This window comes from Staphylococcus condimenti (assembly GCF_001618885.1).
GTDB lineage: Bacteria > Bacillota > Bacilli > Staphylococcales > Staphylococcaceae > Staphylococcus > Staphylococcus condimenti.
In genome coordinates this window covers 979,126-1,036,796 of sequence record NZ_CP015114.1, presented here as the reverse complement: position 1 = coordinate 1,036,796, position 57,671 = coordinate 979,126, and the positions used below count along the sequence as shown (strand labels likewise).

Annotated in this window: 51 protein-coding genes and 1 pseudogene (2 of these 52 only partly in view); 35 read left to right on the top strand and 17 right to left on the bottom strand. The window is 34.7% G+C overall.

Features of this window, described 5'->3' with window-relative positions; genetic code table 11:
• The 3 genes from A4G25_RS05245 to A4G25_RS05235 all read left to right on the top strand — a co-directional run.
• Positions 1-286 carry the 3' portion of a heavy metal translocating P-type ATPase gene (locus tag A4G25_RS05245; protein ID WP_047132897.1) on the top strand. The gene continues 1,763 nt to the left of window position 1, outside the view, so only the last 286 of its 2,049 coding nucleotides appear in the window; its start codon lies off the left edge, out of view; it ends in the stop codon at positions 284-286.
• Between the two features lie 144 nt (positions 287-430).
• Positions 431-1,297, top strand: coding sequence for a hypothetical protein (locus tag A4G25_RS05240; RefSeq protein WP_047132898.1), 867 nt, complete (start codon positions 431-433; stop codon positions 1,295-1,297).
• 126 nt (positions 1,298-1,423) lie between these two features.
• Entirely contained in the window at positions 1,424-2,194 is a 771-nt protein-coding gene (locus A4G25_RS05235) for a MerR family transcriptional regulator (RefSeq protein ID WP_047132899.1), read from the top strand.
• A gap of 61 nt (positions 2,195-2,255) precedes the next feature.
• Here the strand turns inward: A4G25_RS05235 and A4G25_RS05230 are convergent, their stop codons facing one another.
• The gene (locus A4G25_RS05230) at positions 2,256-2,498 is read right to left on the bottom strand and encodes a NifU family protein (RefSeq protein WP_002481635.1); all 243 of its coding nucleotides are present in this window, start codon (positions 2,496-2,498) and stop codon (positions 2,256-2,258) included.
• A gap of 93 nt (positions 2,499-2,591) precedes the next feature.
• Between A4G25_RS05230 and A4G25_RS05225 the strand changes: the two genes are divergently transcribed.
• Both A4G25_RS05225 and A4G25_RS05220 read left to right on the top strand, forming a co-directional pair.
• The gene (locus A4G25_RS05225) at positions 2,592-2,912 is read left to right on the top strand and encodes a YuzD family protein (RefSeq protein ID WP_047132900.1); all 321 of its coding nucleotides are present in this window, start codon (positions 2,592-2,594) and stop codon (positions 2,910-2,912) included.
• 90 nt (positions 2,913-3,002) lie between these two features.
• Positions 3,003-3,434: a GNAT family N-acetyltransferase gene (locus tag A4G25_RS05220; RefSeq protein WP_047132901.1), complete on the top strand. Its 432-nt coding sequence runs from the start codon at positions 3,003-3,005 to the stop codon at positions 3,432-3,434.
• A 52-nt stretch (positions 3,435-3,486) separates the two neighbouring features.
• Here A4G25_RS05220 and A4G25_RS05215 read toward each other — a convergent pair whose 3' ends face one another.
• Entirely contained in the window at positions 3,487-4,551 is a 1,065-nt protein-coding gene (locus A4G25_RS05215; RefSeq protein ID WP_047132902.1) for an NAD(P)/FAD-dependent oxidoreductase, read from the bottom strand.
• Positions 4,552-4,796: 245 nt separating this feature from the next.
• Between A4G25_RS05215 and A4G25_RS05210 the strand changes: the two genes are divergently transcribed.
• The 6 genes from A4G25_RS05210 (at position 4,797) to A4G25_RS05185 (ending at position 10,437) form a co-directional block, all read left to right on the top strand.
• Positions 4,797-5,033, top strand: coding sequence for a YuzB family protein (locus A4G25_RS05210; RefSeq protein ID WP_015899802.1), 237 nt, complete (start codon positions 4,797-4,799; stop codon positions 5,031-5,033).
• A 43-nt stretch (positions 5,034-5,076) separates the two neighbouring features.
• On the top strand, positions 5,077-5,436 hold the full coding sequence (locus A4G25_RS05205) for a HesB/IscA family protein (protein ID WP_015899803.1): 360 nt from the start codon (positions 5,077-5,079) through the stop codon (positions 5,434-5,436).
• A gap of 303 nt (positions 5,437-5,739) precedes the next feature.
• Entirely contained in the window at positions 5,740-6,945 is a 1,206-nt protein-coding gene (locus A4G25_RS05200; RefSeq protein ID WP_047132903.1) for an NAD(P)/FAD-dependent oxidoreductase, read from the top strand.
• A 118-nt stretch (positions 6,946-7,063) separates the two neighbouring features.
• The gene (locus A4G25_RS05195; RefSeq protein ID WP_047132904.1) at positions 7,064-8,551 is read left to right on the top strand and encodes a M17 family metallopeptidase; all 1,488 of its coding nucleotides are present in this window, start codon (positions 7,064-7,066) and stop codon (positions 8,549-8,551) included.
• A gap of 163 nt (positions 8,552-8,714) precedes the next feature.
• Positions 8,715-10,031 (top strand): Na+/H+ antiporter family protein, encoded by a 1,317-nt coding sequence (locus A4G25_RS05190; RefSeq protein ID WP_047132905.1) that lies wholly within the window; start codon positions 8,715-8,717, stop codon positions 10,029-10,031.
• Between the two features lie 31 nt (positions 10,032-10,062).
• Positions 10,063-10,437 carry a PaaI family thioesterase gene (locus A4G25_RS05185; protein WP_047132906.1) on the top strand — a complete coding sequence of 125 codons (375 nt, stop codon included), beginning with the start codon at positions 10,063-10,065 and terminating at the stop codon, positions 10,435-10,437.
• 135 nt (positions 10,438-10,572) lie between these two features.
• Here A4G25_RS05185 and A4G25_RS05180 read toward each other — a convergent pair whose 3' ends face one another.
• The 9 genes from A4G25_RS05180 to kapB all read right to left on the bottom strand — a co-directional run bounded on the left by A4G25_RS05180 (position 10,573) and on the right by kapB (position 18,159).
• Positions 10,573-11,721: an NAD(P)-binding domain-containing protein gene (locus A4G25_RS05180; RefSeq protein ID WP_047132907.1), complete on the bottom strand. Its 1,149-nt coding sequence runs from the start codon at positions 11,719-11,721 to the stop codon at positions 10,573-10,575.
• A 136-nt stretch (positions 11,722-11,857) separates the two neighbouring features.
• On the bottom strand, positions 11,858-12,226 hold the full coding sequence (locus A4G25_RS05175) for a Na+/H+ antiporter subunit G1 (protein ID WP_047132908.1): 369 nt from the start codon (positions 12,224-12,226) through the stop codon (positions 11,858-11,860).
• Positions 12,204-12,500, bottom strand: a complete 297-nt coding sequence (locus tag A4G25_RS05170; RefSeq protein WP_047132909.1) for a Na(+)/H(+) antiporter subunit F1 — start codon at positions 12,498-12,500, stop codon at positions 12,204-12,206. The genes A4G25_RS05175 and A4G25_RS05170 overlap by 23 nt, the downstream gene beginning before the upstream one ends.
• Positions 12,500-12,979 (bottom strand): Na+/H+ antiporter subunit E, encoded by a 480-nt coding sequence (locus tag A4G25_RS05165; RefSeq protein WP_047132910.1) that lies wholly within the window; start codon positions 12,977-12,979, stop codon positions 12,500-12,502. Before A4G25_RS05165 ends, A4G25_RS05170 begins: the two co-directional genes overlap by 1 nt.
• Before the next feature lies 1 nt (position 12,980).
• Positions 12,981-14,477: a Na+/H+ antiporter subunit D gene (locus A4G25_RS05160; RefSeq protein ID WP_047132917.1), complete on the bottom strand. Its 1,497-nt coding sequence runs from the start codon at positions 14,475-14,477 to the stop codon at positions 12,981-12,983.
• Entirely contained in the window at positions 14,470-14,814 is a 345-nt protein-coding gene (gene mnhC1, locus A4G25_RS05155; protein WP_047132911.1) for a Na+/H+ antiporter Mnh1 subunit C, read from the bottom strand. Before mnhC1 ends, A4G25_RS05160 begins: the two co-directional genes overlap by 8 nt.
• Positions 14,814-15,242 carry a Na(+)/H(+) antiporter subunit B gene (locus A4G25_RS05150; RefSeq protein WP_047132912.1) on the bottom strand — a complete coding sequence of 143 codons (429 nt, stop codon included), beginning with the start codon at positions 15,240-15,242 and terminating at the stop codon, positions 14,814-14,816. The genes mnhC1 and A4G25_RS05150 overlap by 1 nt, the downstream gene beginning before the upstream one ends.
• On the bottom strand, positions 15,223-17,640 hold the full coding sequence (locus A4G25_RS05145; protein WP_047132913.1) for a Na+/H+ antiporter subunit A: 2,418 nt from the start codon (positions 17,638-17,640) through the stop codon (positions 15,223-15,225). Before A4G25_RS05145 ends, A4G25_RS05150 begins: the two co-directional genes overlap by 20 nt.
• Before the next feature lie 135 nt (positions 17,641-17,775).
• Complete coding sequence (kapB, locus tag A4G25_RS05140; RefSeq protein ID WP_047132914.1) at positions 17,776-18,159, bottom strand: sporulation phosphorelay system protein KapB; 384 nt, start codon at positions 18,157-18,159, stop codon at positions 17,776-17,778.
• A 71-nt stretch (positions 18,160-18,230) separates the two neighbouring features.
• On the opposite strand from kapB, the gene A4G25_RS05135 reads away from it, so the two are divergent.
• From A4G25_RS05135 to A4G25_RS05085, 11 genes are all read left to right on the top strand, one after another.
• Positions 18,231-18,824 carry a peptidylprolyl isomerase gene (locus A4G25_RS05135; protein WP_047132915.1) on the top strand — a complete coding sequence of 198 codons (594 nt, stop codon included), beginning with the start codon at positions 18,231-18,233 and terminating at the stop codon, positions 18,822-18,824.
• A 100-nt stretch (positions 18,825-18,924) separates the two neighbouring features.
• The gene (locus A4G25_RS05130; protein WP_232011931.1) at positions 18,925-19,191 is read left to right on the top strand and encodes a DUF1871 family protein; all 267 of its coding nucleotides are present in this window, start codon (positions 18,925-18,927) and stop codon (positions 19,189-19,191) included.
• A gap of 27 nt (positions 19,192-19,218) precedes the next feature.
• On the top strand, positions 19,219-19,746 hold the full coding sequence (locus A4G25_RS05125) for an NUDIX hydrolase (protein WP_047132916.1): 528 nt from the start codon (positions 19,219-19,221) through the stop codon (positions 19,744-19,746).
• Positions 19,747-19,897: 151 nt separating this feature from the next.
• Positions 19,898-20,284, top strand: coding sequence for a S1 domain-containing post-transcriptional regulator Ygs (gene ygs / locus A4G25_RS05120; protein ID WP_046100275.1), 387 nt, complete (start codon positions 19,898-19,900; stop codon positions 20,282-20,284).
• A 199-nt stretch (positions 20,285-20,483) separates the two neighbouring features.
• Positions 20,484-22,136 (top strand): IS1182 family transposase, encoded by a 1,653-nt coding sequence (locus A4G25_RS05115; RefSeq protein WP_063164623.1) that lies wholly within the window; start codon positions 20,484-20,486, stop codon positions 22,134-22,136.
• Between the two features lie 259 nt (positions 22,137-22,395).
• Entirely contained in the window at positions 22,396-23,712 is a 1,317-nt protein-coding gene (locus A4G25_RS05110) for an ISL3 family transposase (RefSeq protein WP_063164607.1), read from the top strand.
• A gap of 97 nt (positions 23,713-23,809) precedes the next feature.
• Positions 23,810-24,937 (top strand): NADH-dependent flavin oxidoreductase, encoded by a 1,128-nt coding sequence (locus A4G25_RS05105; RefSeq protein WP_047131649.1) that lies wholly within the window; start codon positions 23,810-23,812, stop codon positions 24,935-24,937.
• Positions 24,938-25,188: 251 nt separating this feature from the next.
• Complete coding sequence (gene pruA / locus A4G25_RS05100) at positions 25,189-26,733, top strand: L-glutamate gamma-semialdehyde dehydrogenase (RefSeq protein ID WP_047131650.1); 1,545 nt, start codon at positions 25,189-25,191, stop codon at positions 26,731-26,733.
• 175 nt (positions 26,734-26,908) lie between these two features.
• Positions 26,909-28,099, top strand: coding sequence for an ornithine--oxo-acid transaminase (locus A4G25_RS05095; protein WP_047131651.1), 1,191 nt, complete (start codon positions 26,909-26,911; stop codon positions 28,097-28,099).
• A 109-nt stretch (positions 28,100-28,208) separates the two neighbouring features.
• On the top strand, positions 28,209-29,453 hold the full coding sequence (locus A4G25_RS05090; RefSeq protein WP_046100278.1) for a Glu/Leu/Phe/Val family dehydrogenase: 1,245 nt from the start codon (positions 28,209-28,211) through the stop codon (positions 29,451-29,453).
• A 280-nt stretch (positions 29,454-29,733) separates the two neighbouring features.
• The gene (locus A4G25_RS05085; RefSeq protein ID WP_047131652.1) at positions 29,734-30,696 is read left to right on the top strand and encodes an amidohydrolase family protein; all 963 of its coding nucleotides are present in this window, start codon (positions 29,734-29,736) and stop codon (positions 30,694-30,696) included.
• 68 nt (positions 30,697-30,764) lie between these two features.
• On the opposite strand, the gene argH is transcribed toward A4G25_RS05085, so the two are convergent.
• Positions 30,765-32,138 (bottom strand): argininosuccinate lyase, encoded by a 1,374-nt coding sequence (argH, locus tag A4G25_RS05080; RefSeq protein ID WP_047131653.1) that lies wholly within the window; start codon positions 32,136-32,138, stop codon positions 30,765-30,767.
• The gene (locus A4G25_RS05075; RefSeq protein ID WP_047131654.1) at positions 32,128-33,333 is read right to left on the bottom strand and encodes an argininosuccinate synthase; all 1,206 of its coding nucleotides are present in this window, start codon (positions 33,331-33,333) and stop codon (positions 32,128-32,130) included. The genes argH and A4G25_RS05075 overlap by 11 nt, the downstream gene beginning before the upstream one ends.
• Positions 33,334-33,680: 347 nt before the next feature.
• Between A4G25_RS05075 and A4G25_RS05070 the strand changes: the two genes are divergently transcribed.
• From A4G25_RS05070 to A4G25_RS05040, 7 genes and pseudogenes are all read left to right on the top strand, one after another.
• Positions 33,681-35,012 carry a glucose-6-phosphate isomerase gene (locus A4G25_RS05070; RefSeq protein ID WP_047131655.1) on the top strand — a complete coding sequence of 444 codons (1,332 nt, stop codon included), beginning with the start codon at positions 33,681-33,683 and terminating at the stop codon, positions 35,010-35,012.
• Between the two features lie 204 nt (positions 35,013-35,216).
• On the top strand, positions 35,217-35,780 hold the full coding sequence (locus A4G25_RS05065; RefSeq protein WP_047131656.1) for a TVP38/TMEM64 family protein: 564 nt from the start codon (positions 35,217-35,219) through the stop codon (positions 35,778-35,780).
• A gap of 12 nt (positions 35,781-35,792) precedes the next feature.
• Positions 35,793-36,317 carry a signal peptidase I gene (gene lepB, locus A4G25_RS05060; protein WP_047131657.1) on the top strand — a complete coding sequence of 175 codons (525 nt, stop codon included), beginning with the start codon at positions 35,793-35,795 and terminating at the stop codon, positions 36,315-36,317.
• A gap of 16 nt (positions 36,318-36,333) precedes the next feature.
• A complete protein-coding gene (gene lepB / locus A4G25_RS05055; RefSeq protein ID WP_047131658.1) occupies positions 36,334-36,903 on the top strand; it encodes a signal peptidase I in 570 nt (189 codons plus the stop codon).
• 137 nt (positions 36,904-37,040) lie between these two features.
• On the top strand, positions 37,041-40,529 hold the full coding sequence (gene addB, locus A4G25_RS05050) for a helicase-exonuclease AddAB subunit AddB (protein ID WP_047131659.1): 3,489 nt from the start codon (positions 37,041-37,043) through the stop codon (positions 40,527-40,529).
• Positions 40,526-44,187 (top strand): annotated as a pseudogene (gene addA / locus A4G25_RS05045) (helicase-exonuclease AddAB subunit AddA). The gene addB and the pseudogene addA overlap by 4 nt, the downstream one beginning before the upstream one ends.
• A gap of 174 nt (positions 44,188-44,361) precedes the next feature.
• Positions 44,362-45,270: a fumarylacetoacetate hydrolase family protein gene (locus tag A4G25_RS05040; RefSeq protein ID WP_047131661.1), complete on the top strand. Its 909-nt coding sequence runs from the start codon at positions 44,362-44,364 to the stop codon at positions 45,268-45,270.
• 124 nt (positions 45,271-45,394) lie between these two features.
• Here the strand turns inward: A4G25_RS05040 and A4G25_RS05035 are convergent, their stop codons facing one another.
• From A4G25_RS05035 to A4G25_RS05025, 3 genes are all read right to left on the bottom strand, one after another.
• Positions 45,395-45,790, bottom strand: coding sequence for a YisL family protein (locus tag A4G25_RS05035; protein WP_047131662.1), 396 nt, complete (start codon positions 45,788-45,790; stop codon positions 45,395-45,397).
• A 120-nt stretch (positions 45,791-45,910) separates the two neighbouring features.
• Positions 45,911-47,233, bottom strand: coding sequence for a CoA-disulfide reductase (locus A4G25_RS05030; protein ID WP_047131663.1), 1,323 nt, complete (start codon positions 47,231-47,233; stop codon positions 45,911-45,913).
• Between the two features lie 105 nt (positions 47,234-47,338).
• Positions 47,339-48,184, bottom strand: a complete 846-nt coding sequence (locus A4G25_RS05025) for a Cof-type HAD-IIB family hydrolase (RefSeq protein WP_047131664.1) — start codon at positions 48,182-48,184, stop codon at positions 47,339-47,341.
• A 290-nt stretch (positions 48,185-48,474) separates the two neighbouring features.
• On the opposite strand from A4G25_RS05025, the gene A4G25_RS05020 reads away from it, so the two are divergent.
• The 3 genes from A4G25_RS05020 (at position 48,475) to clpB (ending at position 53,743) form a co-directional block, all read left to right on the top strand.
• Complete coding sequence (locus A4G25_RS05020) at positions 48,475-48,783, top strand: metal-sulfur cluster assembly factor (protein ID WP_047131665.1); 309 nt, start codon at positions 48,475-48,477, stop codon at positions 48,781-48,783.
• Between the two features lie 313 nt (positions 48,784-49,096).
• Positions 49,097-50,935: an acyltransferase family protein gene (locus A4G25_RS05015; RefSeq protein WP_047131666.1), complete on the top strand. Its 1,839-nt coding sequence runs from the start codon at positions 49,097-49,099 to the stop codon at positions 50,933-50,935.
• Between the two features lie 198 nt (positions 50,936-51,133).
• Positions 51,134-53,743, top strand: coding sequence for an ATP-dependent chaperone ClpB (gene clpB / locus A4G25_RS05010; protein WP_047131667.1), 2,610 nt, complete (start codon positions 51,134-51,136; stop codon positions 53,741-53,743).
• Between the two features lie 100 nt (positions 53,744-53,843).
• On the opposite strand, the gene A4G25_RS05005 is transcribed toward clpB, so the two are convergent.
• On the bottom strand, positions 53,844-54,047 hold the full coding sequence (locus A4G25_RS05005) for a YjzD family protein (protein WP_047131668.1): 204 nt from the start codon (positions 54,045-54,047) through the stop codon (positions 53,844-53,846).
• Between the two features lie 261 nt (positions 54,048-54,308).
• On the opposite strand from A4G25_RS05005, the gene A4G25_RS05000 reads away from it, so the two are divergent.
• From A4G25_RS05000 to A4G25_RS04990, 3 genes are all read left to right on the top strand, one after another.
• Positions 54,309-55,250 (top strand): beta-ketoacyl-ACP synthase III, encoded by a 942-nt coding sequence (locus A4G25_RS05000; RefSeq protein ID WP_047131669.1) that lies wholly within the window; start codon positions 54,309-54,311, stop codon positions 55,248-55,250.
• Positions 55,251-55,261: 11 nt separating this feature from the next.
• On the top strand, positions 55,262-56,506 hold the full coding sequence (fabF, locus tag A4G25_RS04995; protein ID WP_047131670.1) for a beta-ketoacyl-ACP synthase II: 1,245 nt from the start codon (positions 55,262-55,264) through the stop codon (positions 56,504-56,506).
• A gap of 255 nt (positions 56,507-56,761) precedes the next feature.
• Positions 56,762-57,671: the 5' portion of an MFS transporter gene (locus A4G25_RS04990; RefSeq protein WP_047131671.1), read on the top strand. 329 nt of this gene lie beyond the right edge of the window; only the first 910 of its 1,239 coding nucleotides appear in the window; the start codon lies at positions 56,762-56,764; its stop codon lies off the right edge, out of view.

Sequence of the window (57,671 nt, the reverse complement as noted above, 5' to 3'; positions counted from 1 at the left end):
AGCAATCGGAGCAGGCACGGATGTTGCAATAGATTCTGCTGACATTATCATTGTGAAAAGTAATCCTATTGATATTATTCATTTCCTTACGCTATCTAAAAATACAATGCGTAAAATGGTCCAAAACCTTTGGTGGGGTGCTGGTTATAATATTATTGCTGTTCCTCTAGCAGCTGGTGTTTTAGCGTTCGCAGGTTTGATATTATCACCTGCAGTAGGAGCAATTCTAATGTCACTCAGTACTATAATTGTAGCCATCAATGCATTTACACTGAAATTAGATTGAATTTTGAAACTCGTGCTGTTTTGACAGTTCGAGTTTCTATTTTTATAAAATTTTCTTAGATTTTTTTCAGCTAAAGCTATTTACTTATTTTTTTAAGTCGCATTATACTTAATTATATAATAATAAGTAAAGGGTTGATCATCTATGAAATTAGCAAAATTGAATTGTTTATTATTAGCAGGGGGTATTATTTTAGCTGGTTGTGGAAAAAGTGATAGTGATAAGTCGGAAAAACCACAAAGTGAATCCAATGATAAAGGTATAAGCACAGCAGAATATAACAAATTACCGTATAAAAACTATTTTAGTAAAAGTGATGTTGAGAAGAGCGACGGACAATATTATGTTGATAGTGATAAAGCAGTTGATATTGAAAAGAAACTAGTAGAAAAAACAAAAGGCGCGGAATATTTAGAAAAACCAGAATCAGTAAGATTTGAAGATAATCCTGAATCGGTTCAAAACAAAGTGAACTTAATTTTAAAGGGGGATGAATTAGACAACGCAGCTTTGCATTTTAAATTAAATGGTTATAAGACTTACACTAAAGATGAACTTTTAGCAAAACATTTGTATAATGCCAAAGAATACGATGGCGGGGCTATTGGAATTGGTAATCCTGATAATCCAGATGACAGATTAGCAGAAGATAATTATTCAAATGATATTAATGGCGGTGTTGTTGAAGTTGATTTTGAATACAAAAATAAAATTAGTGAAGAAATTAATTTAGATCAACTTCTGCATTTATTTGTTGATAATGAAGATGTAGGTATAAAAATCGTAAGTATTAAAGGTAAGATAGATGGGAAATCGGTTAACAAAGATTATAATAATGTACAAGACATCGTAGCATTAGTCAAACTCCAAAAAGACCAAGTATTTAAAGGTAAAATTGCATTTTCTGCGTCAATGCAAGATATTAATAAAGATAAAATTTTATACGGTAAATTCATGTTTGGAGAACCTTTAAATGAAACGTATTTTGGATTTAAAAAGGATTTGAAGTAAGAAAAAATATACCGTTAATAAAGCAGGTTGTGAAAACAGCCTGCTTTTAATTATAAAAAATTATAATTTGCTGCTTGACCTTCACGTAACGTTAAACTTTAAGATGAGAATATAGGAGGTGGTAATTTGAAATATTCAATCAGTGAGGTTTCAGAAATGACAGGGTTAAGCACTCGTACGTTGCGTTACTATGATGAAATAGAGCTGTTAAAAGCACATCGAACAGCTGAAAATAAATATCGAATATATTTTTCAGAAGACTTAGATGTTCTGCAAGTCATTATGTTTTTAAGAAAATTGGAGGTGCCGCTTCCAGAAATTAAGGAATTACTACAAAGTAATGAAGCGGATTTGACACATGTGTTGGTACAGCACAAAGAGAAATTAGTTAAAAAGCAATCTGAATTAGCTGCAGTGATACAACTAATTGATATAACTATAGAAAATAAAAAGGAGGGAAAACAAATGGCAGATAGAAAAAAATTTGAAGCATTTAAATTAGAAAAAATAAAAGATAATAATGAAAAATACGGGCAAGAAGTTATTGAAAAATACGGCCGCGATGCATTGGAAAATACAGAAAAACATTGGAGTCAACTCTCTCAATTAGAATATCATCAAGCAGAAGAGTGTGAGTCATTAGTGAAAAAAGGACTACAAAAATTATCTGAACAAAATCACGAAAATGACATTAGCGACACTGAAAAAGAAGTGTTTGATGCACATGCTAAGTGGTTGAAATTAATGAGTGGACAGTATAATGAAACATATCATTATGCAATGGCAGAGCTTTATGTAGAAGATGAAAGATTTACGGCTTATTATGATAATTTAGTGGGCAAAAAAGATGCTGCAGAAATGCTCAGTAATATTATAAAAAAGTATGCACAAAAATAAAAAGAAGCATCAGCTGAATTATCAGCTTAGCTTCTCTTAAAGCGATTTATATCTTAATGGTCTAGAATACTTGTTCTACTTCAACAACACCTGGTACTTCTTCAAGCAATGCACGCTCGATACCTGCTTTTAAAGTGATTGTTGAACTAGGGCATGTATTACATGCACCGTGAAGTTGTAATTTAACAATACCGTCTTCGACATCAATCAATGTGCAATCGCCGCCATCTCGTAATAAGAACGGGCGTAAACGTTCGATAACAACTGCTACTTGATCAAACATTGTTGTATTTTCAGTTGGCATGGATATATCTCCTTCCAAGTATATAATTTCATTTTTCTGCTTGTTCATTTATTATAATAGATAAAGACAAAAAAATCTATGGAGGGACGCCAAATGACTAAAGTAAGTGTAGTGGTTTATGGGGCTGATGTGGTGTGTGCGAGCTGTGTAAATGCACCAACATCTAAAGATACATTTGATTGGCTGCAAGCATTATTAAAACGTAAATATTCAGATATTAATTTTGAATATACGTATATAGATTTTCAAAAAGATACTGAAAACTTATCAGACCATGATCAGCAATATATTGAACAGTTGGAAAATGATGAGCTTTTTTATCCATTAGTTACAATGGATGATATGCTAGTAGCTGATGGATTCATTCAATCAAAGCAGATTACTCGATTTGTGGACGAACATTTTGAAAATTAAATATGTAAGATAAAAACAAAAGGGCGACTTATATTAAGTTGCCTTTGTTTCTTTGAAAATTTCCAAGTGAAAATGAAGAGGAGTTAAAATATGACATTATCCAAAAGAAAACTTCAAGAAAAAGATTATTCTAAAGCATTAGAAATATGGGAAGAATCTGTCATTGCTACACATGATTTTTTAAAAGAGAAAGATAGATTAGAATTGAAAAATGATATACCGAATTACTTTAAAATGGTTGAAGTATATTTATGGTTCAACGACCAAGAAATTATTGGTTTTTCAGGAACTAACAATCAAAATTTAGAAATGTTATTTATTAGACCTAAATATTTCAATAATGGATATGGTACAGAAATAGTACAATACCTCATACAAGAAAATAAAATACAATACGTCGACGTCAATAAAGATAACCAAAAGGCTATTAAATTTTATGTTAAAAATGGTTTTGAAATATTTGGTGAGTCTCAAAAAGACGACCAAGGAAGAGGTTATCCGATTTTACATCTCAAATTATAATTGGTATAACAAAAGCCAGGATTTCCATCCTGACTTTTAATGATCATTAATTCTATCCATTATGATATTTATATAACCATAAAATACCTGATTTCATAATTGAAGCAATACGGCCGGTAAGCGGACGATCTAATACATACGCGAAACCTTTTTTATCACCTAATGAACCAAAGAATCCTTGGATTTTCAATTCTGGCATTTTATCTGGGAGTGCCTCATTTTTCCATTGTTTTGTCATTACATCTGCAATTTGATCTCCTTGTATTTCAGCAAGTTGTGCACTTGGTGCGTGAGGAAGATTTGCGCAATCACCTACTACATACACATTTTGATATGTAGGGATTTGGTGATATTGATTGACAATAACTTGGCCGTTTTTACTTACATCAACTGGCAAGTTTCTGACTACTGAAACTGGATGAATACCAGCAGTCCATACAACGATATCAACTTCTTCAGGCTCATCATGGTTATAGATTACGCCAGGTTCTACTTTATTGATGTTTGAGTTTGGTATAACAGTGACGTTGTTTTTCTTAAACCATTTTTCAATGTAATGACTTAGTTTCTCAGGGAAACGTGCAAGAATACGTTCTCCGCGATCATAAAGTCTAATGTCTAGATCAGAACGACTTTCACGAAGCTCACTTGCAAGTTCGATACCACTTAAACCAGCCCCCACAATTGCCACTTTAGAACCAGTTGGCAAGTCGCTGATTGTATGATAGGTTTTACGTGATTTTGCCAATGTTTGAATACTGTAAGTATATTCTTCAGCGCCAGGTACATTATGATATTTATCCTCACACCCCAACCCGATAACGAGTTCATCATAATCTACTTTAGTGTCTCCGACAGAAACGATTTGTTCATCTAAATCAATTGCTGAGATATCCCCGTAAACAATATTAAGCTTCTCAGATTCCGGAAACTTTAATCGTACATCTTTGTCTGATTTAGTACCAGCTGCCAGAGCGTAGTATTCTGGTTTCAAACCATGATAAGGCATACGATCAATCAAAGTGATAGTGTAATCTTCAGGTAATTTATCTGGCAAGATGTGCGAAAGGATTCGCATATTACCATAGCCGCCACCTAACAATACTAAATTCTTCATTCCGATAACCCCTCTTATCAAGTTTATATAACGTTGCATCACTACTTGATGACTGAAACTTTGCCAGAATGTAACCAACGTCATTTTCTGCTTATTTTAAAAAATATGCTTTCATTTATTATAATCTTTTTTAATCTGCCAGACAAACAATCTTTTTTTGATAAAGAATTTCAATCTGTACTCAAGAGATTCAGTAGTAAATATGTTATAATAATGGCACTCAAAACTATAAGAGGAGTTCAATAATGAATCCAATAGTAGAATTTTGCATTTCAAACATGGCAAAAGGCGGAGACTATGTGTACAACAAACTTGATCAAGACCCCGGTGTAGACGTCTTAGAATATGGATGCCTGCAAAATTGCGGTGTTTGTTCAAGCGGCTTGTATGCACTTGTCAACGGTGATATTGTTGAAGGTGATTCGCCAGACGATTTATTGCAAAATATTTATAAGCATATAGAGGAAACTTGGATTTTCTAGTTTCAGTTTTTGACAATATAGAATGAACTAGGAGGGAATAAATATGCCAACAGTAATTCTTACTGAAGCAGCAGCATACGAAGTTAAAAGTATGCTTGAAAGCAATGATATGCCAGACGGCTATTTAAAAATTAAAGTAAACGGAGGCGGTTGTACCGGTTTAACTTATGGTATGACAGCTGAAGAAGAACCAGGGGAAAATGATGAAGTTATCGAGTATTATGGTTTAAAAGTACTTGTTGATAATTACGATAAACCTGTATTAGAAGGAACTACAATAGACTTCAAACAATCATTGATGGGCGGAGGCTTCCAAATCGATAATCCAAATGCGATTGCATCATGTGGTTGCGGAAGTTCATTCCGTACTGCTAAAGTTGCCGGCAACCCTGAAGATTGTTAATAATCAACCTATAATATAAGAGTTGAGTAGGGGGCTTTTAAGCTTCAACTCAACTCTTTTTTCATTTAATATGGTTTTTACTTTAAAAATTATGAGAAGTATGACCATAATAGTGTTATTAGGGTATCAGTAAATTCTGAAATTATGATTTCTTTTCTACTTATTACCTTGAAAAAGTGATTGAATAATTATAAGATTAAGAGGAATGACATTTGTCTTTATTTGACATTTTTTTCAATCAAATGGGGTATATTAAGAAAGCGTATTCTATTACAAATTTTTAAGAAAGCATAGGTGAATAAAATGGCTGAAACAAAAAAAGTTATTGTTTTAGGGGCAGGTTATGCAGGCTTGCAAACTGTTACAAAATTACAAAAGATTTTACCGGCTGATGAAGCTGAAATCACTTTAATCGATAAAGATGATTATCACTATGAATCAGTGTTATTGCATGAAGCTTCAGCAGGTACTGTGAATTATGAAGATATTATCTATCCAATCGAAAGCGTTATTAATCAAGAACGCGTAAAATTCCTTAAAGGTGAAGTTGTAAAAGTTGATCCAAATGCTAAAGTTGTTGAAACTAACAATGGTCGCTTCAACTACGATATTTTAGTTGTAGGTTTAGGTTTCGTTAGTGAAACATTTGGTATTAAAGGTATGTTAGATCACGCATTCCAAATTGAAAATATCCATACAGCACGTAAATTATCTCGTCATATCGAAGATAAATTTGCGAACTATGCATCTTCTAAAGAAAAAGATCCTAAAGATCTTGCATTCTTAGTAGGTGGAGCTGGATTCACTGGAATTGAATTCTTAGGTGAATTAACAGCACGTGTTGATGAATTATCAAATAAATACGGCGTAGACCGTGACAAAGTTAAAATCACTTGTGTAGAAGCAGCGCCAACAATGTTACCAATGTTCGACGATGAATTAGTAAATTACGCAGTAAATTACTTAGAAGAACGCGGTGTTGAATTCAAAATCGGTACACCAATCGTCGGAGCTAATGAAAAAGGTTTCTTAGTTAAAGTTGGTGACGAAGAACAACAATTAGAAGCTAACACTTCTGTTTGGACTGCAGGTGTTCGCGGAAGCAAAATCATGGACAACTCATTTGAAGGCGTTAAACGTGGCCGTTTAGTTGTAAACCAAGACTTAACTGCTCCTGGTTTCAATGAAACATTCGTTATCGGTGATGTATCAGCATACATTCCTGAAGGCGAAGAACGTCCATTACCAACGACTGCACAGATTGCTATGCAACAAGGTGAAAGTGTTGCTAAAAACATTAAAAACATCTTAAATGGTCAACCTAAAGAACCATTCAATTATGTTAACCGCGGAACTGTATGTTCATTAGGTGCACATGATGGTGTTGGTATTGTTTATGGCAGAAATATTGTTGGTAAAAAAGCAGCCTTCATGAAAAAAGTTATCGATACACGTTCTATCTTCAAAATCGGCGGTATCGGCTTAGCATTTAAAAAAGGTAAATTTTAATAAAAAAAACACGTTGAAAAGCGTATTATTTTTATTAGATTGATAAAGATTACAAAGGTTGGTAATACTGTGCATATAAACAGTGTTCCAACCTTTTTTTATAACGGAGGAGAAAACTATGCCTATACAAATTACATTTGACGAACAAGATGAATTGGCAAGTGAGGTATTGATTGTAGCTTTACCTGACCATTTAAACCAATTACCAACATTAACTTTTCAAGGCCATAATCTGACGGAATTGTTAGATACATACAAGCAGCAACATATCATAAGCAGTGAGGTTGGAAAAGTCAGCTCTACCCGTTTTAATGAAAACGGTCTAGATGTCCGACTGATTACTGTAGGATTAGGCAATCTAAAAAAATTAAGTCGAGTAAGAACGATGAAAGTATTTGGAAAGTTATTGCAAAGACTGAAAAATGATCATATTACTTCTGCGGATGTGCTATTACAATCATTTGCATCAAAAGCAATTGAAAAAACAGAAATAGCAGAATTGTTCAGTTTACAAGCTAAAAAAGCACTTTATCACTTCAATAATTATAAAACTGATAAGAGAGTTCCATACCATTTGAATTTGAAAATTCATGGAGCAGAGGCAGATGAAGTGACAGCAATTAAAGATGGCGAAATTATTGGTGAAGGAATCAAGTTAGCGAGAGATTTCAGTAATATGCCTCCTAATATTTTAACGCCAGAATATTTCGCTGATATGATTAGTGCGCATTTTGAAGAAACATCAGTTGAAGTTGAGGTTAAAGATGCTGAAACTTTGCAAGCAGAAGGTTTTGGATTAATTCATGCAGTAGGTAAAGGTTCAGAATTCGGTCCAAGACTCATAACTTTAACTTATCAAGGAGCAGATGATGACTCAGCTCCTATTGCATTAGTAGGAAAAGGTATCACTTATGATTCAGGCGGTTATTCTATAAAATCAAAATTAGGTATGCAAGAGATGAAATTTGATATGTGTGGTTCAGCCAATGTGCTAGGAATGATTGAAGCTGCGCATCGTTTAGCATTACCTATAAATATTGTGGGTGTAATTGCATCTGCTGAGAATATGATAAATGGTGAAGCGATGAAACCTGATGATGTTTTTACAGCATTAAATGGAGAGACAGTAGAAGTTTTAAATACTGATGCAGAAGGACGTTTAGTACTTGGCGACGCAGTTTTTCATGCATCACAATATCAGCCGAGCGTTATTTTAGATTTTGCGACATTAACGGGTGCAGCTGTTGCGGCATTAGGTGAAGACAAAGCTGCTGTATTTAAAAATAATAACGAGGCTCCTTTAGAAGAAATTATTAAAATTGCAGGAGAAAACGGAGAATGGACATTTGAGCTTCCTGTAACTGAAACAGAAAAACAATTGATTAAGAAAAGTGAAGTAGCTGATTTAGTGAACCATACAAATGGCATGGGCAAAGCGCTTTTTGCTGCAGCTTTTGTTATGCATTTCAGCGGCAACATCCCACAGTTGCATTTTGATATAGCAGGTCCAGCTACAACAAACCGCAGCAATTACAATGGACCAAAAGGTCCAACAGGATATTTAATACAAAGTGTTGTAGATTGGTTGAGAAGAGAAACTAAATAAGATAAAAAAGCACTTGAATTTATATAATATTATAAGATTCAAGTGCTTTTTTCAAATTTACTATTGAGAATTTAAAAATTTCGAGGATTGACTTTTATAATTACCATTGTTATTATACTAACATAATGCTTTAGTTCGATAACGTAGTAAAGGAGAAGCGCGGATGTTAAATGCAGTTGTAATAGCAGTAGTGTTAATGATTATATTATGTTTATGCAGACTGAATGTTGTTTTAAGTCTGTTTGTCAGCGGTTTAGTTGGCGGCGTTGTGGCAGGTATGCCAGTAGAAAAAGTAATAAAAGTTTTTACTGATAATATTGTTGATGGCGCAGAAGTGGCTTTAAGTTATGCCTTGTTAGGAGGATTTGCTGCACTTATTTCTTATAGTGGCATTACAGATTACTTAGTAGGCAAGGTAATCAATATGATCCATGCGGAAAATAACAAAGTATCTCGTTCCTCAATTAAAGTGATTTTAATTGTGTCATTACTTTTATTAAGTATGAGCAGTCAAAACTTAATTCCTGTACATATTGCATTTATTCCAATCGTTATACCTCCGTTACTAAGTTTGTTTAATGAATTAAATATAGATAGACGACAAATCGCGTTAGTAATCGGATTTGGATTATGTTTCCCGTATTTTTTAATGCCTTTTGGATTTGGACAAATTTTCCACCAAATTATTCAAACAGGGTTTGCGAAAGCACACCATCCGATTGAGTTCGATATGATTTGGAAAGCTTTATTGATACCTTCAATAGGATATATTGTAGGTTTGGTTTTAGGTTTAATTGTGTATAGAAAACCGCGTCACTATCGTGATGAAGAAGAACAAAATAATAAAGCACCTAAAGAGTTGCAACCTTATGTATTAGGAGTAACAATTGTAGCGATTTTACTAACATTTATCGTTCAATTAATCACTGAATCTATGATTTTTGGGGCGCTTGCAGGAGTGATGGTTTTCTTTATTTCTAGAGCATATAAATGGTTTGTTTTGGATAAAGAATTCACAGAAGGTATTAAAATCATGGCGTATATTGGTGTAGTAATTTTAACTGCCAACGGCTTTGCTGGGGTAATGAACGCGACTGGTGATGTGAAGTCATTAGTGACAGGAATTGCTTCTGTAACAGGTGATCATAAACTGATTGCGATTATTTTGATGTATATTATAGGATTAATTGTTACATTAGGCATAGGTTCATCCTTTGCGACAATTCCTATCATTGCAGCGTTGTTTATCCCGTTAGGAGAGCAATTAGGCATGAGTACAATGGCATTAATTGCTTTAATAGGAACAGCTGCTGCGTTAGGTGACTCTGGCTCCCCAGCCAGCGACTCTACGTTAGGTCCGACTGCCGGTTTAGATGTAGATGGTCAGCATGATCATATTCGTGATACGTGTATTCCAAACTTCTTGTTCTACAATATACCATTAATAATCTTTGGCACAATTGCAGCTATGATATTATAAGAGTAAGTATAAATAAAGAGGTGTTGCAATTTTGACTAATTTACTAGAAACACTAGAAATGGAAATTTTAGAAGTCAGAGAAGGGTATACAAAGGTGAAAATGCCTGTTTCAGACAAAGTAAAGCAACCCTTTGGATACTTACATGGTGGTGCTACGATGGCGTTAGGAGAGACGGCTTGTTCTGTTGGTGCTGCGCATATGGTAGATACTAAAAAAATTATACCTGTGGGATTAGAAATGAATACGAATCACATTCGTTCTGCTATTGAAGGAAATGTATTTGCTATTGCTGAACTGATTCATGGTGGAAGAACAACACAAGTCTGGAATATTAATATTATAGATGATAATGACAAGTTAATTAGTGTGATGCGCGGTACGATGATGTTGAAGCAGCGTCATTGATTATCTCATAAATATCAGAAATAAAAGAAAGGTTTCAAATGCTTATTCTGAGCATTTGAAACCTTTCTTTTTAATATATTTAAATGACGAATATTTTTCATATTATTCGTTATGATTGAGGTGAAAATATTGTATCTAGGAAACTTTTTCTTCTTCACCATTAAATATTTTAGCAATACGGCTTGCTGATTCTCTACCGCCTGCAAAACTTCTCGCAAAAGGACCAAGTTCAATATCAGCTAATGCTCCCGATACGAAGACGCCTGGTACCCACTCTAAGTTTTCAGTAAGAGAAGGGTGTTTTGTTTCTGTAAGAGGTGCGTTGATATTTTCTACAAAATTCTTAATTACAGGCATTTGCATAATGTTATTCTTGAAGCCTGTTGCAAGTAATATATGGTCATACTGATATTCATCGTGTTCAGTGATGATTTTATGTTTTTGTATAGTTTGAATTTCATTCACGTGAATTTCTAAGTCGCCTTCTTGCATGTGTTTTTTCAAGCGTAAATAGAGTTCTTTCGGCATTGAACCTTTATGACGTTCTTGTGCAATTACTTTTAATCGTTCTTTAGACGAATCGATTTCTCTATATTGTGTCATATTTTTAGGACCTAACCAGCCTGGGTCGGCATCGAAATCATAAACTTCTATCGATTTATTCATCCATAGATGTACTTTGGAAGACTGAGATTTTTCAATAAGCTTTAGTGTCAGATGAGCTGCAGTAATACCGCTTCCAACCACATGTGAAGATGTTTCATACGGAATTTCTATATCTTCAAAAATGTGATGAACATCCTCATGTGCTTGATACATTTCTGGAATATGAGGAATATTATTGCTTCCAATAGCCAAAACTAACTTATCACTGAAAACAGGATTATGGTTTTGCATTTCAACTTTCCACTTGCCATCTTCTTTATCAACATTAACAGCAAAATCTTTAATATGGCGTTGGTTTAAATCAAATTCATGCAGCATTTTGTGAGTATGATCCATAAACATATCACGTTGCGGTCGTTGATATTTACCATACGTGGCACCGGTATATTGATTTGTTTTTGCGAATTGTTTTAAATGGAATGGGTCAGGGTGTACGTGATGTACATGCGGCGAGCGTAAAAATGGCATACCGATACGACAAGAGAAATCATCAAATTGTTCACATAAGGAATCGTGAGGGTCTATAATTGTCAGTTTATCAGCAGGAAGACCTGCAGCGCGTAATTTAATAGCTATGGTAACGGCGTGAATGCCGCCGCCGATAATTGTCCAAGACATAGCGTCACCTTCTTAAATCGTAATAGTTTCGATTTATTTAATATAGCATATTTTAAGTAGGGCCTCAAGTTTAACCAAAATAAAAAAGCCTTGAGAAAGCCTGTTAAAAGGCTGACTCAAGACTTCGTGTTAAGAGTTATTTACTTGCGGCTTTAGGTTTTTCTTCTTGTGGTTCGTTTATTTCATCCAATTTTGTTTTCTTCGTATAAGGTGTTTTGATTTTATATGCAGCTCTGATAATTAAGTGGCTTGATAAAGGTCCTGTTAATAAAATGAACAAGATACCGATAATAAGCTGCGGATTTACATAATGATCTTTTCCTATAAAGTATAAGAAAACACCTAACAATAAACTCATTGAACCTAGTGTAGAAGCTTTACCCGCAGCATGTGCGCGTCCATAAACATCTCGTAATCTTAAAATACCAAGCGCAGAAAGGGCACTGATGAGTGCACCAACGATAACAAAGAAAAGTGAGAGACTAATCATTATCGTGTCGATCATGTTCAATCACCTTGCCTTCCTGCATATATTTTGCGAATACTGCTGTTCCTAAAAAGGCGATAATACCAATTAAAAGAATCGTTACAATCATATATTTGGTATCTAAGAAAATACTGAATAATGCAACGATCGCCATTAACTGAATACCGATTGCATCAAGTGCTACGACACGGTCTGCGAGAGAAGGCCCGAGAATAACTCGGACAAGCATTCCTAGTATTGATAATGCAACAATAATCAATGCAATAATAATAACAATATTAAATGCAGACATTAGTATTCTCCCACCTCTCTAACAGCTTTTTCCAAGGAAGATTTAATACCTTCTATTTCTTCCTCTTTCGTACTAAAATCTAAACAGTGAATATAAATTTTACGATTGTCATCACTTACCCCAAGTACGATAGTTCCCGGTGTAAGTGTAATCATGGTACACAATAAGACAACTTCCCATGGTTGTTTTAAGTCTGTGTCATAGACAAAAAAGGCAGGTTCATTATCCATGTGAGGTTTCGTCACAATACGAATAACATCGATATTGGCTTTGATTAATTCAATTAAGAACGTACAGCCAAGCTTTGCAACATAATAGAGGGTAATGATGTAAAAACGGCCTGGTAAAATTTTACGCATTAAATATACGAGTAAGAGGCCGAAAACAAAACCTAATACAAAGTTATTAAGTGTATAGCTGTCATTCACAAAGAGCCAAAATATAGCAATTAACATATTAACTAAGATTTGAACTGCCATATTATTTCACCCCCAGTACGCTGTCGATATAAGCTTTAGGATCATAGAATGTGACAGCAGCTTGTTTAAAGAATGGGTATAACCAATCTGCTGTGAAACTAAATACGACACAAAGCACAACAGCGAGAATTGCGACACTTAATAATCCGCGATAATGCAATTTATGATTTAATTTATAGCCTCTAGCTTCACCGAAGAAACCTTTGATGAAGATACGCATGACTGAATATAAAATCAATAAGCTCGAAAGTAATACGATGATACCGCTGATATAAAAGCCTTTTTCAAAAGTGGCACGAACAATAAACATTTTTCCGTAAAAACCACTGAATGGCGGGATACCTGCTAAATTTAAACATGCGATAAAGAAAGTCCAGCCTAAGACCGGGTATTCTTTAATTAAACCGCTGAATTCTCTGAGGTCGGTAGTCTTGGTAATTTTTAACATAACGCCGATTAAGAAGAATAAGGCTGCTTTAATCAACATATCATTGACTGTATAGTATAATGCGCCGATGATACCATCTTCATTCATCATCGCAACGCCGACTAATATGATGCCGACTGCTATCATGATGTTATAGATAATAATTTTTTTCGTATCATTATAACTGATTGCCCCGATGGAACCGAAAATAATGGTTAATAATGCAAGGAATAAAACTGTATAATGTGAGAACGAAAGTGTGTCGACAAAGAATAAACTTAATGTTCTGGCAATTGCATAGACGCCCACTTTTGTAAGTAACGCTCCGAAGAATGCGATGATTGCAAACGGAGGGGCATAGTATGCGCCAGGCAACCATACATACATTGGAAATGCACCAGCTTTTGTCGCAAATACAAATAAGAAAAGTATAAATACAATGCTCACAAGGCCACTATCTTTGTCAGACAAGTGTCCTAATTTACGACTGATATCTGCCATGTTCAGTGTACCGACTACAGAATATAAAATACCGACTGCCATTACGAAAAATGCAGAGGATGCAACGTTAACTAATACATATTTGATACTTTCTTGTAATTGTATCTTTGTGCCACCTATCACTAATAGTGCATAAGATGAAATCAAGAAGACTTCAAAGAATACAAACAAGTTGAAAATGTCGCCTGTTATAAATGCTCCTATAATTCCTGTTTCCATAAACATGACTGCGAAGTAGTAATAATATGTTTCGCGATGTAATCCGATAGATTGATATGAAAACAAAATAATTAGTATCGTTACAATAATACTTGTGATTACAAGTGTTGCACTGAATAAATCAAGTACGAACACGATACTGTAAGGTGCTTTCCATGAACCTAATTCTAACTTTAAAGGACCATGATGCCAGACATTAATAAAGTTAACAATGGCTAAACCTAACGCTACGAGTGAGCCGCCAAGGGCTACATAACGTTTGATAAACGGACGTTTACCGATAAAAATAAGAATAATTGCTGTAAACATTGGTGCGAGAAGCATCGCTGCTATTAAGTTATTCTCAATCATCATCTTCAGGCACTCCCTTCATACGTTCTACGTTGTCTGTTCCCAGTTCTTTATAACTTCTGAAAGCAAGTACAAGGAAGAATGCTGTTACAGCAAATGATATTACGATAGCTGTTAAAATCAATGCTTGCGGAATGGGATCCACATAGCTTTTTGTTCCAGGTTGAAAAATTGGTACTGCGCCATCATTTAAACCACCCATTGTGATTAAGAATAGATTGGCTGCATGTGTTTGTACTGCGGTACCGATAATGATACGAATCAAGCTTTTAGATAAAATGAGATAAACGCTGATTGATGTTAAGATACCGCAAACGATAATCATAATTATTTCCATTACTCATTCTCTCCAATCGCTAAGATTATAGTCATTACCGTGCCGACAACTGCAAGCAATACACCCAAATCAAAGAATAGGGCGGTATGAATCTGCATCGGTTTAAGCAAAGGAAGCGGAATTTCAAATACGCGATGCGTAAAGAAGTTCTTGCCATATAACCAACTTGCACAAGGTGTTAATGCACAAAATGATAAACCGATGGCAATTAATATTTTAAAGTCCCACGGAAAAATTTTACGCATTGTTTTAACATCAAAGGCTACTGAAACAAGAACGAGTGAACTTGAAACAAGCAAGCCTCCAATAAAACCGCCTCCAGGCTGATAATGCCCATTTAAAAATAGAGAAAAGGCGAAAATCATAATCAAGAAGAAAATGACAATGGTTGAATATTGAAAGATGATGTTATTTTTCTGTCTGTTCATTTTCTTCCACCCTTTCATAACCGTTTTTGTGCTTAGAACGCAATTTAATTAATGTATATACACCTAAACCGGCAATACCTAATACAGATGATTCGAATAAAGTATCGGTACCACGGAAATCTACTAAAATGACGTTTACCATATTGTTTCCATGCGCTAAACTGTGTACATTTTCTTTGTAGTAAGCTGCGATAGACTCAAAGTGTTTATTACCATATGCAATTAAACCAAGTACTGTGACCACAATCCCTGAACCTGCAGCAATTAAAGCATTGCCGACTTTAAAGGACGTTGACTCGTTGTAACGATTTAAATTTGGTAAATGATAGAAACATAATAAGAATAATGCTGTTGAAATTGTCTCTACTACAAATTGCGTTAAAGCTAAGTCTGGCGCATTAAAGAATATAAAGAATATTGCCATTGAGTAACCAACAGCACTTAACATAATGATACTGAATAATCTTGAACGCGCAAAGACAATCATAAAGGCTGAAGCTAAAATCATGATGACGATAATAATTTCTGTTGTACGTAGTCGACTTACATGATCAAAGTTCAAACTAAATGGCATACAAAGCAACGTAATTAAAGTTAATGCAATTAAGCTGCTGAGGATGACTATTAATTTATTGCGAATAAAACCACTCATATATGTGCGGGTAACCTTCTTAGAATAAAAAGGCATGTAGCGACCAGAACGATCGTATAAATAATTTAATTCTAAACGTTCTGGAATAGCTTCAATCACTTTAACCCATTTATGATAAGCAAAGATTAATGCAACACCAGCTGCATAAATAAATAATGTCGCAAAGAATGCTGGAGTGAATCCATGGAATAAATGGAACTCTGCATGCGGAATATGCGCATTGCTGATTGCTCGGCTAGCAGGATCGATAATCGGTTTTGTTAAAATTGCTGGGAACAAACCAAATATAATAACGAGTACTGCAAGGAATGCTGGTGCAATCCACATCATAAATGATGGTTCATGTGGTTTATGCGGTAATTTTTCTGGTTTATATGAACCCCAGAAAATTTGACCGATAAAACGGACAGAGTATACAAATGTAAAGATACTGCCGACAATTGCCACAATAGGAATGAGTACACCTAATGTGTTTAAGCTGAATAAATGTGAATGTGTCACATTGATCATGGCTTCTATGAAACTTTCTTTTGATAAGAAACCGTTGAATGGCGGTACACCTGCCATACTTAATGCAGTAATGACTGTGATTGTGAAAGAAATCGGCATGACTGTCATTAAACCACCAAGTTTGCGTACATCTCTTGTACCAGTTTCATGATCAATGATACCGGCTACCATGAAGAGTGCACATTTAAATGTTGCATGGTTGATTAAATGGAATACAGCTGCAATAAAGGCTGCTGCATAGAATTGACTTTGAGCACCTTGATAATGGTAGCTCACTGCGCCAATACCTAACATCGCCATTACCATCCCCAATTGTGAAACTGTAGAGAAGGCTAAGATTCCTTTTAAATCAAGTTGTTTTGTAGCATTTAGAGAGCCCCAGAATAAAGTGATGAGACCTATTGCTGTGACTGTCCAAATCCAGCCTTCTGATAATGCAAAAATCGGTGTCAGACGCGCAACTAAGTATATACCTGCTTTTACCATCGTAGCTGAATGCAGATATGCGCTGACTGGTGTTGGTGCTTCCATTGCATCTGGCAACCAGATGTAAAATGGAAACTGTGCAGATTTTGTCATTGCACCAAAGAGTATCAAAATCATAGCCAATATAAACGCTGGACTAGATTGAATCTCAGAGGCATGTGCAATGAGATGGCGTATGCTTGTTGAATGTCCTGATAGTGTCATTAAGATAAGGCCGCCAAGTAAAGATAAACCACCGAATACTGTAATCAATAGTGACTTTTGAGCGCCGTACAATGAAGCTTGTCGTGTGCGCCAAAAAGAAATTAGTAAAAAACTAGAAAATGAAGTCATTTCCCAGAATAGATACAGCATAAAGACGTTATCTGATAAAACGACCCCTAGCATTGCACCCATAAAGAGTAATAAATAACAATAAAAATTCCCCAACTGTTCATTTTTGCTCAAATAGCTAATTGAATAAAAGGTAACGAGTGCCCCAATACCTGTAATCAATAAACTGAAGAGTAAACTGAGTCCATCAACATACAAATTAAAATTCATACCGATTTGCGGCATCCATTTTAATTCTGCAAATCGGTGTTCACCTGACATAGTTGTCGAAATATAACTTAGAAAATAAATAAATAAGACGACGGGGACAGGCAATACAAACCAACCTATATGTATGCGTTTAATAAAACGATAAACAATAGGGATAATGAGTGCAAAGATGAAAGGCAACAATACTGCTGTATGTAACCAACTCATTATTCGTCCTCCTTTGAATATAAGATATTTTCATTATACATCATTGTGAGGGGTCTAAAAACCTTGTTTTACAGTAACACGCTTACATTTACCGGAACTTTTAAATAGGAAGAAATGCACATTTTAAAGATAAAATTATTTGAAATTTTGCTTGTATTGAATACTGTAATCCTTTTTCAGTTCATCTAAATTTTCTAATGATCGTTTTGCATGAGGTGTATCCGCTTCTTTTAATTTTTCTTCTAAATCAGTGATTGCTTTTTGCAGCGAAGCTTCATAAGGCATTTCTTCTACATTAAACTCGCGAAGCTTTGATTTAGGCGTAAAGCGTTTTTCATAATGACTCAACGCACGACGTTCATGGAAAAATACACCCTCAACAGCATTAGGATCATGCAAATCTCCTTGCTTAGGGTGTTTGATGACTTGTTCAACTTTGACTAAAACCTCTCCATTTTCATTTTCTTCTACAATGGAAACTCCATAACTACCTGTCTTATGTGAAAATCGATATAACATTTTAATACTTCCTTTCTGTGGTATATGTTACTATAAGCTTATATCAATCTTAACATGAATGGAGATTTAAAATGGTAAACTATCCTCAATTAAATAAAGAAGTACAAGATAATGAAATCAAAGCAGTAATGCACACAAATAAAGGTGACATGACTTTTAAATTACTACCTGATTTAGCACCGAAAACAGTTGAAAACTTTGTGAAACATGCGAAGGATGGATACTATAATGGTATTACTTTCCACCGTGTTATTAATGACTTTATGGTACAAGGCGGAGACCCTACAGCAACAGGTATGGGCGGAGAAAGCATCTACGGCGGTCCATTTGAAGATGAATTTTCAATGGAAGCTTTCAACTTATACGGCGCATTATCTATGGCTAATGCTGGACCAAACACAAATGGTTCTCAATTCTTTATTGTTCAAATGAAAGAAGTACCAGAAAACATGTTGAACCAATTAGCTGATGGTGGTTGGCCAGAACAAATCGTTGAAGCATACGGTGAAAAAGGCGGAACACCATGGTTAGATCAAAAACATACAGTATTTGGTCAAATTATCGCAGGTGAAGATACTTTAGAAGATATCGCGAATACTAAAGTAGGCCCACAAGACAAACCTTTACATGACGTTGTCATTGAATCAATTGATATTGAAGGTTAAACAACCGTAAAGTTAAAATAATGATTGTAAAAAGTAGAAATGTGTCACGTGCGCATTTCTACTTTCTATTTGCAGAAAAAGAAATAACGGAGGATTATCCATGGCAGAGATGGAAAAAAATGAAGTGAATATTGCATTATATCAACTACTTGCAGATTGGAATCCCATGCACTTTGAAGATGAAACAATGGGTGATGCAGAGGTGTATGAAATGATGGATGCAGTACATCAAATTGATGACGTCAACGAATTGGCACAAAAGTTTCAAGCTATTTTTCAATATTCATTTGAAGAAAAATTACCAATAGAAGATTGTCAGAAAAAAGCTAATGAAGCTTTATCATTAGAAGGTACTTGCGGTTTGTAAGATTCGAATCATATGGGAGGATTTGGAATGGCTGAAAGGTTGGATTTGTATAATCAATATCGTCAGCATCTCAAAGGAAAAACGATAGAACGCGGTAATAAACTTGATGAAGGTACTTTTCACTTAGTAGCACATGTTTGTATTTTTAATCAAAAAGGCGAGATGCTGATACAACAACGTAAATTTAATAAAAAATTATGGCCTGGTTTATGGGATTTTAGTGCAGCAGGTGCAGTGATGAAAGGCGAGACTAGTAATATTGCAGCCCAAAGAGAAATCAAAGAAGAACTCGATTTAGATTTTGATTTGACTAAGATGCGTCCGCAACTTTCAATGACTTTCCCATTCGGCTTTGATGATGTGTATTTAATTCAAGCAGAAGTTCAATTAAATGATATTCACATAGAGAAAGGTGAAGTTGAAGATATTCGATTCGCAGGAAGAGAAGAGATTTTATCATTAATTGAAAATGAAAAATTTATTAATTATAAACCAGGTTTGATTGAATTGATATTCGATTTCGTTGAAAGCGGTAATGACGGGATGTATCAATAAAAAATTATCTTAATAAGCGTGACTGATTTTGCGTGATTTACTTATTTTTTTCAGAAAATAACCTTTTAAATTGTTGTTTATGTTAGTGACTGGTTTTTATTTATGCTATGATAATTATGTTAGAAATAATACGAATTAAGGGGTTATTAAGTTGAATAATCACTATCAAATAGGTCAGCACGTGAAAGTTAAAGTGACTGGTATTCAACCTTATGGCGCATTTGTAGAAACCCCTGACAACACGGAAGGACTCATTCACATTTCAGAAATTATGAATGATTACGTACATAATTTAAGTCGCTTCTTATCTGAAGGACAAATCGTCCGTGCTAAAATACTCTCAATTGATGAGGAAGGCAAACTTAATTTGTCTCTAAAAGACAATGATTATTTTAAGAATTATGAGCGTAAAAAGGAGAAAAAATCTGTATTGGATGAGATCAAAGAAACTGAAAAATACGGGTTTCAAACATTAGAAGAACGTTTACCGGTTTGGATTGCGCAGTCTAAGAAAATGATTAAAGAAAATAAATTGTAGCGGATAAAGATAGAGTGCTGCAATATATTAATCTATTAGAAGGGGCTGGGACATAATTCCAGTCTCAAATAAAAGCCGGTGAAAACTTTAAAAGTTTTCACCGGCTTTTTTATATAAAATATACATATTATTTCAAAAAAATAAAGGCCTCGCTTATAATTAGAGAATAACCACAAACCCAAATCATAGGAGGACCTTTATGTATAAAAATTATAACATGTCTCAAATCTCTCTGCCACTGACAACAGAATTTACGTTTTCCGAAAGTGATACTGCCAGCATAGTTAATGAAATTGTCGAAAAAATCCCTGAAACAGCTTTCGACAGCTATAAAAATCACAGAGGCGCCCCTTCTCACAATCCACGCATGATGCTTAAAATAATATTGTATGCTTATAGTAATTCGATATTTTCCGGACGGAAAATAGAATTTGCATTAAAAGACAGTATTAGGTTTATGTGGTTGGCACAAGAACAGCAACCTTCTTATCGAACAATCAACCGTTTTCGTTCTGACTCCAGAACAAATAAGTTAATAAAAGATTGTTTTGTAGTTTTCAGAACTTTTTTAGTCGAAAATCAATATATTGATGAAGAAGCTATTTATATAGATGGTACTAAAATCGAAGCTGATGCCAATAAGTATACGTTTGTTTGGAGAGCGAATACTGAACGCTATAGCAATGCCAACTTGGAAAAGTCGGAAGCTGCGTATGAAGAATTATTACAAAAGGAAATCATACCGAATATAAAAGAAGAGTCTTCAAAGGAAATACAATCTCATGAATTAGAAGCAATCGAAGATTGTTTGAATAAGAAGGTTGAAGAACTGACTGATGATATTGAATCCAGCAATGATACTGAACAAAGAAAAATATTGAGATCAGAACGCACTGAATTAAAAAAGCATAAGAAAGTAATTACAGAATGTAAAGAGAAAAAAGAAAAGTACGAGGAACAAAAGAAGATTTTAGGTACAAGAAATAGTTATTCCAAAACTGATAATGATGCCACCTTTATGCGAATGAAAGATGATCATATGAGAAACGGTCAATTAAAACCGGCATACAATATTCAAGTAGGCACAAATAATCAATTTGCTTTGGCAGTAGGTGTATATCAAAATCCGACGGATACAAGAACTTTAGAAAATTTTTTAAACAGGATTCAAGAAGTTAATAGTGACATTCCTGAGTATATAGTATGTGATGCAGGGTATGGCAGCGAAAGCAATTATGGAATAGTTATAGATATATTTAACAGAACTCCTGTAATGCCGTACGGCATGTTTTTAAAAGAACAAAAAAGAAAATATAAAAATAACCCATTCAATTCATTAAATTGGAATTACGACGAAAAAGATGACAAGTATATATGCCCGAACAATAAAATTCTATTCTTCTCTGGATACAGATACAGTACTGATAAATATGGATATCAGAGACAATTCAAAGAATATAAATGTTATGACTGCATAGATTGTCCGCTTAGACAAGAATGTATGAATCCAAAAGCCAAACCGGATACATTAAAAACAATTCGTCGAAATATGGTTTGGGAATTTTATAAGCAGTTCACTAGAGAAAAGCTTTCAGATCCGAAAACATCATCAATTTACAGCAAAAGAAAAATTGATGTTGAAACATTTTTCGGTAATTTGAAGGCTAATTTGGGTTTCACTCGAATGTCTGTAAGGGGCATTGAAAAAGTTGAAACCGAAGTTAGTATTGCTTGTATGGCAACAAACTTAAAGAAATTAACAGCTCTACGAGCTGATTTTTTCTTTAAATTATATAAAAAAAGGACGATTTCATTTTCAATTGTGAAAATCGTCCTTTTTTCGGGATTCTAGAACATTAATGTCCCAGCCCCTTTCATTTTGAATAAAAATAGAAAAGCTAATACTAAAGCACAACAAGTGAAAAAACATCTTGCTTTTATACCGTGAAATTCTTCATAAGCAGTATTTTTCGGATTGAGTGTTAATTGGGTTCTATACTAAATCGGACTGGTGAGAAAATCACTCGTCCGATTTTTTGATATAAAAATAGCGCAATTATCTCTATAATTTAAAGTGACCAAACCCAAATTAAAGGAGATAAGTTGCGCCTATGAATCATTTTATATCAACTACACTGGGAATTAAAGATAAAAATATAGAATTCGATACTAAGGTTGAAGAAAAAGAGTATAAAGGAAAAACGTGTCTATTCTACTTTGGAAAATTGACGTACGTTCCTGAGCACTGTGAAAACTGCGGCTTTAAAAATACCGAGTACTCCATTATAAAAAATGGAATGAAGAATTCCCGTATTACGATACCTAAGGTATCTGAAAGACAAGCCTATTTGAACCTGAAGAAGCAGCGTTTTTACTGTAAGCACTGCTGTACGCACTTCACTGCTGAAACAAAAATAGTTGAGAGACATTGCCATATTTCGGATAATACCCGTTTAGCTGTTTTGCAGAAAGCTACCGAAATCCGTTCTCAAAAATCAATTGCTGAATCGTGTGCTGTCGGGGCTTCTACAGTTGCTCGGATGATAGATAAAGCTGCTTCTCAGATTGCTCAAAAGCCGTTCAGCGCTTTGCCTGAACATTTAATGATGGATGAATTCAAAAGTGTCAAACATGTCAGCCATAATATGAGTTTTATTTATGCTGATGCTGTGTCCCATCGTATCGTAGATATTGTTCCCGATCGCAGATTGGCAGCTCTGAAAACGCACTTTTATCGTTATTCACTAGCTGAAAGACAACGTGTGAAGACGGTATCTATCGATATGTACGAACCTTATATGTCTTTGATCAACGAAGTATTCCCTAATGCCAAAATTATTATAGACCGATTCCATATTGTACAATCATTGAATCGTGCTTTGAATATGACTCGTGTCAGTGTTATGAATACTTTCCGAAATAACGACAGACCGCTTTACAATAAATATAAGCGTTACTGGAAACTGCTTTTGAAACCTTATGAACAATTGGAGATGTTCGAATATAATAAAGTTCCTCTGTTCAAACAATGGAAAACCACCAAAGGAATTGTAGATTTCTTATTGGATTTTGATGATAAATTGTTAAACACGCATCACTATGTCCATCAGCTGCGTTACGCTTTAAAAGAAAATGATGAACAGTTATATACATCAACCATACAGGCAATAACCATGGGAAACATTGCCCCCAAACTTCAAATTTCCATCAGAACACTTAAAAATTATCATGACATGGTACTGAATACTTTGGAATATTCGAATCTGACCAACGGTCCGCTCGAAGGTATTAATAATAAGATCAAACTGATAAAAAGGGTTTCTTTCGGTTATAGAAACTTCACTAATTTGCGCAATCGTATTATTTTATGTACGAGACTTTTTTCCTCGAATCCTAAAAAAGAGATTAAGCAGCTAAAAGCTGCTTAACCTCTATAATTTGAGCCACCAGTCCTATTTGACAGAGAGCCGTTAATTGATGTAAAATATACGATTACAAAGAAATAACGAGGAGGACTTTATTGATATGGAGAAAAAATATGAGCCATTATTTACAGAATATACATTGCCGAATGGCATAGCAATTCGCAATAGATTTGTGCTTGCACCATTAACACACGTTTCTTCAAACGATGACGGTACAATTGCAGATGTTGAGCTGCCTTATATGGAAAAACGTTCTAAAGATGTCGGAATCAGCATTACAGCAGCAAGTAATGTGACGGATTTAGGCAAAGCATTTCCTGGACAGCCTTCTGTTGCACACGATTCTGATATCCCAGGGTTAAAAAAATTAGCTGGCGTGATGAAGAAAAACGGAGCGAAAGCATTAGTGCAGATTCACCATGGCGGTGCACAATCATTACCCAACCTTACACCAGGCGGCGATGTAGCAGCACCTAGCCCAATTGATTTAAAAAGTTTCGGTCAAAAAGAAGAACACCACGCACGTGAAATAACACCTGAGGAAATTCAAGAAACAATTAAAGCATTTGGTGAAGCGACACGTCGGGCAATTGAAGCTGGCTTTGATGGCGTAGAAATTCACGGAGCAAACCATTATTTAATCCATCAATTTGTTTCTCCGTATTATAATCGCAGAAATGATGAATGGAAAGATCCATTTAAATTCCCATTAGCGGTAGTTGAATCAGTTGTAGATACTGCCAAAAAATATGCAGATAATGATTTCATTATCGGTTACCGCTTCTCACCAGAAGAAGCAGAAGAACCAGGTATTCGAATGGAATTAACAAAAGAATTACTGGAACATCTAAGAGACCAGCCTTTAGATTACTTGCATGCTTCTCTATTTGACATTCATTCAAAAACACGTGAAGGTCAATATAAAGATAAAGAACGCGTTAAGCTTTTACATGAGTGGATTGGCGGAAAAATGCCATTGATTGGAATCGGCTCTATTTTTACACCAGAAGATGCGCTGTCAGCACTTGAAACAGGTGTAGAGTTTATCGCATTAGGCCGAGAGTTGTTGTTAGATCCTCGTTTTATTGAAAAAATTAAAGAGGGCAAAACAGATGAAATTATTTCTTACTTTGACCCTGACAGAGAAGATAAACATGAATTACCACCTAATTTATGGAAACAATTTGATCAAGGTTTTTATCCATTACCAAGAAAAGATGATAAATAATTTGCTAAGCTGCATATTCAATTTGAATATGCAGTTTTTAAATACGGTTTATGATTTGTAATCGGGAATATATTGATGTAAAATTTCGCTAAATCCTTATAATTTGCATAGTGTCGGGTAATTTGAAAATGGCGAATTAAAAATTTTCGCAATTTTGAAGATTTTCCTTTTACAACGACATGAATTTATGTAATTATAGTGAATGTAAGGGCTTTCTTAATAATTTTTACACTAAACAAAGGGGGATTAAAATGATTCCATATCAACATGAACCATTTACAGATTTTTCTAAAGTAGAAAATAGAGAGGCTTATGAAAAAGCACTCAAAAAGGTGGAAGATGACTTAGGCAGAGAGTATCCACTTATTATTAATGGTGAACGTATTTTCACTGACGATAAGGTTCGTTCATTTAACCCATCAAATAGAGACGAAACAATTGGTTATGTTTCTAAAGCAAACAAAGAGTTAGCTGCTAAGGCTGTAGATGCAGCAAAAGAAGCATTTAAAACTTGGCGTAATGTTGCACCTGAAGTAAGAGCTGATATCTTATTCAGAGCTGCTGCAATTACACGTCGTCGTAAACATGAATTTTCAGCGCTTTTAACTAAAGAAGGCGGAAAACCATGGAAAGAAGCGGATGCAGATACTGCAGAAGCAATTGACTTTATGGAATATTATGGTCGCCAAATGTTGAAATTAAAAGATGGTAAACCTGTAAATTCACGTCCAGGTGAATACAACCAATACGACTACTTGCCAATAGGCGTATCAGTGGTTATTTCTCCTTGGAACTTTGCTTATGCAATCATGGCAGGTACTACAGTTGCACCAGTAGTTACTGGTAACACTGTATTATTAAAACCTTCATCAAATACTCCAGTTATTTCTTATAAATTTATGGAAGTATTAGAAGAAGCAGGTCTTCCTAAAGGGGTAGTTAACTGGATTCCTGGTGATTCAAGCGACATCGGTGATTATTTAGTTGAAAACAAAGATGTTGGCTTAATTTCATTTACTGGTTCTAAAAATGTAGGTACAAGCATCATGCAAAAAGCTTCTAAAATTCAAGAAGGACAAAACCACTTGAAACGTGTTATCGCTGAAATGGGCGGTAAAGATACTATCGTTGTAGATAGTGAAGCAGATTTAGATGTTGCAACTGATGCAATTGTTTACTCAGCATTTGGATTCTCTGGACAAAAATGTTCAGCATGCTCTCGTGTCATCGCTGTTGAAGATATCTATGATGAATTAGTAGAACGATTAAAAACAGCAACTGAAAAATTAACAGTTGGTGATTCAGCTGAATATGACAACTTCATGGGTCCTGTTATCGATGAAAAAGCATTGAATAAAATTAAAGATTACTTGAAAGTCGGAGAAAAAGAAGGACGCTTAGTTGTAGGCGGCAAAGTCGATGATGAAGTCGGAAACTTTGTTTATCCAACAATCTTTGCTGACTTAAAATATGATGACCGTGTTATGCAAGAAGAAATCTTTGGTCCAGTGGTAGGTATCACTAAAGCTAAAGATTTCGATCAAGCTATCGAATACGCGAATGCAACTGAATATGGTTTAACAGGTGCTGTTATTTCTAACAACCGCTTCAAACTTGAACAAGCTCGTCGCGACTTCATGGTCGGAAACCTATACTTCAACCGTGGTTGCACAGGTGCTGTAGTAGGATATCAACCATTCGGCGGTTTCAAAATGTCAGGTACAGACTCAAAAGCAGGCGGCCCAGATTATCTAGTATTACACTTGCAAGGCCGTACAGTTTCAGAACACCTATAAGACAGTTAAGTCATCACTGATTAAATGAATAAAGAATCACATTATAGTTTTACTCTGGTGATCAGAACGCTATAATGTGATTTTTTTCGAAAATAAAATTAAAAATTGCACAACCGACCAACACGTCGATACAACAAAACAAAAAAACAAAAGGGATTCTAAGGAGGAGAAATTTATGACAAAATCTGAAGAAATTATCAAAAAGACAGAACACTATGGTGCGCCGAACTATAAACCTCTACCGATTGTCATTTCAGAAGCTGAAGGGATTTGGGTAACCGATCCAGAAGGCAATAAATACATGGATATGTTAGCAGCATATTCAGCTGTTAACCAAGGTCACCGTCATCCGAAAGTCATCGAAGCTTTAAAAGAACAAGCAGATAAAGTCACTTTAGTTTCTCGTGCATTTAACAGTGATAACCTTGGGGATTGGTATGAAAAAGTCAGCGAATTGACTGGAAAAGAAAAAGTATTACCAATGAATACAGGCGCTGAAGCGGTAGAAACTGCAGTAAAAGCTGCACGCCGCTGGGCATATGAACACAAAAATATTGAACCTGATAAAGCAGAAATCATTGCTTTTAACGGCAACTTCCATGGTCGTACAATGGCCCCTGTTTCTTTATCATCAGAAGCAGAATATCAACGCGGATATGGTCCATTACTAGAAGGTTTCCTTAAAGTAGACTTCGGTGATGTTGATCAATTAAAAGATGCAATCAATGAAAATACGGCAGCTATTTTAGTAGAGCCGATTCAGGGTGAAGCAGGTATTAATGTACCGCCAGAAGGCTATTTAAAAGAAATCCGCAAATTAGCTGATGAGAACAATGTGTTATTTATTGCAGATGAAATCCAATCAGGACTTGGCCGTTCAGGTAAAACATTTGCGACAGATTGGGATGGTGTAAAACCAGACGTTTATATCTTAGGCAAAGCATTAGGCGGCGGTGTATTACCTATTTCTGCAGTAGCAGCAGATAGTGAAGTTTTAGATGTCTTCACACCAGGATCTCATGGTTCTACATTCGGCGGTAATCCATTAGCTGCAGCTGTTTCAATTGCAGCATTAGATGTATTAAAGGATGAAAAATTAGCTGAACGTTCACGTGAACTTGGAGAATATTTCCAAGATGAATTGAAAAAAATTGATAATCCAGTGATTAAAGAAGTACGCGGACGCGGATTATTCATCGGTGTTGAATTAAACGAAGATGCAAGACCGTATGCTGAAGCGTTGAAAGAAGAAGGATTATTATGCAAAGAAACGCATGATACAGTGATTCGTTTTGCACCGCCATTGATTATTACTAAGGAAGAAATCGACGATGCATTAGAACGTATTAAGAAAGTATTCAGCTAAGTTCAAAAAGTTGTAACAAAAGGAATGAAAACCCTTTAAAATGGATACGCTTATGTTACAATACAAATGAAAGCGAAATCATTGTTAGGAAAAAGAGGCGAAAAGGATTATGACTGAGAATAATAATTTAGTGGCGTCTACACAACAAATTATTAAAGAAGCTTTGCATAAATTAGGCTTTGATGACGGCATGTATGATTTAGTTAAAGAACCATTGAGATTTTTAGAAGTACGTATCCCTGTAAGAATGGATGATGGTACTGTAAAAACTTTCACAGGATATCGTGCGCAACATAACGACGCAGTTGGTCCTACTAAAGGCGGCGTGCGTTTCCACCCTAATGTAAACGTGGACGAAGTAAAAGCATTATCAATGTGGATGACAATGAAATGCGGAATCGTTGACTTACCTTACGGCGGCGGTAAAGGCGGTATTATTTGCGACCCTCGCCAAATGAGTATTCATGAAGTTGAACGCTTATCACGCGGATATGTTCGTGCAATTTCACAAATCGTTGGACCATCTAAAGATATTCCAGCGCCAGACGTAATGACAAACTCACAAATCATGGCTTGGATGATGGATGAGTACAGTGCATTAGATAAATTCAACTCACCTGGATTTATCACTGGTAAACCGATTGTATTGGGTGGTTCACAAGGACGCGACCGTTCAACTGCACTTGGTGTGGTTATTGCAATTGAACAAGCGGCTAAATTACGTGATTTAGACTTAAACGGTGCTAAAATCGTAATTCAAGGTTTCGGTAATGCAGGAAGTTTCTTAGCGAAATTCTTATTTGATAAAGGTGCTAAAATTGTGGGTATCTCTGATGCATACGGTGCATTATCTGATCCAGAAGGTTTAGATATCGATTACTTATTAGATCGCAGAGACAGCTTTGGTACAGTAACAAACTTATTTGAAGAAACAATTTCAAATAAAGAATTATTCGAATTAGATTGCGACATCTTAATCCCAGCTGCTATTGAAAACCAAATTACTAAAGAAAATGCGCCGAATATTAAAGCAGATATCTTAGTAGAAGCAGCAAATGGTCCAACTACATTAGAAGCTACTCGTATTTTACATGAACGCGGAATTCTTTTAGTACCAGACGTATTAGCAAGTGCCGGCGGTGTAACAGTATCTTACTTCGAATGGGTACAAAATAACCAAGGTTACTACTGGACAGAAGAAGAAGTTAATGAAAAAATGCGTGATAAATTAGTTACAGCATTTAATGACATTTACGAATTAGCACAAAACCGTAAAATCGACATGCGTTTAGCTGCGTATATCGTAGGTATTAAACGTACAGCTGAAGCTGCACGTTACCGCGGATGGGCTTAATTTAAAAAGTTTTTGGAAAACGGCTATACCAGAGCATACTGGTGTAGTCGTTTTTTTATTTGAAAAACAAGATAATACTTTTTTGTTTAGTGGCTTGGCTTATTAGTAATCCTTAAATAAAAAACACATTGCTTTAGTGATGATATAGTTAATAAAAGTTGTCGTTTTCCATTCAGGTTTTCTAGAATCAAGTATTAAATTTTTTAAAAAAGGGTAGAGAGCCAATGTTTAAAGATAAGCAAAGATATGCTTAATTGTTTTTAGAAAAGGGAGCGATATTATGACTAAAGGTATTATTGATGTGCATCATCATATTATTCCAGATGTATATAAATCGGCATTGGTGAAAAATGGGGTGGATAAAGCAGGAGGAATGCCTATCAAAGATTGGACACCTGAAGATAGTATTGCATATATGGATCGTTTAGGCATTGAAGTAGGTATCGGTTCTATTTCAGATCCTGGACTTAATCCGCTTGATAAAGAGGCAAGAAAGCAGACTGCGAGAGAAATTAATGACTTTGAAGCTAATATGATTCAAGAATACCCCAATCGCTTCGGCGGATTTGCGACGCTGCCACTTCCTGAAGTAGAAGATTCGATACAAGAATTGAAGTATGCGTTAGATGAATTAAAACTAGACGGTGTAGGTTTGCTTTCAAATTACAATGAACACTTCTTAGGAGATCCTATTTTTGAAGATGTGATGAAAGAACTGGATAAGCGTAATGCGGTTGTTTTCATTCATCCAAGTGCAGCACAAGCTGACCAGCAGCGACCATATTATTGTCAAATTGATTTCTTATTAGAGTTTACCTTTAATACGACGCGTGCAGCGGCAAATTTAGTATTGAGCGGTACAATGGATCGTTATCCGAATATTAAATTCATCTTAGGACATGCTGGGGGTACATTGCCTTATTTAAGATGGAGAATTGATCAATCTTATAGTTGGATGATTGAAAATCTTGAAGACGCTGTTAAACTAAGTAAGCGACCTGCTGAATATATCAGCGACTTCTATTATGAAACAGCTTTATCAACGCAACCTGCAACTTTTGAAGCACTGGAAGAAACAACAGATGAATCTCATTTATTATTCGGCAGTGATGCACATTATGCGCCAGAAACTCAAGCAGCGAAAATGATTGAGATTATAGAGAATTACCATAAATTCAGTGAAAGCGAAATTGCAGCAATTGAACGTAAAAATGCATTAGAATTATTCCCGAGATTTAAATAACATCTGCATACAAAGGAAAAGTCGTTTTCTGATTGATAAATGAGTATCAGAAAACGACTTTTATTTATTTACAATAAATCTTTAGCAACTTCAATTTGATGGCGTACAGATTCTTGACCTGTTGAGCCATAGCTTTTTCTGCGTTTCAAGCAATTTTCAGGTTTTAAATAGCTGTAAATGGTGTCATCGATACTAGATGAGAATTCTTGATATTTTTCAAGCGGCACATCTAATAAATAACAATCGTGTTGAATACACCAATAAACAATTTGTCCTACGATAGCATGTGCTTCTCTGAATGGTACATCTTTTTCTACAAGATAATCTGCTAATTCAGTCGCATTAGAGAAATCTTGATGAACAGTTTCGTTTAAATGATCAGTATTTACAGTTAATGAAGCTAACATACCTTCGAAAATTCGAAGTGAACCTGTAACTGTATGCACAGCATCGAATAAACCTTCTTTATCTTCTTGCATATCCTTATTATATGCGAGCGGCAATCCTTTTAGTGTCATTAACATACTCATTAAATGACCGGTTGTACGACCTGTTTTACCACGAATCAGTTCGGCCATATCTGGATTTTTCTTTTGAGGCATGATAGATGAGCCTGTTGAGAAAGAATCAGATAATGTGATGAATTTTGCTTCATCGCTAGACCAGAATATAATTTCTTCAGAGAAACGTGAGAGATGAATCATTACTAATGAGATATCATTGAGCGTTTCTACTACGAAATCACGATCACTGACTGCATCTAAACTATTTTCGTATAAAGCAGAGAAGTCTAACAATTCTTGTGTTTTAGCACGATCGATAGGATGTGTTGTTCCACTTAAAGCAGCAGCACCTAATGGATTGATATCAATACGCTTTAACGCATCTTCGAAACGGTTTTTATCGCGCTCCAGCATCCAAAAATAAGTCATCACATGGTGAGCAAATGAGATAGGTTGCGCACGTTGCAAATGCGTATACCCAGGCATAATTGTATCCACATGATCATCTGCTAATTTTACAATTGTTTCTTGTAAATTATGGATTAAGTGAATAATTTCTTTGACCGCTTTTTTAGTATAAAGGTGTAAATCTGTTGCGACTTGGTCGTTACGGCTGCGTCCAGTATGCAACTTACCTCCGACAGCACCGATTCTTTCTATTAATTCATGTTCAATATTTAAATGAATATCTTCTAATGCTTCTGTGAATTCAATATTGCCTTCATGGTAGTCATGCTGAATTTCTTGAAGACCTTTGATAATTGTATCGCTTTCTTCTTCAGTAAGAATACCTTGTTGTGCTAACATCGTTGCATGTGCGATACTGCCTTGGATATCTTCATCAATCAGAAGGTGGTCAAAATTAATAGAAGCATTAAAAGCATCAACCCAAGCTTCGGGTTCAGATTGGAATCTTCCGCCCCAGGCTTTATTGCTCATTAGAATAACCTCCATGCAACATAGAATTTACTTCAGTAGGCAAGCCGTAAATTTCAATAAATCCTACTGCAGCCTCTTGATTGAATGCATCTTCTTTTGTATAAGTTGCTAATTTTTCATTATATAAAGAATAAGGAGAACGTCTGCCGTTCACTGTCGCATTTCCTTTAAATAATTTAACACGTACATCCCCAGTGACATGATCTTGTGTAGAATCGATAAACAATTTTAATGAGTCTGTTAATGGTGAGAACCATAAACCATTATAAGTTTGTTCAGCAAATTGTTTTTCAATCACAGGTTTGAAGTGTGCTACGTCTTTAGTTAACGTAATCGTTTCTAAAGCTTTATGTGATTTTAGAATAACTTCAGCACCTGGTGTTTCATAAATTTCACGAGATTTAATACCGACTAATCTATTCTCAACGTGATCAATACGGCCGATGCCATGTTTGCCCGCTAATTCATTTAAATACAGGATTAATTCATCTAGCGGGAAGGCTTTGTCATCTATCGAAACTGGCAAACCTTTTTCAAAATGAATGACAATTTCATCTGGTGTATCAGGTGTGTCTTCAATTTCTCGTGTTAAATCAAAGGCATCAGCAGGCGGTGCTGCATAAGGGTCTTCTAAAATTCCGCATTCGTTTGCACGACCCCATAAGTTTTGGTCGATTGAGTATGGAGAATCATGATTGATAGGTACTGGAATATTATGCTGAATAGCATAGTCGATTTCTTCTTCACGGCTCCAGCCCCAAGCACGTACAGGTGCGAATACTTTAAGTGCAGGATTTAAAGCTTTAATTGCAACTTCAAAACGGACTTGGTCATTCCCTTTACCAGTACAGCCATGTGCAATGCCGACTGCATCTGTTTCTTCAGCAATTTCTACTAATTTTTTTGAGATTAAAGGTCTTGATAATGCAGATACAACAGGATAAGTATTTTCATACATTAGATTCCCTTTAATGGCATAGCTTACATATTCATCGCTGAATTCTGCTGTAGCATCAATGATATAGCACTCAATAGCTCCCATATCCAATGCTTTTTGGTAAACTTCGTCTAAATCTTTTCCTTCGCCGACATCTAAACAGCAGGCTACAACGTCATAACCTTTATCGATCAGCCATTGTACTGCAACACTTGTATCTAATCCGCCTGAATAGGCTAACACGATTTTTTCTTTCATAATTTTACACCTCGTTAGAATAGTTAGAATTTTTTAACATGTATACATCATAGCAGATTCATAATGAGAAATAAACCGATATTTTACATAAATATACAAAATAATGAAAATTAACTCTATAATAGGACGGAGGTAAGGCGGTTATAGGCTTCTTTATGCATTTTACATAAAAAAATAAATGATTTGTTTTTATTGTGAAGTTGTCTTTTTTAATAGAAAGAGTAAGAAACATGGCAATTTAGCAACAATTGAAACTGGTAATCTGAAATATAGAAACAAGTTTATTGAAACTTTTGTCAGAAATTTAGTAAAATATGGTTGAAATATAAGAGCAGGAGGCAGTTCATATGACACATATTGAGCTAGACTATAGTAAAGCTTTAAAATTTGTTGGCGAACACGAATTAACGCAACAACAAGAAATCGTTAAAACAATTCACCGTATTATTCATGATGGCACTGGTGCAGGCAGTGACTTCTTAGGTTGGTTAGATTTACCTGTTGATTATGACAAAGAAGAATTTGCTCGTATTTTAGAAGCGGCAAAACGTATCAAAGAACATTCTGACGTATTAGTAGTAGTTGGTATCGGCGGTTCTTACTTAGGTGCACGTGCTGCAATTGAAATGTTAAGTTCTGCATTCAGAACAAGTGATGAATATCCTGAAATCGTCTTTGCTGGTAATCATTTATCATCTACTTATTTACATGACTTAATTCAATATTTAGATGGTAAAGACTACTCAGTCAATGTTATTTCTAAATCAGGTACAACTACAGAACCAGCAGTTGCATTTAGACTCTTTAAACAGTTATTAGAAGATAAATATGGCAAAGAAGAAGCAAAACAACGCATCTTTGCGACAACAGATAAAGAAAAAGGTGCTTTAAAACAACTCGCTACAAATGAAGGTTATGAAACATTTGTTGTTCCTGACGATGTAGGTGGACGTTATTCTGTTTTGACAGCAGTAGGTTTGTTACCAATTGCTGCAGCTGGCATCGACATTCAAGCAATGATGAATGGTGCAGCTAAAGCACGTGAAGAACTTTCTTCTGACAATCTTTCAGATAACATTGCATACCAATATGCAACATTGCGCAATATTTTATATGCAAAAGGTTATACAACTGAAATGTTAATCAACTATGAACCATCATTGCAATATTTCAATGAATGGTGGAAACAATTATATGGTGAATCAGAAGGTAAAGATTTCAAAGGTATCTATCCTTCAAGTGCAAACTATACAACAGACTTGCACTCACTAGGTCAATACGTTCAAGAAGGTCGTCGTTTCTTATTTGAAACTGTAGTGAAAGTAGAAGAACCTAAATACGACATTACAATTGAAAAAGATGCTGACGATTTAGATGGTTTGAACTATCTTGCTGGTAAAACAATTGATGAAGTAAACACTAAAGCATTCCAAGGTACTTTATTAGCACACACTGATGGTGAAGTACCAAATTTGGTTGTTAAAATTCCACGTATCGATCCTGAAACATTCGGATACTTGGTTTACTTCTTCGAATTAGCTTGTGCGATGAGTGGTTATCAATTAGGCGTAAACCCATTCAATCAACCAGGTGTAGAAGCATATAAACAAAATATGTTCGCATTACTAGGCAAACCTGGTTATGAAGATAAAAAACAAGAATTAGAAGAACGTTTATAATTTTTAAAGAATAATATGATCCCTTACAACTGGAGACTGATTTCAGTTGTAAGGGATTTTTTTATACTTATAGAAGTGCAGTTCGTTTAATTGGGAGTTGATTTAAAATTAAATGGGCAACATTATATCCTATTTCAGTTTCAAAATACACTGTTTCCATCTATAATAGTAGTAATCGCATTACATAGAGAGATGGGTGGATATATGTCAGCACATCAAGTAGAAGGCTGGATGCATTCAATGGGAGATTTCGGATATATATTAGGTTTCTTGCTTCCATTTATCGAATCATTTATACCAGTACTTCCATTATTTGTATTCGTATTTGTAAATGTTGATACATTTGGTTTGTTTTTGGGGATTATTGTTTCTTGGTTAGGAACATTTTTAGGTAGCTTTGTCGTATTTTTAATTGTGCGGGCGTTTGCCAATACAACTGTCATGGACAAAGTTAAAAATAGAAAAGACGTGCGTAAATTTTTAAACTTTGTAAATAAGCAAGGCGTTACGCCTATCTTTATAATGCTTTGTTTTCCATTTACTCCGAGTGCTTTAATGAATGTAGTAGCAGGTTTATCTAAAATGAAAGTACGTACCTTCTTTTTAGTACTTGCTGTTTCAAACTTAATTGCTATGGCATTGACTGGTGTATTGGGCAGAGATATGCACAGTATTTTATCAAGTCCGATCCGAGTGATTATCATGGCACTTATTCTAGCTGGATTATGGTATTTAAGTAGCCGTTTAGAAAAACGCTTTATGAAATAAAAGGAGTATAATGTGCGAAAAATTATAAATTATTTGCTTTCCTTGGTAATTGCGATTATCATTGTAATGTTGATTCAAGCTTTTCTTATTATAGGGGCAGTTGTCCCAAATAATGAAATGTCACCAACGCTAAAGCAAGGTGATCGTATTTTAGTAAGTAAAATACAAAACACCTTCAACAGTGTACATAATGGCGATGTCATCATGTATAAACATAAAGGAAAGACTTATTTTGGAAGAGTTATTGGATTGCCTGGACAATCTGTTGAATTTAAGAAAGGTCAGCTTTATCGAGATGATCGCGTAGTTAATGAAGATTATCCTGTGAAAGCACAAATAAAAAACTTAGCATTGCGGAATATCAAACATTCTGAAGGAGATATTGTTGCACCTAAACAATATATGATTTTAAATGATAATCGTGCGAATAACTCAGATTCTCGAACGTTCGGCACGATTCATCAAAAAGATATTATAGGTAATGTTGTATTACGATATTATCCTTGGAGTAAATTTGGAATTTCATTCAACGAATAATTGAGGTGTCTAAAAAGTGAAGAAAGAAATTAAAGAGTGGATAATAGCCATAGCTATTGCTTTGGTATTAGTTATTGTTATAACAACTTTCATTGCGAAATCATACACAGTTCGTGGTGATTCAATGTATCCAACGTTAAAAGACGGAGAAAAAGTTATCGTCAATATGATCGGGTTTAAAACTGGCGGTTTAGAAAAGGGTAATGTAATTGTATTCCACGCTAATAAAAACAGTGATTATGTTAAACGTGTCATCGGTATGCCTGGTGATAGTGTTGAGTATAAACATGACCAATTATATGTTAATGGTAAAAAGGTGAAAGAACCTTACTTAGATTATAATGAGAAACATAAAAGTTATGATGAAATCACAGGTAGCTTTAAAGTGAAAAACTTACCTAATGCAGATGGTTCAAATAAAATCCCTAAAGATAAATTACTAGTATTAGGAGATAATCGTGAAGTAAGTAAAGATAGTCGCTCATTCGGTTTGATTGATGAAGATCAAGTTGTCGGAAAAGTAAGCTTACGTTATTGGCCATTTACATCTTTCAAAGTAAACTTTAATCCAGATACAAAATATTAAAAACGATGAATTATCGTTTTGATATCTTAAATTGAATAAGAGAAAAAGCTGATACTATTACGTTTGATATAGTATCAGCTTTTTTGGTGTTTGAAGACATATTTGAAACACAAGAATGAGAACGTATGTGCTACAATATGAACAAAGGGGGAGAAGTCGTGAGTCAATTAAATGCATATATTGGACGAGCAGGCACGGGTAAATCGCATGCTATGCTTAATGAAATCAAAACAAAAATGAAACAGGATCCACTTGGGGATCCCATCATTATCATTGCACCAACACAAAGTACCTTCCAACTTGAGCAAGACTTTGTGAAGGACCCGGAACTTAATGGAAGTTTACGGACAGAAGTGCTGCACTTTGAGCGGTTAAGTCATCGTATTTTCCAAGAAATTGGCGGTTTGACTGAAGAATATGCTTCTAAAGGTGCGCTTGAAATGATGATTTTTGATATTTTACAAGCACACCGTTCTGAACTGAATTTATACCAATCACAAACAAAATATTATGGATTCAGCGCTAAGTTAAGTGAGCAAATTCAAGATTTTAAAAAGTATGCTGTTTCTCCCGAACAACTCGAACAATTTATTTCTGAAAATCAATTGCAAACAAGAACTCAAGATAAATTACATGACATTGCTTTAGTTTATCGATACTTAGAAGAACGTTTAGCTGAAAATTTTGTTTCATCTGAAGATACACTTTATAAGTTTATAGAAAAAATGAGTGAATCAAAGTGGTTGAAAAGAGCAGAGATTTACATTGATGGATTCCATAACTTTTCAACGCTTGAATATCAAATTATAGAAAAATTAGCGCAATGTGCAAAATCAGTCAGTGTTTTACTCACAACAAATGGAGATAAAGATCCATTCAGTTTGTTCAGAAAAACTTCTTCTACACTTACACATATAGAAGAAATTGCACAAAGACAAAATATCACTTTCAATTTACGCAGATTTACAAAACAACAAAGATTTGAAAATCATGATTTAAGTCATTTAGAACATTCGTTTAATGAAGTGTTCTTTGAAAAAGCTGCAGCAAAAGGCAATATTAATATTTTAGAAACTTCGAATGTACGTGAAGAAGTCAATACGATTGCAAGAGACATCATTCGAAAAGCAAGAGAAGAAAATATTCGTTTTCAAGATGTTGCTGTACTTTATCGTGATGAAAATTATGCACATCTAATGGAAAGTGTATTCCCAGAATTTGATATTCCTTTTAACATCGATACGAAGAAATCTATGACACATCATCCTGTCATGGAAATGATCCGTTCTTTATTAGAAGTGATTGAATCAAAATGGAGTTTCGAGCCTTTAATGCGTTTATTTAAAACACAAGTATTAACTAAAAAGTTTAGAGATAACCGTTATCTAACAGATATTTTAGAGAATTATGTACTTGAGCGCGGTATCTATGGACAACGCTGGTTAGACGATAAATATTTTAAAATTGAACAATTCAATCAAATGGGCTTAAAACGTCAACCTATGACGGAAGAAACAGAAGCAGATTATCAACGTGTGATTGATCTGAAAAATTATGTCATAGATAAAATTTTACGTTTTGAAAAAGCATTGGCTGAAGCGGATACTGCTGAAACTTATGCAGCAGCATTTTATGAGGCTTTTGAGCAATTCAACCTGCCGAGTCAGTTAATGACAGAGCGTGATGAACTGGATTTAGCAGGAGAACATCAACAAGCTGAAGAGCTAGATCAAGTATGGAATGGCTTTATTCAAACATTAGACGACTTAGCTACTGTTTTCGGCAATAGAGAGATGACACAAAAACGATTCCTTGAATTGTTTGATGTGGGATTAGAACAATTAGAATTTGTGATGATTCCTCAAACATTGGACCAAGTCAGCATTGGTAGTATGGACTTGGCTAAAGTTGATAATAAGAAACATATCTACATGTTAGGTATGAATGATGGTACTATGCCGCAAGCAATTTCAAATTCTGGTTTGATTAGCGATGATGAAAAGAAATATTTCCAAGAAGAAACACAGCTTGAATTAAGCCCTACAGCTGATGTGCTGCAGATGGATGAAGCGTTTGTGTGTTATATTGCGATGACACGTGCTACAACACATGTCACATTATCTTATAGTTTGATGGGTTTGAATAATGATGACAAAGAAGTCAGTCCGTTTATCAATAACATTCAAGAACTTTTTACAAATCTAGATATATTAAATGTACAATATGCTGCCCAACATAATCCGCTTACAGTGATGGAACATCCGCATCAAACTAAAATTGCACTTTTTGAAGAATTGCAAAGTTGGCTTAACCATGAATTAACTGCTGATACGTGGTTAGAAGCGTACCAAGCAATGATGCACAATGAACGTTTAAACAGAGGATTGCAGTATTTAACATCTGCATTAACGTTTGATAATAAAACTGTTCAATTAAATCAACCACTCTCTAAAGCCTTGTATGGAGATAAAATTAACGCCAGTGTGTCTCGATTTGAAGGATACCAGCAATGTCCGTTCAAACATTACACTTCACATGGTTTGCGTTTAAATGAACGTACAAAATATAAATTAGAAAACTTCGACTTAGGCGACATATTCCACTCTGTATTGAAATATATTGCAGATAAGATTCATGGTGATTTTCGTAATTTAACAGATGCTTCTATCCGTAAACTTACACAAGAAGCACTGGAAAATATTTTGCCGGAAGTTCAATATAACTTATTGAACTCATCTGCTTATTATCGTTATATGTCTGTACGTATTGGTGCAATTGTACAATCGACATTAACAGCGTTGAAATATCAAGGTACTTTCTCTAAATTCAGACCGCAAGCTTTTGAAAAATCATTTAGAAAAAATCCGAAATCTAACGAACAGCTTGCAGCAGAGTCACTTTATACTTCACAAGGGATTCCGATTAATATCCGTGGTCAAATTGACCGTATTGATACCTTTAATAGTAAAGACCGCAGTTTCGTAAATATTATCGATTATAAATCATCAGAATATAGCGGTACTTTAGATTTAACGAAAGTTTATTACGGGCTGCAGATGCAGATGATGACTTATATGGATGTCGTACTGCAAAATAAAGATCGTTTGGACTTAGCAGAAGCGACTGAACCAGGTGGATTGTTATATTTTCATGTACATGAACCTCGTGTGAATTTTGCCAACTGGGCAGAAATGGATGAAGACAAGCGTCAAGAAGAGTTATTGAAGTCATTTAAATTAAATGGTTTGATTAATAGCGACCCTGAAGTGTTAGATGCTGAAGATACGAGATTGGAACCTAAATTCAAATCAGATATTGTGCCTATAGACATTGGTGCAAAAGGTAATTTGAATAAGAGCAGTAAAGTTGCCGATTCTCAAACTATATATAAATTTATTGAACATAATAAGAACAACTTTATTCAAATTGCTTCGGATATTATGGATGGTCATACTGAAGTAGCACCTATGAAATATAAACAGAAACTGCCTTGTGAATATTGTAATTATCGTTCTGTTTGTCATGTCGATGGTATGATTGATAGTAAAAAATACAGAACAGTAGATGAAAGTATCAATCCAATTGATTTATTAAATCAAGAAAGTGATGAGGAGGATAACGAATGATACCAGAGAAGCCCAATGATGTTATATGGACAGACGATCAATGGAAAAGTATTTATGCCAAAGGTCAAGATACATTAGTTGCTGCAGCTGCAGGTTCAGGTAAAACAGCAGTACTCGTTGAGCGTATCATTCAACGTATACTCCGCGATGAAATAGATGTAGACCGCTTATTAGTGGTTACATTTACCAATCTCAGTGCACGAGAAATGAAACATAGGGTTGAAAAGCGTATTCAAAAAGCTTCTTTAGAAGACCCGAGTAATACACACTTAAAAAACCAAAGAGTTAAAATTCATCAAGCACAAATTTCTACTTTGCACAGCTTTTGTTTGAAACTGATTCAGCAACATTATGATGTATTGGATATTGATCCAAACTTCAGAACAAGCAGTGAAGCAGAAAATATTTTATTATTAGAACAAACCATCGATGAAGTTTTGGAAGAATATTATGCAGAATTGAATCCAGCCTTTATTGATTTATCAGAACAACTTTCGTCAGATCGCAGTGATGAACGTTTAAGACAAATTATAAAAAGTGTTTATTATTTTGCGGTAGCAAATCCTCAACCTAAACAATGGTTGGACTCATTAGTGTCACCATATAAAGACAATCAAGCACAAGATGAGTTTTTGGAATTATTGATGAATCTAGCGAAAGTGTTTATGAATACAGCATTAGAAAATATAAATAAAAGTTTTGATTTATATAGTGAACTTGCAGTGGTAGAAAAACAATTAGAAGTAATAGAAGACGAACGTGCTTTTATTGCACGTGCAATGGAAGGCGGCATCTTAAACACAGAATTAATTAGCAAACATAGTTTTGTATCACGCTTCCCGAGCGCCACTAAAAAAATTAAAGAAGCTAATGATGGCAATCTTGAAGTATTAGAGAGTGCTAAGTCATATTATGATGACTATAAAAGTGCTGTACAAAAAGTACAGCAAGATTATTTTTCTCGTTCAGCTGAAGATTTAAAAGCAGATATGGCAAAATTAGCACCTCGAGTAGAAGTGCTTTCTCAAATCACTAGAGATGTCATTGATACATTTTCTAAGAAGAAAAGAAGCCGAAATATATTAGATTTCTCAGACTATGAACATTTTGCTTTGAAAATTTTAATGAATGAAGATGGAACTCCAACGGAACTGGCTAAACATTATCGAAATGGTTTTGATGAAATTCTTGTTGATGAATATCAAGATACCAACCGAGTTCAAGAGCAGATTTTAAGTTGTATTAAGCGCGGCGATGAAACAAATGGCAACTTATTCATGGTAGGAGATGTTAAGCAGTCGATTTATAAATTCAGACAAGCAGATCCTAGTTTGTTTATTGAAAAATACTCTCGCTTTTCTCACGATGGTACATCTGGAATGCGTATTGATTTATCACAAAATTTCCGTTCACGTCCTGAAGTACTTTCAACAACGAATTATCTCTTCAAACATATGATGGATGAATCAGTCGGAGAGATTATTTATGACGAAGCCGCACAATTATATTATGGCGCACCTTTTGATGATAAACCGCATCCTTTAAATTTAAATGTCATGGTGGAAGATAAAGAATCAGAATTGACGGGAACAGAACAAGAAGCAGAATATATTGCAAACCAAGTTGAAGAGATTATGAACCATCGCGAAGTATATGATATGAAAACTGGTTCTTATCGCAAACCATCATATAAGGATATTGTCATACTAGAACGTGGTTATAATCGCTCGAGAGAACTGCAACAAGCGTTTAAAAATAGAGACATACCGTTTCATGTAAACAGTAAAGAGGGTTATTTTGAACAAACAGAAGTGCGTTTAGTATTATCATTTTAAGAACGGTAGATAATCCGCTTCAAGACATCTATCTTGTCGGATTGATGCGTTCTGTCATCTATCAATTTACTGAAGATGAGTTAGCACGTATCAGAGTAACCAGTCCGAACGATGATTATTTCTATCAATCTATACAACACTATTTAAAAAATGAAGAAGCAGATCCAGACTTAGTCGCTAAACTTCAAGATTTCCTTAAAGACTTGAAGTTTTACCAAGAATTCAGTTTAGAACATCCGGTTTACCAATTGATAGACCGTTTTTATAATGATCGCTTCGTAATTCAATATTTCAGCGGCATGATTGGTGGAAAAGGCCGACGTGCCAACTTATATGGTCTATATAACAAAGCTATTGAATTTGAAAACTCTAGTTTTAGAGGCCTCTTCCAATTTATACGTTTTATTGATGAATTGATTGATCGCGGAAAAGACTTCGGGGAAGAAAATGTAGTAGGGCCTAACGACGATGTAGTCAGAATGATGACTATTCATGCTAGTAAAGGTTTAGAATTCCCATTTGTGATTTATTCCGGATTGAGCAAACAATTTAACCGCAGTGATTTATACAAACCTGTCATTTTAAATCAAAAATACGGAATGGGAATCACTTATTTTGATGTGGAAAAGGACGTTGCATTTCCTTCTCTAGCATCTGTAACTTTACGTGCCATTACTGAAAAAGAAATGATATCTGAAGAAATGCGTTTGATGTATGTGGCACTGACACGTGCAAAAGAACAGCTTTTCCTTGTAGGACGGGTAAAAACAGAAAAAGAATTAGATAAGATGCTGAACACAGCTGTTTCAAATAATATGCTGCCTATGAGTTACCGTTTAGAAGTGAAAAATCCGTTGCAGCTCATTTATGCAATACTTGCGAAATATCAAGCCAATCATCTAACAAATGATTTGAAATTTGAGCGCAATATTGATGAGTTAGATGACGCAATACATCCTTATGCAGAAATTCATATTGATGAATATAGTGATATTGCACAAGATATTCATCAAAACGAAGACGAAGAATTCCGTACGGTAACTGATATTATAAACTATCAATCTACGAATACAGATCGACAACAAACGATTGAAACACAACTAGATTACCAATATCCTTACCAAAAAGACGTTGTTAAACCAACCAAACAATCTGTATCTGAGCTGAAACGCCAATTGGAAACAGAAGAAACGGGAACAAGTTATGAACGTGTGCGTCAATATCAATTAGGTGCTTCGACGTATGAACGCCCAAAATTCATGAGACAGCATAAGAAACGTAAAGCAAATGAAATAGGTACATTAATGCATACTGTTATGCAGCATCTTCCATTTAAAGAAGAAAGAATGACAAGTGCTGAATTAGATGAATATATCGATGGATTAATTGAAAAGAACATCATTGAAGATGATGCTAAACAAGATATACGTATAGATGAAGTTATGAATTTCATTAAAAGTGATTTATATCTTGAAATCGCACAAAGCGATCAAATCATGCGAGAAATGCCATTTGTGGTCAATCAATCAAAAGTCGATCATCAAATGAATGATGATGAAGATGTATCAATAATTCAAGGGATGATTGATTTGATTTATCGAAAAAATAATCAGTATTACTTTGTCGACTATAAAACAGATACATTTAATCAACGTCGAGGTGTGTCAGACGAAGAATTGGGTGAACAGTTGAAAGCACGTTATAAAGTACAAATGTATTATTATCAATCTGCGCTAGAAACAATTTTGCAAAGAGAAGTTAAAGGGTATTTATACTTCTTTAAATTTGGAACATTATCATTAGAAGAAAAAACTGAACATTAATCTGTTGTTCTTAGGGTAGAGAAATATAAGCGTGTAAACATTTGTAAATATAATCTTACTTTATTGCTTGCACAGCTTCATTATAAAAAATTGAGAAACTTAACAAATATTTGTTATTTTTCTGAAAATATAGTTATAATTGTTAGTAAGATTGAGATGAGGAGCTGATACTGAATGAAATTCTTATCATTCAAACACAATGATGAAACATCATATGGAGTAAAGGTAAAACGTGAAGAAGCAGCTTGGGATTTAAGAAAAGTTTTTGCTGATTTTAGTGAAGGCGACTTCCATCCTAAGACTTTATTAGAAGGTTTAGAACAAAATCATACTTTAGATTTTCAAGAACAAGTCCGCAAAGCAGTGGTAGCGGCTACAGATAGTTCTAACTCAGAGGATTATAAAGTTCAATTTTCTGATATTGAATTCTTACCGCCTGTAACACCACCGAATAATGTCATTGCTTTCGGCCGTAATTATAAAAAACATGCAGATGAATTAAATCATAGTGTAGAAAGATTATATGTATTTACTAAAGCAGCATCATCTTTAACTGGTGATGAATCTACAATTCCTAACCATAAAGATATTACAGATACTCTTGATTACGAAGGTGAACTAGGTGTAGTTATCGGTAAAGCTGGAGAAAAAATTCCAAAAGGATTAGCTTTAGATTACGTATATGGTTATACAATCATTAATGATATTACTGACCGAACTGCTCAACGTCAGCAAGACCAAGCTTTCCTTTCTAAAAGTTTGACTGGCGGCTGCCCAATGGGTCCTTATATCGTAACTAAAGATGAATTACCAACACCTGAGGACGTTAATATTGTAACTAAAGTCAACAATGACATTCGTCAAGACGGCAATACTAGCCAAATGATTCTTAAAATTGATGAATTGATTGCTGAGATTTCTAAATATGTTGCATTGCATCCTGGAGATATTATTGCAACAGGTACACCAGCAGGAGTGGGAGCAGGAATGAACCCTCCTCAATATCTGCAACCTGGTGATGAAGTAAAAGTAACAATTGATAATATTGGTACATTGACAAACTTTATTGCTGAAGAAGAATAGAATGAAATAATAGAAGAGATTAGGAGTGAGTTGTTATGCAGCTCATCTCTAATCTCTTTTTTACGCATTAAAAAAACTCTGCCGAATATCTTATAAAAGATTTGGCAGAGTTTATAAAATGATATTATTTTCCAATACCGAACATACTTGAAATTGGTCCTTCTGGTAAAATGATTCCTAATGCCATTGTAACGATAATTAAAGCAATAGTACTCCAGAATAAGCCTGTATGAGAAGCACCGCGTTGTTTACGTACTAATGTTACTTCCATAAGTGCCACTACACCAACACCGCAAACCATTTTTAATGTTAATAGCATGTGTGCGCTTCCTGTTGCAGTCGCAAATTCTTTTACTACTTGCCAAACACCGCTGAATAAGATTAATACTAAGAATAATCTTAAAGTCATGTGTAAGGGTTTATATGCTTTTTTCGGTGCACCGGTTTTAGTAAAACTGATGTAAGAAACGATAAATAAAATAATACCGATTACCCAGCTGAAAATGTGTAAGTGTAACATGTAATTTCCTCATTTCATCAATATTTCATACCTTATAATAACATATCTGAACAAGAACTTTGCAATGCAATTATTTATAAGAGGTTATTTTGTGGATTGTATTTATTTTTATTTGTAAAATTATTTATTTTGAGCTTTATATCCGATCATATTAATAATATCTTTTGGAGAACTGAACGGTGGTGCATAAGCACTTTCAAATTCAGTTAGTTCATCGACAGTCATATCATTTTGCATTGCCATAGATAAAATATCAATTCGTTTATCGGCACCAGATTTACCTACTGCTGCTGCGCGTAATATTTTTCTAGATTTATTTTCAAAGTATACGCGTAAATGAAGCGGTTCAGCTCCAGGATAATAGCCTGCATGGTTCATCTGTTTGGCTTCAACGATTGTATAATCGAAATGACTTAAATCAGAAGGGCTTACACCGACACTTGTTAATGTATAATCAAAGAATTTCACTGCATTTGAAGCTAAGAATCCTTTAAAAGGGACGTTGCGTGTTTGAGTAATATGTTCTGCTGCAATGCTTGCCCCTCGATGTGCGCCCCAAGCTAACGGAACATGTGTAGGTAAATTCACATGACGATAAAAATTAGAGGCAATGTCACCAATTGCATAGATGTTTCTATAGTTTGTTTGGAAATATTCATTAATCGGAATATATCCAGCATCATCTTCTTCAATTCCGGAGCCTTCTAAAAACTCTGTATTTGGTTTGATACCGATACCTTCAATAATGATATCAAAGTCTTCTGTATTTCCAGATTTAAAATGAACGGTTTGACCATCTACTGAATCAACTTCTTCGTTTAATCGGTAATCAATTTGACGTTCGTCCATTTCATCAAAGATGACTTTATTCATATCTTGATCCATTAACTTATTGATTTTTTCAGAACGATGGATCAATGTTGTTTGAATGCCCCTGTTGTAAAAGTTTTCTAAGACTTCTAAGGATATATATCCAGCGCCTATAATAAGTGCTTTTTTAACATTGTTTTTAGTGATGTAAGATTCAATGTCATCTGTATCTTCTAAATTACGTAATGTAAAAGCCATATTACTTTCTAAAGGTAATCGATTTGCTCGACAACCTGGGCTCATCACTAAATAATCATAGCTTTCAGTAAAAGTTTCATCTGATTTTAAATTTTTTACAGTTACAGTCTGGTTATTAGGGTCAACTTGAATGACTTCATGGAATACTTTTGCGGTTATACCTTTGTTTTCTTTGAATTGTTCAGGTGTAAAATTAAGTAATTCAGAACGGTTGTCAATCAGATTACCTAGATAATAAGGAAGACCGCAATTTGCAAATGTAATATCACGGTCTTTTTCGAAAATAGTGATATCACAATCAGGATCTAAACGTCGAAGCTGACTTGCAAATGTTGCGCCTCCTGCTACGCCGCCAATAATAATAATTTTGGTCATTTTTTTGCCTCCATTTACTGTTGAATAAGAAAAAAGACAAGGTTACTATAAAGTACATGTTCATCTAAGTACTAAAGCAAACCTTGTTTTTACTTGAAAATATATTTATCTTGAATAAACTTTCGTTTCATTATTATATGGGATATTGAGGCTGAAGAAATCGTTAAGATATCTACCTATACCATCTTTGTTGTTAGAATATGTGACTTCATTTGCAATGTGTTTCAATTCATCTAATCCATTTTCCATTGCGATACCATGTTTTGCATATTTAATCATTTCCGTATCGTTATCTTCATCACCAAAAGCGATAATATGATTGCGATCAACACCTAATTTATCTTTCACACTATCTATACCACGTGCTTTACTGATGCCCCTTTTAACAATTTCAATAACTGGGAATGGTGCACCCCAACGTCTGTGCTCTATACTTTCAGCGTAGAAACGAGACAGCATTTGTTTAACACGAGGAATCATTACTTCATCTGCTTCAATTAGAATTGAAGTCGGAGGTTCTTTTAACTGATTCACAATATCGCCAGTTTCAATTTTAGGATTGCCCATAGAGAATCCATCAAAAAGATGTTGATCGAAGTTATCAATATATACATGGTCTTTGACTTCAGCAATAATATTTTTCACCTGCATTTTTTGAAGAGATTCAATAATGCTTGCTGCTAAGTCTGGATCGAGTGTTTCGTGAGTCACAGGTGCATCTGAATCAGTTGGATTATGTACAAATGCACCATTGAAATTAACAATAGGTGTATTTAGGTTTAATTGTTCATAGTATAGCTTACTCGCACGGAAAGGTCTGCCTGTTGCTATCATAATATAGTGACCTTGTTCTTTAAGTTTTTCTAAAACTTTCAAAGTATAAGGTGAAATTTCTTTTTCATCATTCAATAATGTCCCATCTAAATCTAAACAAATTAAATATGGTTCCATAAAATTATCTCCTTAATGCTGAGAGGATTCGTTAAATAATGCATGTACTGCAAATTTTAAAATAGGCTGAACGCCTAAAGAAAGTATGATGCTTTTCTTCAAGTTATCGTTCTAGCCTTTATAGTGATAAACAAAACATTGATGTCTATAGTTAATAATATCTTGTCATTTGAAGAGATATTATTATTTAACACCTTATCCAGTGTATTCTAATAATAGCATTTTATTGGAGTTTTGTCGGATATTTGATATATTAAGATTAATAATTATTGCTTAGAGAGGTGAGCGAAATGGAGGAAGCATTAAAAGATAATATTCTTGGTGCATTAGAAAATGTAATTGACCCTGAGCTAGGCATAGATGTCGTTAATTTGGGTTTAATATATAAAGTAGATCTTGATGATGATGGTTTATGTAAAGTTGAAATGACTTTAACTTCAATGGGTTGTCCGCTTGGACCGCAAATTATTGAACAAATCAAAATGGTTCTTGCTGAGATTCCTGAAATCCAAGAAACAGAAGTTAATATTGTATGGAATCCACCATGGAATAAAGATATGATGTCACGCTATGCGAAAATTGCTTTAGGCGTGAGCTAATTTACATTTAAAAATAATGTTATCACTTTAGAAAGAGAAACGATACATTGCTTAACGTTAAACTTTAAAACAGTTTAATGCAATGCGTGTCGTTTCTCTTTTGTTATTTAAAATAAAACTATCACAAAATAGTCAAATTTAAATAATGTACGGTTTTGTAAGATTTAAAATTAACTCAAATCGCATATAATGACTTGATATTGCAAGATTATTACATTAATATTACAAGTGGTAATTATGACGCAAACGTGCCTATTAAATAGATACATAGCACATGTTAACGGAAATTAAAGATGGAAAGAAAGGTAAGTGCATGAATAATTTGAAGCGCAGTTCAAGTAACAATAACTCGCCTAAGAAGATGAATTACATGCCTGGACTCGATGGGTTAAGAGCGATTGCGGTTCTAGGAATTATTATTTATCATTTGAATAAACAATGGCTTGCAGGCGGTTTCTTAGGTGTTGATACATTTTTTGTTATTTCTGGTTATTTAATCACAAGTTTGTTGTTAATAGAGTATAAGAAAAATGGAAGTATTGATTTAAAAAAATTCTGGACGAGACGTATTAAACGTTTAATACCAGCCATGGTATTTGTGGTCAGTATCGTCACCATTGTCACTCTGATTTTGCAGAGAGAAGAAATTATAAGAGTGAAACATGATGCTTTTGCAGCACTCTTTTATGTTTCAAACTGGTGGTACATTGCAAAAGACGTAAACTACTTTGATCAATTCTCATTTGAACCATTAAAACATTTATGGTCACTCGCAATTGAGGAACAATTTTATTTATTTTTCCCACTAGTTCTTATTTTATTATTGAATAAAATTAAAAAGCCGAAACAAATCACACTGATATTTTGGGTGATTTCTCTAATTTCATTGTTGGTGATGGTATTGTTAACACACCCTGGAATGAACTTTTCACGTGTGTATTTCGGTACTGACACAAGACTGCAAACACTGTTGCTAGGTGTTATATTAGCATTCTTATGGCCGCCGAACAGATTGAAAAAAGATCCGCCTTTTGCAGTTCGTTCACTGGTAGATATTGTTGGTGTGATATCGCTTGCGATTTTGGTTTGTCTCTTTATATATGTAGATGACCAAAGCTATTGGATTTATAATGGTGGCTTTTACTTGATTTCAGGAATTACTTTATTCTTGATTGCAAGTATCGTACATCCATCCGGATTGTTGGCTCGATTTATGGGTAATCCTGTATTCGTTTATTTAGGTAAACGTTCATACAGTTTATATTTGTGGCACTTTCCAGTTATTATTTTTACACATCGATATTTCGTAGCAGGACAAATTCCTATTTATGTCTACTTGATTGATTTAGTACTGACAGTTGCTATGGCAGAGTTCTCATATCGATATGTAGAAACACCTTTCCGTAAAAAAGGCTTCAAAGCGCTATCTATTAGTAATTGGTCTAAAAGCAACATTGTCCGTTGGGTTTTAATGCTTCTTATATTAATTCCATTTGTACTTATTTTAGCTGGACTTTTTGATAAATACGGTAAAGATACTGTAGGAGAAAAAGCGACGCAGTTTGATACGAATAGTATTGATAAATATGTAGTAAGACCTATTCCTTATGGAAAAATGGATTTCCTAGGAAATGGCGGCGGTGAAGAACCGGAAGAAAGTACAGATGTATATGATGATGTGCAACCGTTATTAATCGGTGACTCCGTCATGGTAGATATTGGTGAATACTTTAAAGAAAGTGTGCCGCGTTCTGTTATCGACGGTAAAGTAGGACGAAATATGTATCAAGCGAAGCCATTAATTGATTCGCAATATAGCCATTACAATAAAAAAGGCGACAAGGTCATTATTGAACTTGGTACAAATGGTGATTTTGATAAAAATCAACTTGATTCAGTTATCAAATCATTTGGCGATGCGGATGTATATCTTGTAAATACACGTGTGCCACGTGATTACGAAAAACACGTGAATGACTTGATGAAAGAAGCAGCAGCTAAACATAAAAATGTAAAATTAGTAGATTGGTACAGCCGATCAGCAGGACACAGTGAATACTTTGCACCTGATGGTATTCATTTAGAATATTCAGGAGTTAAAGCATTATCTGATGAAATTATTAAAACAATGGGATTAAAAAAAGATAAATAAAATAGTAAAGTAAGTGTAGGAATGGAGCTGGAACATTATTTTTTCCAGCCCCATTTCTTTTTTAAATTTTTTTGAATTCAAAGAGGGTAATAAGTTGAAAAAATCTTAGAATATAGCTTATACTATTATTAAGGTCAAAGTAAGTCAAAGTCAAGAAGGTTCTTGGCTCAGTATACTGAATCGACAGAGGTGAATAAATTGGATGCAAATAAAATGACATATGCTGTTCAAGAATCATTGCAAGGTGCAATTGAAATCGCAAAACAGCACGAACAGCAAAATGTAGAAGCAGAAGCAGTTTTGATTGCTGCTTTAAATAGTGAAAATAGTCTTTTTAAAAGTGTACTTGAACGCGCTAATATAGATATAGTAGCACTTTCTGAAGCATATGAAGAAAAACTAAATCATTATGCAACAGTCAAAGGCGATAATATACAATATGGACAATATATTGGTAATAATACGAATACACTTTTTAACCAAGCTGAAAAAATAATGGAAACGTATGATGATGAATTCGTCTCTATGGAACATCTTTTACTTGCTGCGATTGAAACAAATGAAATAACTCAGCAATTTGTAGGCAATAAGGATGAAGTAATCAAAGAAATTATTAAGAAAGTCAGAGGAGGAAATCACGTGACATCACAAAATCCTGAAGCAAATTATGAAGCTCTAGAAAAATACGGACGTGATTTAGTTGAAGAAGTCCGTCAAGGCAACATGGATCCTGTTATTGGACGTGATGAAGAAATTCGTAACACAATACGAATTTTGAGCCGTAAAACTAAAAATAACCCTGTATTAATAGGGGAACCTGGTGTAGGTAAAACTGCAATTGTTGAAGGCTTAGCACAACGAATTGTTAAAAAAGATGTGCCTGAGTCTTTATTAGATAAAACGATTTTTGAATTAGATTTAAGTGCTTTAGTAGCTGGCGCGAAATATCGCGGTGAATTTGAAGAACGATTAAAAGCTGTATTGAAAGAAATCAAAGATTCAGACGGCAGAATCATATTATTTATTGATGAATTGCATATGCTAGTTGGAGCAGGTAAAACAGACGGCGCCATGGATGCCGGTAATATGTTGAAACCGATGCTTGCTAGAGGTGAACTGCATTGTATCGGTGCTACAACTTTGAATGAATATCGTGAATATATTGAAAAAGATTCTGCGTTAGAACGTCGTTTCCAAAAAGTAGGCGTTTCTGAACCGGATGTAGAAGATACAATTTCAATTTTACGTGGTTTGAAAGAACGTTATGAAGTATATCATGGTGTGAGAATTCAAGACCGTGCTTTAGTAGCAGCAGCGGAATTATCTGATCGCTATATTACAGATCGCTTCTTACCGGATAAAGCAATTGATTTAGTAGACCAAGCTTGTGCTACTATCCGTACTGAAATGGGATCTAATCCGACAGAACTTGATCAAGTCAATCGTCGAGTTATGCAATTAGAAATTGAAGAAAACGCATTAAAACATGAATCTGATAATGTCAGTCAACAACGTTTAAAAGAGTTGCAAGAAGAACTTTCAAATGAGAAAGAAAAACAATCAGCATTGCAATCTCGCGTAGAACAAGAAAAAGAAAAAATCTCAAAACTGCAAGAAAAACGAGCAGAATTGGATGAAAGCCGCAAAGCTTTAGAAGATGCGGAAAATAATTATGATTTGGAAAAAGCAGCTGAATTACAACATGGTAAAATACCGAAATTAGAAAAAGAATTGCGTGATTTAGAAGATGCTTTCCAAGATGAACAAAGCGAAGATCATGAAAGAATCATCCGTGAAATTGTTACAGATGAAGAAATTGGGGATATTGTCAGTCAATGGACAGGTATTCCAGTTACTAAATTAGTAGAAAGTGAACGTGACAAATTATTACACTTAAATGATATCTTGCATGAACGTGTTGTAGGTCAAGACAGAGCTGTGGATTTAGTCGCAGATGCAGTTATTAGAGCCAGAGCAGGTATTAAAGATCCTAATCGTCCAATAGGCAGTTTCTTATTCCTAGGTCCTACAGGGGTAGGTAAAACAGAATTAGCTAAAGCTTTAGCTTCTTCTTTATTTGATTCAGAAAAACACATGATTCGAATCGATATGAGTGAATATATGGAAAAACATTCCGTTTCAAGATTAATTGGAGCTCCTCCTGGCTATGTAGGTCATGATGAAGGTGGACAATTAACTGAAGCTGTGAGACGTAATCCATATTCAGTTATCTTGTTAGATGAAGTTGAAAAAGCTCATTCAGATGTCTTCAACGTATTGCTTCAAATTTTAGATGAAGGACATTTAACTGATTCTAAAGGACGTAATGTTGACTTCAAAAACACAATTATTATTATGACAAGCAATATCGGCTCTCAAATTTTACTTGAACAAGTAAAAGAAACAGGTGTTATTTCTGAAACTACAGAATCTGCAGTAATGACAAGCTTAAACCAATACTTTAAACCTGAAATTTTGAACCGTATGGATGATATTGTTCTCTTCCGCCCATTATCTGTTAATGATATGAGTATGATTGTAGAAAAAATTCTTACAGAACTTAATATTCGTTTGCTTGATCAACGTATTTCTATTGAAGTGTCAGAGGCAGCGAAAAAATGGTTGGGTGAGGAAGCTTACGAACCTCAATTTGGTGCAAGACCGCTTAAACGTTTTGTTCAACGTCAAATTGAAACACCATTAGCACGTATGATGATTAAAGAATCATTACCAGAAGGTACAACTGTTAAAGTTGATTTAGGCGATAATGAATTGAACTTCAAAGTAGAAGAAGCACAATTAAATTAAGATAGAACAAAATGCTGGAATCTCGAGAAAACTAAGAGATTCCAGCATTTTTTGTAAAATAAAAAATCCAGTATTAAATACCGGATTTAATGTCGATATGTTATTGTTTGCTGTCTTCCGCTGAAGTTGAATTTTTAACCGGCTTCATAAGCACATCTAAAATTGCAACTACAATTGTGAAGATAACCGCAAATAAAATTGGGATAATAAAATTCAATTTGCCGCCACCTGCTAAACTATTTAATACGAAGTTTACCATTTCAAGCAACAATACTGACCAGAATAGTACCATAATGTATCTCATCTGTAGTGCCTCCATAGAATTATCTTTATTTTAATTATAAATTAGAACAATAGCTTTGTATAGTGATGGAAGTAAAATATCAAAGTTTTACCTTATTAAAATCGGGTTTTGACATCACAATAATTGTGATACGGAACTTCAAATATTATAATAGTATGAGTAATTCCATAACAGATGATAGTTAAAGCGCTTGTGTTTAAAAAGAAAAATATGATAAATTAATACCTGGTATTAAAAATATTTTTAAGAAGGTGTAGAACCATGGACGTGGGTATTAAAGGTTTCGGAACTTATGTTCCGGAAAAAGTAGTAGACAATGCCTATTTTGAAACTTTTTTAGAAACTTCGGATGAATGGATTTCTAAAATGACAGGAATTAAAGAACGCAGATGGGCAGGAGAAGACCAAGAAACATCAGATCTTGCATATGAAGCTAGCATAAAAGCAATTAAAGATGCAGGTATAAAACCTGAAGATATAGATATGGTCATCGTTGCGACTTCAACAGGTGATTTTCCATTTCCAACTGTAGCAAATATGCTTCAAGAACGACTAGGATTAGGTAAAGTAGCAACAATGGATCAACTTGCTGCTTGTTCTGGATTTATGTATTCATTAATTACTGCTAAGCAGTACATTGCATCAGGCGATTACCAAAACATTTTAGTCGTTGGTGTAGATAAATTATCTAAAATTACAGATATGACAGATCGTTCGACTGCAATTCTTTTTGGTGACGGAGCTGGAGCAGCAGTCATCGGAGAAGTTTCAGAAGGACGCGGTATTATGAGTTATGAAATGGGTTCTGACGGCAGCGGCGGCAAATATTTATATTTAAACCCTGAAAATGGCAAAATCTTTATGAATGGTCGTGAAGTGTTTAAATTTGCAGTACGAATTATGGGAGAAGCTTCACGTAATGTTGTTGATAAGGCTGGTATTACTGCTGACGATGTTGATATGTTTGTTCCACACCAAGCGAATATCAGAATTATGGAATCAGCTCGAGAACGTTTAGGAATCCCTAAAGAAAAAATGAGCGTTTCAGTGAATAAATATGGTAATACTTCGGCGGCTTCTATTCCGTTAAGTATCGGCCAAGAACTTGAAAACGGCAGAATCAAAGATGACGACGTCTTGGTTCTAGTTGGATTCGGCGGCGGCCTGACTTGGGGCGCAATTACACTAAGATGGGGAAAATAGGAGGATAAAGTATGAGCAAAGAGCAACGCGTTGTAATTACAGGACTAGGCGCATTATCTCCACTAGGTAATGATGCGAAAACTTCATGGGAAAATGCCTTGAACGGTGTTAATGGTATTGATGAAATTACACGCATCGATACATCTGATTACAATGTTCATTTAGGCGGAGAATTAAAAGATTTTAATATTGAAGACTATATTGAGAAAAAAGAAGCGCGTCGTATGGATCGTTTTACACAATATGCAGTCGTTGCTGCACGTGAAGCGGTTAAAGATGCTAAGTTAGAAATCAACGATGCGAATGCAGATAGAATCGGTGTATGGATTGGTTCAGGTATCGGTGGAATGGAAACATTCGAAGTTGCACATAGCCAATTGCTTAATCGCGGTCCTCGTCGTGTCAGCCCATTCTTTGTACCAATGTTGATTCCTGATATGGCTACTGGACAAGTTTCTATCGATTTAGGTGCAAAAGGCCCGAATGGTTCTACTGTTACAGCTTGTGCAACAGGTACTAACTCAATTGGTGAAGCTTTTAAAATCATTCAACGTGGCGATGCAGATGCTATGGTTACTGGCGGTAGTGAAGCGCCAATTACACATATGGCTATTGCAGGTTTCAGTGCCAGCAGAGCGCTTTCTACTAATGATGATAAAGAAACAGCTTGTCGTCCATTCCAAGAAGGCCGAGACGGCTTTGTAATGGGTGAAGGTGCAGGTGTTTTAGTGATTGAATCATTAGAATCAGCACAAGCACGCGGTGCTGAAATCTATGCAGAAATCGTAGGTTATGGTTCAACAGGTGATGCATACCATATTACTGCGCCAGCTCCAGAGGGTGAAGGTGGTTCACGTGCAATGCAAGCAGCTATGGATGATGCAGGCATCCAACCATCAGATGTACAATATTTAAATGCACATGGTACTAGTACACCAGTAGGTGATTTAAACGAAGTGCTTGCAATTAAAAATACATTTGGAGATGCAGCAAATAACTTAAAAGTCAGCTCAACTAAATCAATGACAGGTCACTTATTAGGGGCAACAGGCGGTTTAGAAGCAATCTTTTCAGCGTTATCAATTCGTGATAGCAAAGTTGCGCCGACAATTCATGCAGTAACTCCGGATCCAGAATGTGATTTAGATTTTGTACCAAACGAAGCTCAAGATTTAGATATTACTTATGCGATGAGTAATAGTCTTGGATTTGGCGGACACAATGCTGTATTAGTATTTAAAAAATTTGAAGACTAGCGGCAAAATAGTCTATTAAGACATAAAGAAATGATAAGCATTTGAAGCGGTTATTTTAATCGTTTCAAATGCTTTTTTTCTTTTTATTCAAAACAGAAATAAAGATTTTAAAATCATAAACTGAAATGAATACACCATATTAGCATTAAATGTGTATAATGAAATAAACTATTAAAAAATAATGTTCTTTTTAATTAATGATTTAACGCATTAAATCAAAAAAACTAAATGCATAAACAAAGGTGGGTGAAATCGATGCATCAATTGAATCAACTTTCTAGAACATTAAAAGCAAGAATGCTGTGTGATTTTTTGCTTACACTTTCAAGTTCTGCGATTTTACCTTTTATCGCTTTATATCTAACCACTATGATTAATGCTGTTTTTGCAGGTATTTTCTTGATGGCAACTGTTATCATCGGATTTATAGTATCATTTATCGGCGGCTATGTTTCTGATCACTTTGAACGTAAAAAAGTAATCAGTTTTGTCCACGGGATTTATACAGTGTGTTTAGTGTTGCTAATAATTACTGTAAATATGCATGGTATTGGATTGGTATTATTTTGTATAACGTTCTTCGTTTTTTCCATAACCAATTCATTTGAAATGCCCATTTTAGAAGCAGCGATTATGGATGCTATTCAAGCTCAACGTCGTGACTTTATTTACCGTTTCTTCTACTGGATGAACAATATTGCTATGGCAATCGGTATGTTGATAGGTGCAGCATTGTATGCTGAACATCGTCATTTACTATTTGGTTTGTTTCTCGCTGCAAATTTAATTAGTTGGTATGTGTTTGTATTCATTTATGATGTACAACAAAAATTTGCGAATCATGATTCGTTGGACTCTGTAGTTAAAAAGTTTCTGCATGGCTATGTACAAGCTTTTAAAGACAAACCCTATATCATTTTGATGCTCGCATTCAGTTTTGTATTCATGGCAGAAGCCAGCTTAGATACATATGTCATTGTACGTCTCCAAAAAACATTTGATCCGGTATCATTTTTAGGAATTAGAATTGATGGGGTACGTATTTTCACGTTAATTATGATTGTAAATACGATCACAGTTGCGTTCTTAACCTTTTATATAAATCGTTTGGTTGAAAGTTTTTCGAAGAAGGTAATATTTGTGATTGGAATTTTCTGTTATACTT

Bases quoted from the DNA above. Each gene is read 5' to 3' on its own strand.
- addB (WP_047131659.1), top strand. From the start codon at position 37,041: ATGAACAAAGGGGGAGAAGTCGTGAGTCAATTAAATGCATATATTGGA.
- mnhC1 (WP_047132911.1), bottom strand. From the start codon at position 14,814: ATGGAAATAATTATGATTATCGTTTGCGGTATCTTAACATCAATCAGC.
- kapB (WP_047132914.1), bottom strand. From the start codon at position 18,159: ATGTTATATCGATTTTCACATAAGACAGGTAGTTATGGAGTTTCCATT.
- A4G25_RS05170 (WP_047132909.1), bottom strand. From the start codon at position 12,500: ATGTCTGCATTTAATATTGTTATTATTATTGCATTGATTATTGTTGCA.
- pruA (WP_047131650.1), top strand. From the start codon at position 25,189: ATGATTCCATATCAACATGAACCATTTACAGATTTTTCTAAAGTAGAA.
- A4G25_RS05175 (WP_047132908.1), bottom strand. From the start codon at position 12,226: ATGATCGACACGATAATGATTAGTCTCTCACTTTTCTTTGTTATCGTT.
- A4G25_RS05085 (WP_047131652.1), top strand. From the start codon at position 29,734: ATGACTAAAGGTATTATTGATGTGCATCATCATATTATTCCAGATGTA.
- A4G25_RS05190 (WP_047132905.1), top strand. From the start codon at position 8,715: ATGTTAAATGCAGTTGTAATAGCAGTAGTGTTAATGATTATATTATGT.
- A4G25_RS05195 (WP_047132904.1), top strand. From the start codon at position 7,064: ATGCCTATACAAATTACATTTGACGAACAAGATGAATTGGCAAGTGAG.
- A4G25_RS05130 (WP_232011931.1), top strand. From the start codon at position 18,925: ATGGCAGAGATGGAAAAAAATGAAGTGAATATTGCATTATATCAACTA.
- A4G25_RS05180 (WP_047132907.1), bottom strand. From the start codon at position 11,721: ATGTCTTGGACAATTATCGGCGGCGGCATTCACGCCGTTACCATAGCT.
- A4G25_RS05075 (WP_047131654.1), bottom strand. From the start codon at position 33,333: ATGAAAGAAAAAATCGTGTTAGCCTATTCAGGCGGATTAGATACAAGT.
- A4G25_RS05040 (WP_047131661.1), top strand. From the start codon at position 44,362: ATGAAATTCTTATCATTCAAACACAATGATGAAACATCATATGGAGTA.
- A4G25_RS05200 (WP_047132903.1), top strand. From the start codon at position 5,740: ATGGCTGAAACAAAAAAAGTTATTGTTTTAGGGGCAGGTTATGCAGGC.
- A4G25_RS05090 (WP_046100278.1), top strand. From the start codon at position 28,209: ATGACTGAGAATAATAATTTAGTGGCGTCTACACAACAAATTATTAAA.
- A4G25_RS05030 (WP_047131663.1), bottom strand. From the start codon at position 47,233: ATGACCAAAATTATTATTATTGGCGGCGTAGCAGGAGGCGCAACATTT.
- A4G25_RS05005 (WP_047131668.1), bottom strand. From the start codon at position 54,047: ATGAGATACATTATGGTACTATTCTGGTCAGTATTGTTGCTTGAAATG.
- A4G25_RS05115 (WP_063164623.1), top strand. From the start codon at position 20,484: ATGTATAAAAATTATAACATGTCTCAAATCTCTCTGCCACTGACAACA.
- A4G25_RS05145 (WP_047132913.1), bottom strand. From the start codon at position 17,640: ATGAGTTGGTTACATACAGCAGTATTGTTGCCTTTCATCTTTGCACTC.
- A4G25_RS05220 (WP_047132901.1), top strand. From the start codon at position 3,003: ATGACATTATCCAAAAGAAAACTTCAAGAAAAAGATTATTCTAAAGCA.
- A4G25_RS05000 (WP_047131669.1), top strand. From the start codon at position 54,309: ATGGACGTGGGTATTAAAGGTTTCGGAACTTATGTTCCGGAAAAAGTA.
- A4G25_RS05105 (WP_047131649.1), top strand. From the start codon at position 23,810: ATGGAGAAAAAATATGAGCCATTATTTACAGAATATACATTGCCGAAT.
- A4G25_RS05165 (WP_047132910.1), bottom strand. From the start codon at position 12,979: ATGGCAGTTCAAATCTTAGTTAATATGTTAATTGCTATATTTTGGCTC.
- A4G25_RS05015 (WP_047131666.1), top strand. From the start codon at position 49,097: ATGAATAATTTGAAGCGCAGTTCAAGTAACAATAACTCGCCTAAGAAG.
- A4G25_RS05150 (WP_047132912.1), bottom strand. From the start codon at position 15,242: ATGAACAGACAGAAAAATAACATCATCTTTCAATATTCAACCATTGTC.
- argH (WP_047131653.1), bottom strand. From the start codon at position 32,138: ATGAGCAATAAAGCCTGGGGCGGAAGATTCCAATCTGAACCCGAAGCT.
- A4G25_RS05160 (WP_047132917.1), bottom strand. From the start codon at position 14,477: ATGATTGAGAATAACTTAATAGCAGCGATGCTTCTCGCACCAATGTTT.
- A4G25_RS05095 (WP_047131651.1), top strand. From the start codon at position 26,909: ATGACAAAATCTGAAGAAATTATCAAAAAGACAGAACACTATGGTGCG.
- A4G25_RS05210 (WP_015899802.1), top strand. From the start codon at position 4,797: ATGAATCCAATAGTAGAATTTTGCATTTCAAACATGGCAAAAGGCGGA.
- A4G25_RS05020 (WP_047131665.1), top strand. From the start codon at position 48,475: ATGGAGGAAGCATTAAAAGATAATATTCTTGGTGCATTAGAAAATGTA.
- A4G25_RS05215 (WP_047132902.1), bottom strand. From the start codon at position 4,551: ATGAAGAATTTAGTATTGTTAGGTGGCGGCTATGGTAATATGCGAATC.
- A4G25_RS05135 (WP_047132915.1), top strand. From the start codon at position 18,231: ATGGTAAACTATCCTCAATTAAATAAAGAAGTACAAGATAATGAAATC.
- A4G25_RS05240 (WP_047132898.1), top strand. From the start codon at position 431: ATGAAATTAGCAAAATTGAATTGTTTATTATTAGCAGGGGGTATTATT.
- A4G25_RS05025 (WP_047131664.1), bottom strand. From the start codon at position 48,184: ATGGAACCATATTTAATTTGTTTAGATTTAGATGGGACATTATTGAAT.
- A4G25_RS05065 (WP_047131656.1), top strand. From the start codon at position 35,217: ATGTCAGCACATCAAGTAGAAGGCTGGATGCATTCAATGGGAGATTTC.
- A4G25_RS05125 (WP_047132916.1), top strand. From the start codon at position 19,219: ATGGCTGAAAGGTTGGATTTGTATAATCAATATCGTCAGCATCTCAAA.
- A4G25_RS05035 (WP_047131662.1), bottom strand. From the start codon at position 45,790: ATGTTACACTTACACATTTTCAGCTGGGTAATCGGTATTATTTTATTT.
- fabF (WP_047131670.1), top strand. From the start codon at position 55,262: ATGAGCAAAGAGCAACGCGTTGTAATTACAGGACTAGGCGCATTATCT.
- A4G25_RS05070 (WP_047131655.1), top strand. From the start codon at position 33,681: ATGACACATATTGAGCTAGACTATAGTAAAGCTTTAAAATTTGTTGGC.
- A4G25_RS05225 (WP_047132900.1), top strand. From the start codon at position 2,592: ATGACTAAAGTAAGTGTAGTGGTTTATGGGGCTGATGTGGTGTGTGCG.
- A4G25_RS05205 (WP_015899803.1), top strand. From the start codon at position 5,077: ATGCCAACAGTAATTCTTACTGAAGCAGCAGCATACGAAGTTAAAAGT.
- A4G25_RS05230 (WP_002481635.1), bottom strand. From the start codon at position 2,498: ATGCCAACTGAAAATACAACAATGTTTGATCAAGTAGCAGTTGTTATC.
- A4G25_RS05110 (WP_063164607.1), top strand. From the start codon at position 22,396: ATGAATCATTTTATATCAACTACACTGGGAATTAAAGATAAAAATATA.